The organism is Flammeovirga sp. AWQ4_249 (genome assembly GCF_056161045.1).
The window spans coordinates 1-41320 of record NZ_JBSWYJ010000047.1; the positions used below are offsets into that span (position 1 = coordinate 1).

37 protein-coding genes are annotated in these 41320 nt (G+C 29.8%); 5 read left to right on the plus strand and 32 right to left on the minus strand.

Translation table 11 applies throughout. The features are described 5' to 3' along the window. Positions 1 to 212: 212 nt before the first annotated feature. The 24 genes from ACXAHM_RS22195 to ACXAHM_RS22310 all read right to left on the minus strand — a co-directional run bounded on the left by ACXAHM_RS22195 (position 213) and on the right by ACXAHM_RS22310 (position 26121). Positions 213 to 1595 (minus strand): undecaprenyl-phosphate glucose phosphotransferase, encoded by a 1383-nt coding sequence (locus ACXAHM_RS22195; protein ID WP_474965083.1) that lies wholly within the window; start codon positions 1593 to 1595, stop codon positions 213 to 215. Between the two features lie 67 nt (positions 1596 to 1662). Next, positions 1663 to 2403 carry a WecB/TagA/CpsF family glycosyltransferase gene (locus tag ACXAHM_RS22200; protein ID WP_474965087.1) on the minus strand — a complete coding sequence of 247 codons (741 nt, stop codon included), beginning with the start codon at positions 2401 to 2403 and terminating at the stop codon, positions 1663 to 1665. Next, positions 2404 to 3456: a glycosyltransferase family 4 protein gene (locus tag ACXAHM_RS22205; protein ID WP_474965089.1), complete on the minus strand. Its 1053-nt coding sequence runs from the start codon at positions 3454 to 3456 to the stop codon at positions 2404 to 2406. Then, positions 3431 to 4663 carry an O-antigen ligase family protein gene (locus tag ACXAHM_RS22210; RefSeq protein ID WP_474965091.1) on the minus strand — a complete coding sequence of 411 codons (1233 nt, stop codon included), beginning with the start codon at positions 4661 to 4663 and terminating at the stop codon, positions 3431 to 3433. Before ACXAHM_RS22210 ends, ACXAHM_RS22205 begins: the two co-directional genes overlap by 26 nt. A gap of 5 nt (positions 4664 to 4668) precedes the next feature. Next, complete coding sequence (locus ACXAHM_RS22215) at positions 4669 to 5715, minus strand: glycosyltransferase family protein (RefSeq protein ID WP_474965093.1); 1047 nt, start codon at positions 5713 to 5715, stop codon at positions 4669 to 4671. After that, the gene (locus ACXAHM_RS22220; RefSeq protein ID WP_474965096.1) at positions 5684 to 6565 is read right to left on the minus strand and encodes a hypothetical protein; all 882 of its coding nucleotides are present in this window, start codon (positions 6563 to 6565) and stop codon (positions 5684 to 5686) included. The genes ACXAHM_RS22215 and ACXAHM_RS22220 overlap by 32 nt, the downstream gene beginning before the upstream one ends. Before the next feature lie 292 nt (positions 6566 to 6857). Then, positions 6858 to 8585, minus strand: a complete 1728-nt coding sequence (locus ACXAHM_RS22225) for an asparagine synthase (glutamine-hydrolyzing) (protein ID WP_474965099.1) — start codon at positions 8583 to 8585, stop codon at positions 6858 to 6860. Position 8586: 1 nt separating this feature from the next. Next, positions 8587 to 9999, minus strand: coding sequence for an MOP flippase family protein (locus tag ACXAHM_RS22230; protein ID WP_474965103.1), 1413 nt, complete (start codon positions 9997 to 9999; stop codon positions 8587 to 8589). Next, positions 10000 to 11121, minus strand: coding sequence for a TDP-N-acetylfucosamine:lipid II N-acetylfucosaminyltransferase family protein (locus tag ACXAHM_RS22235; RefSeq protein WP_474965108.1), 1122 nt, complete (start codon positions 11119 to 11121; stop codon positions 10000 to 10002). Next, the gene (locus ACXAHM_RS22240) at positions 11118 to 11690 is read right to left on the minus strand and encodes an acyltransferase (protein WP_474965111.1); all 573 of its coding nucleotides are present in this window, start codon (positions 11688 to 11690) and stop codon (positions 11118 to 11120) included. Before ACXAHM_RS22240 ends, ACXAHM_RS22235 begins: the two co-directional genes overlap by 4 nt. A 2-nt stretch (positions 11691 to 11692) precedes the next feature. Further along, the gene (locus ACXAHM_RS22245; RefSeq protein ID WP_474965115.1) at positions 11693 to 12781 is read right to left on the minus strand and encodes a DegT/DnrJ/EryC1/StrS family aminotransferase; all 1089 of its coding nucleotides are present in this window, start codon (positions 12779 to 12781) and stop codon (positions 11693 to 11695) included. A 659-nt stretch (positions 12782 to 13440) separates the two neighbouring features. After that, complete coding sequence (gene wecC, locus ACXAHM_RS22250) at positions 13441 to 14646, minus strand: UDP-N-acetyl-D-mannosamine dehydrogenase (protein WP_474965119.1); 1206 nt, start codon at positions 14644 to 14646, stop codon at positions 13441 to 13443. A gap of 10 nt (positions 14647 to 14656) precedes the next feature. Next, positions 14657 to 15775, minus strand: a complete 1119-nt coding sequence (gene wecB, locus ACXAHM_RS22255) for a non-hydrolyzing UDP-N-acetylglucosamine 2-epimerase (protein WP_474965123.1) — start codon at positions 15773 to 15775, stop codon at positions 14657 to 14659. A gap of 124 nt (positions 15776 to 15899) precedes the next feature. After that, positions 15900 to 17297 (minus strand): nucleotide sugar dehydrogenase, encoded by a 1398-nt coding sequence (locus tag ACXAHM_RS22260; protein ID WP_474965127.1) that lies wholly within the window; start codon positions 17295 to 17297, stop codon positions 15900 to 15902. Positions 17298 to 17299: 2 nt separating this feature from the next. Beyond that, positions 17300 to 18361, minus strand: coding sequence for a hypothetical protein (locus ACXAHM_RS22265; protein ID WP_474965129.1), 1062 nt, complete (start codon positions 18359 to 18361; stop codon positions 17300 to 17302). A 94-nt stretch (positions 18362 to 18455) separates the two neighbouring features. Further along, the gene (locus tag ACXAHM_RS22270) at positions 18456 to 19445 is read right to left on the minus strand and encodes an SDR family oxidoreductase (protein WP_474965131.1); all 990 of its coding nucleotides are present in this window, start codon (positions 19443 to 19445) and stop codon (positions 18456 to 18458) included. Between the two features lie 4 nt (positions 19446 to 19449). After that, on the minus strand, positions 19450 to 20718 hold the full coding sequence (locus ACXAHM_RS22275) for a nucleotide sugar dehydrogenase (RefSeq protein ID WP_474965134.1): 1269 nt from the start codon (positions 20716 to 20718) through the stop codon (positions 19450 to 19452). Positions 20719 to 20742: 24 nt separating this feature from the next. After that, positions 20743 to 21819, minus strand: a complete 1077-nt coding sequence (locus ACXAHM_RS22280) for a mannose-1-phosphate guanylyltransferase (RefSeq protein ID WP_474965137.1) — start codon at positions 21817 to 21819, stop codon at positions 20743 to 20745. Positions 21820 to 21829: 10 nt separating this feature from the next. Then, positions 21830 to 22171 (minus strand): DciA family protein, encoded by a 342-nt coding sequence (locus ACXAHM_RS22285; protein WP_474965140.1) that lies wholly within the window; start codon positions 22169 to 22171, stop codon positions 21830 to 21832. Between the two features lie 10 nt (positions 22172 to 22181). After that, positions 22182 to 23264 (minus strand): DNA replication/repair protein RecF, encoded by a 1083-nt coding sequence (gene recF, locus ACXAHM_RS22290; protein ID WP_474965143.1) that lies wholly within the window; start codon positions 23262 to 23264, stop codon positions 22182 to 22184. 66 nt (positions 23265 to 23330) lie between these two features. Next, positions 23331 to 24341 carry a hypothetical protein gene (locus tag ACXAHM_RS22295; protein ID WP_474965145.1) on the minus strand — a complete coding sequence of 337 codons (1011 nt, stop codon included), beginning with the start codon at positions 24339 to 24341 and terminating at the stop codon, positions 23331 to 23333. Further along, positions 24338 to 25063: an NRDE family protein gene (locus ACXAHM_RS22300; RefSeq protein ID WP_474965147.1), complete on the minus strand. Its 726-nt coding sequence runs from the start codon at positions 25061 to 25063 to the stop codon at positions 24338 to 24340. Before ACXAHM_RS22300 ends, ACXAHM_RS22295 begins: the two co-directional genes overlap by 4 nt. 9 nt (positions 25064 to 25072) lie before the next feature. Further along, a complete protein-coding gene (locus ACXAHM_RS22305; protein WP_474965149.1) occupies positions 25073 to 25603 on the minus strand; it encodes a DinB family protein in 531 nt (176 codons plus the stop codon). 86 nt (positions 25604 to 25689) lie between these two features. Then, positions 25690 to 26121, minus strand: a complete 432-nt coding sequence (locus ACXAHM_RS22310) for a hypothetical protein (RefSeq protein WP_474965151.1) — start codon at positions 26119 to 26121, stop codon at positions 25690 to 25692. 130 nt (positions 26122 to 26251) lie between these two features. On the opposite strand from ACXAHM_RS22310, the gene ACXAHM_RS22315 reads away from it, so the two are divergent. Further along, positions 26252 to 26935 (plus strand): arylesterase, encoded by a 684-nt coding sequence (locus tag ACXAHM_RS22315; RefSeq protein ID WP_474965156.1) that lies wholly within the window; start codon positions 26252 to 26254, stop codon positions 26933 to 26935. Here the strand turns inward: ACXAHM_RS22315 and ACXAHM_RS22320 are convergent. The 6 genes from ACXAHM_RS22320 to ACXAHM_RS22345 all read right to left on the minus strand — a co-directional run bounded on the left by ACXAHM_RS22320 (position 26932) and on the right by ACXAHM_RS22345 (position 36200). Continuing rightward, positions 26932 to 27960, minus strand: coding sequence for a hypothetical protein (locus ACXAHM_RS22320; protein ID WP_474965159.1), 1029 nt, complete (start codon positions 27958 to 27960; stop codon positions 26932 to 26934). The genes ACXAHM_RS22315 and ACXAHM_RS22320 overlap by 4 nt on opposite strands. Before the next feature lie 51 nt (positions 27961 to 28011). Next, positions 28012 to 29811 (minus strand): chloride channel protein, encoded by a 1800-nt coding sequence (locus tag ACXAHM_RS22325; protein ID WP_474965161.1) that lies wholly within the window; start codon positions 29809 to 29811, stop codon positions 28012 to 28014. A 149-nt stretch (positions 29812 to 29960) separates the two neighbouring features. Next, positions 29961 to 31766, minus strand: coding sequence for a hypothetical protein (locus ACXAHM_RS22330; RefSeq protein WP_474965163.1), 1806 nt, complete (start codon positions 31764 to 31766; stop codon positions 29961 to 29963). Between the two features lie 30 nt (positions 31767 to 31796). Further along, on the minus strand, positions 31797 to 33047 hold the full coding sequence (locus ACXAHM_RS22335; RefSeq protein WP_474965165.1) for an OmpP1/FadL family transporter: 1251 nt from the start codon (positions 33045 to 33047) through the stop codon (positions 31797 to 31799). Between the two features lie 419 nt (positions 33048 to 33466). Next, the gene (locus tag ACXAHM_RS22340) at positions 33467 to 34756 is read right to left on the minus strand and encodes a GDSL-type esterase/lipase family protein (RefSeq protein WP_474965167.1); all 1290 of its coding nucleotides are present in this window, start codon (positions 34754 to 34756) and stop codon (positions 33467 to 33469) included. Then, complete coding sequence (locus tag ACXAHM_RS22345) at positions 34740 to 36200, minus strand: SGNH/GDSL hydrolase family protein (RefSeq protein WP_474965169.1); 1461 nt, start codon at positions 36198 to 36200, stop codon at positions 34740 to 34742. Before ACXAHM_RS22345 ends, ACXAHM_RS22340 begins: the two co-directional genes overlap by 17 nt. A gap of 183 nt (positions 36201 to 36383) precedes the next feature. Here ACXAHM_RS22345 and ACXAHM_RS22350 point away from each other — a divergent pair, with 183 nt between their 5' ends. Continuing rightward, positions 36384 to 36869 (plus strand): GAF domain-containing protein, encoded by a 486-nt coding sequence (locus tag ACXAHM_RS22350; RefSeq protein ID WP_474965171.1) that lies wholly within the window; start codon positions 36384 to 36386, stop codon positions 36867 to 36869. 47 nt (positions 36870 to 36916) lie between these two features. Here the strand turns inward: ACXAHM_RS22350 and ACXAHM_RS22355 are convergent, their stop codons facing one another. Together ACXAHM_RS22355 and ACXAHM_RS22360 are read right to left on the minus strand one after the other, a co-directional pair. Further along, positions 36917 to 37444: a D-glycero-alpha-D-manno-heptose-1,7-bisphosphate 7-phosphatase gene (locus ACXAHM_RS22355; RefSeq protein WP_474965174.1), complete on the minus strand. Its 528-nt coding sequence runs from the start codon at positions 37442 to 37444 to the stop codon at positions 36917 to 36919. A 65-nt stretch (positions 37445 to 37509) separates the two neighbouring features. Further along, positions 37510 to 38505, minus strand: a complete 996-nt coding sequence (locus ACXAHM_RS22360; RefSeq protein WP_474965178.1) for a glycosyltransferase — start codon at positions 38503 to 38505, stop codon at positions 37510 to 37512. Between the two features lie 189 nt (positions 38506 to 38694). Between ACXAHM_RS22360 and ACXAHM_RS22365 the strand changes: the two genes are divergently transcribed. The 3 genes from ACXAHM_RS22365 to ACXAHM_RS22375 all read left to right on the plus strand — a co-directional run bounded on the left by ACXAHM_RS22365 (position 38695) and on the right by ACXAHM_RS22375 (position 41239). Next, the gene (locus ACXAHM_RS22365) at positions 38695 to 39780 is read left to right on the plus strand and encodes an Ldh family oxidoreductase (RefSeq protein WP_474965182.1); all 1086 of its coding nucleotides are present in this window, start codon (positions 38695 to 38697) and stop codon (positions 39778 to 39780) included. Between the two features lie 138 nt (positions 39781 to 39918). Next, positions 39919 to 40458: an HNH endonuclease gene (locus ACXAHM_RS22370; RefSeq protein WP_474965186.1), complete on the plus strand. Its 540-nt coding sequence runs from the start codon at positions 39919 to 39921 to the stop codon at positions 40456 to 40458. A gap of 376 nt (positions 40459 to 40834) precedes the next feature. After that, positions 40835 to 41239, plus strand: a complete 405-nt coding sequence (locus ACXAHM_RS22375) for a hypothetical protein (RefSeq protein WP_474965190.1) — start codon at positions 40835 to 40837, stop codon at positions 41237 to 41239. The last annotated feature ends 81 nt before the right edge of the window (positions 41240 to 41320 follow it).

Below are 41320 nucleotides of genomic sequence, written 5' to 3' on the forward strand. Positions count from 1 at the left end.
GTCGAATTACTCTATTTCTTATTATATATATACAATATTATACTCTAACATATTTATTTACAAATATTTAATGACATTTTCTACAGATTGCTTTTATTTTTAGAAAAATCGAAACGATGCATTGTGTTATTGAAAATTTTGTAATGAAAAAAACCTTTTAAAGTCAATTAGTTAAACTTTAAAAGGCTTTTTAGTTTTATATTCAAACTATCTTAATATGCTTTTTCATCTCCATTAACAATACCCATTACGGTATCAAAAATGATTTGCACATCAAACCATAAACTCCAATTATTAACATAAAATCGGTCAAGTTTCACTCTACCTTTCATAGCATAAGCATCATTTTCAGTTTCACCTCTATAGCCTCTCGCCTGAGCTAAACCTGTAATTCCTGGCTTTACTAAATGTCTTGACATAAATTTCTCCACTACTTTTGAGTATTCTTCAGTATGTCTTAACATATGTGGTCTTGGACCTACTACGGACATATTACCTATAAATACATTAAAGAACTGAGGTAGTTCATCAATAGATGTTTTTCGTATGAATGCTCCTACCTTAGTGATTCTCATATCTCCTTTTGTAGCTTGTCTAGCATCTGAATCAGCATTTACAGCCATCGACCTAAACTTATAACACCAAAAGGCTTTACCATCCTTACCTGTTCTTTTTTGTTTAAAGAAAACAGGACCTTTAGATTCTAATTTTATGATTAGAGCCATTAGTGGAGTTAACCAAGACATTAATAGAAGAATCACAAAAAATGAAAAGCCCATATCAAAAATTCTTTTTACAAGTTGATTTTGCTGATCATCTAAAGGAACTGGTGAAATATCTAATACTGGTATTTCATCATATCTCTCTAAGGTAATTCCTTTTGAAGCAAACCCTCTAAAGTCAGTAATAAGCTTAACCTTAATCATATGACTTTCTCCCCAATCAATAAGTTCGCGAATTAATTCATACTCAATATAAGGAATACAGCAGTATACTTCATTGACATCATTTTCTATTGCAAATGATTTAAATTCTGAAAGTTTACCTTTCACATGCATCTCTGTTGATTTATCATCAAAGAAACCTAAAAATCTAAATCCAAATTCAGGGTGAACTCTAAAAAACTTTCTAACTTCTACAGCTAACGGACCATAACCAAGAACTGCCACATTTTTATAACTGAAGCCTTGACGACGATACATTCTCATTAAATATATTCCTAAAATTTTCACTGTGAAAATAATAGGCGTCCAAATAAGATAAGTATCTAATAAAAACTCTCTTGAAACATTTGCAAACTTAATCCCCACTACAAAAGTAGAAACTGCCATTCCATGCCAAATAAGAGCATAACTATAGCTTCTTAAAACTTTAGCTACCCTTTGTGTTCTATGAAAAGCATGAGGTTTTAAAGATAGAGATATGATGATCCAAGCTAGGTTAGCAAAAATCCATAGCAAAGTATAAGGTTCTTGATCTATTAAAGGGGAAATACTATCAAACTTAAAAATTGTCGCAATAACAATAGATAAGTTTAGTAATGCAAGATCAAGTGTAAAGTTGAAAGGTTGCAGATATTTTGATTTGCCTGTCATAATAATTGACTATATTTTAACAAGCAAAAATAGGAAATAATATTTTTATAAATTTATAATAAATGTATTATTTCCTTAATAATTCTTTGAATACAAGTAAAATAAATTTTGAATTACCCACAAAATAACGTTTAAACATTCTTCTTGGTTCTTGTAAAAATCTATAAAACCACTCTAATCCTATTTTTTGCATACATAATGGAGCTCTTTTTACCTTTCCTGCAACAACATCAAAGCTACCTCCTACTCCCATGGTAAAATTCACTTTAGATAAAATTTCTCTATTTTGATATAAAAAATTTTCCTTTGTAGGAGAACTAATAGCTACAAAAAGGATATTAGCTCCAGAATTTGCAATTTCTTGTGCTATAGATTTTTCTTCTTCTTTTTTAAAATAACCATTACGATACCCCGCAATTATTTCTTCTGAGTATCTTTGAGAATAATTTTCAACTACTTTACTTACTATTTCTTCTTTTGCACCAAAAAAGAAAATTTTAAAATTTTCATCATAAGCAACTTTTACTAAACCTTCCATTAAATCAATTCCAGCAACTCTTTCAGGTAATGGTTTTCCAAGTATTTTTGAAGCCCAAACTACAGCTTGACCATCTGCATTAATTATGTCAGCTTCAGTAACACTTTCAAAAAGCTCACGATCTGACTGCATAGCCACTATTTTACCTGCATTTACAACAGTATGATTAATTTTATTATTTTCAAAAATAGTTATCTTTATATAGTCTAATGTTTCTTTAAAAGAAACACATGCTATATTTATTCCAAATAGATTAACTGAATTAAACATTTAAGGACATTTTTTTAGAAAATTCACAATATTATCCCTGGATTTTTCACTTGAATAATCCAAAGCTTTAAGAAAAGCATTATTTGATATTTTCTTTCTTTCTAATATATCTAAATTAAAATAATCTTTGACAAGCTTAAATAACTCTCCAGGGTTTCTGGAAGAATATTTAAACCCATTTATAGCATGATCAACATAACTTGATGGTCCGACATCATCTGTGGTTATAATAGGTGTTCCACACATCATAGACTCTAATCCTACTAATCCTAATGAGTCATTTTTTGTTGGATAAATAAATACATCAAATAGTTGATAATATTTATACAGTTTATCCTGGGGTAAGTTTGAAATGACCTGAACATTTATTTTATTATCTGAGATATATTTTTCTATCTTGTTTTTATCAATACCATTTCCAATCATAATTCCTCTTAATTCTATTTTTTCATAATCAGCTTGAATAAATATATCTAAATAATCTTTCCAGCCTTTTGAAGAAATAAAATTTGAAATAAAACCTAATACAGGTGGAGAATTTCTAAGCTCTGATTTTTCTAAAAAAGAAAATTTAGATTTATCTACTCCTCCTGAAGGGTAAACAAAAACATCAGAATCCTCAATTGAAAACTTTGTTTTTATTTTCTCTTTAAAATAGTACGAGGGTACAACAATCCTCTCAGCTCTATGTATTACTTTAAGTAAAAAGAAACCTAAAACTTGACGATGAAAACCTTTAAAAGATATATCTGTACCATGAAAATTTAAAATTATTTTTTTATCTCGATAAAAAAAATATAAAATTGGTGATACAAACAATGGATAATGTACATATACTAAATCAAAACTTTCATTTAGACTCTTGTATATTAACTTAATATAAAAAGTAACATATTTAATAATTTTAAAAATTAAATTCTCACTATAAGTCAATACAATTTTATTTAATATAAATTCTGATTTTAAAGAGTTATAAAAATTTTTTACAAATATTCCATACCTTACATTTAAATCAGAAGGGTACATATTAGATATTACAAGAATTTTTTTCATTTAACTGTAAAACTATAGAATAAAATACACAAAAGATAAAAACTCCTTTACTTCTATCTAAAAATGATTCAGTGGAGCTTAATCCTACGAAGAAAATAAAAAATATTAAAGACAATCCGTTTATTGTTGATTTTCTAAAAATAGAGATTAATATTAATATATATATTACAACTCCAATAAGTCCTAAACCAACAAATAACTCAAGGAATTGATTATGTGCATTATAATTACCATTTAAAGCTTCTTGAAAATCATTTAATAAATAAGTTTTATTGTATAACACTCTAGTATCTCCAGGACCTAAACCAAAAAAGATTGATTTTTTATCTAAAAGAAATTCATTAATAATACCTTTCCATCTAAAATATCTTTCAAAAGTAATCTCTCCATTTGATGTTATTTTAGAAAATTTCACAAAAACAAAATCAAATAGACCATATTTATAAAATATAAAAATAGTTAAAGATGTAAATATTAATATTAGTATAGATAAGCCAATATCATTTTTTTTAATTAGAAAAAAAACAATTAAAAAAGTAACTGAAAGTAGAGATATACGACTACTTGCTTGAAAAAGAAATAACGAGCAAATTAAATATTGAGTAATAAGAAAGAATTTATGGGATTTAAAATTAAAATCTTGATAATAAAATATTATACATATCAAGTAAAAACTCACTATAATTGAAATTATAGTTGGGTGTATTTCTAATGGCCGAACAAAATTCCAATCCATATAAATCCACTTAAAAAAATATTGCATTTGTTCCAATGGATCTTGACTATTAATGATATCTGCAACAACATTAAACTCACAAATTATAATTGAAATATTAATACCAAAGCCTAAATAAATTAAAAATCTTTTTAATGATAACCTTTTATTATTGATTGATAATAAAATCAAAGGAATAAATATTAAACCAAAATGAGAGTCTAAATATAAAAGCCCTCTTTCAATATTTTTAGTCCAAAATAAACTTATTACAAACAAAAAGAAAAAGATTAAAAATAAAGCAATCTGTTTTTTAAAAAGTTGAAAGTTTTCTTTTTTTTCAATCGTCGGTATAAATATTATCCATGATAACAAAAGGGGCCATAAAAAAAATGTATTTATTTCTCTCCACAATGGTATGGTTATAATAAATAGAGCTAAAAAAAACTCAAATATTTTATTTTTATTAATTGATATATTTAATGTATTCATTATTCTTAGTCAGTCACAAAGCTTTGAGTTAATATATTGTATCTTTGTTCATATGAATTATTTACTTTAATATCTGATAAAAAGTAATACAAATCATTATATAGGTCATCATTATTTTTTAGCATTTGTAAAATACTACCAAGTTTATCATCTTCGAATTTATCTAAAAATAATGAGTAATCCTTACCTAACAAATTTTCAATTGGTTTGTGCCTCAAAGTAATAAAAGGAGTTTTAAAATTAATAAAATCTAAAATTTTAATAGGAAAAGTCATATCGTCATATGAATTTCTAGGCCTAGTATGTATTGATAATTTTATATTATTCTTCTTGAAATACGAAGGTATTTTATCATATGGCACTTCATCAAAAATTATTTCTTGATAATCTTTTTTATATTTATGTATATTTTTATCATTCGATAAAACATAAAATTTAAAACTCTTTTTCATCTTTTTTGAAAGTCTTAAAAAAGTTTCAAAACCAGAATTTTTATATGAGATAGACCCTAGATAAACAACCCCATCGAGGGTATCCTTTTTTTTAGAAGTAATTAAGATATCTTCTTTATTAGTATAGCTAGTCCCTGGGGGTAATTCTATAATTTTTCTTTTTGGATAAATCATATTTTTTCCAAAGAAAAATTCTCCCATATCTATTGTTGGGAATGCCATTTTATATGAGACCATTGACAAAAAAAAATTTGAAAATTTATTAAGTATTAAGGTCAATAAATTTCTATAATTTTTATAATATTCATTCGGAAATGCTTCAATATACACATCGCGTATAAAGACAATAATTTTTTTCTTCAAAAGAAAAAGTAACAATAAATTGAAAAAATCAACAATTGAAATTCTGTTTGAAGCACTTTCAACATAATAAAACTCACATTCAAAGATACTTTTAAATGTAAGTTTTATTTTTTCTTTTCCCTCAATAATAAAATCATTATGCTCTCTAAATACTTTTTTAAAAGATGTAATTCTTGTTCTAGGACCTCCAGATACTTTGTTTATATCAGGAACTATATATATTGCTTTTTTCTTCATTTTTATTATTTACAATTGAATAACTAAATAATACAAAGTTAATGTAGAATAATGTAGTAAAATAATGTATCGAAAGAGTATTTGTTACTATAAATATCATCAAATACACAACTTTTGAAAGAAAGTTTGGTAATATCGAAATAAAAGCAAATTGAGTAATTAAAAAAAACATAGAGAATACTAATCCTCCTCTATGATATACATAATAGAACCCATTATCAATTTCTAAAAAAGTTCGATATCTACTTAAACTTGGTGAAGTAATATTGGGTTCAAAATAAGTAGTTTTTATGCCAACTCCTTCACCGAAGAGGATTGTAACAAAAGTATTTCTAGAATTATGAATTACTTCTTTAAGAGCCCAAATACGGTATTTGAAAGTAGGATAATCCCATGGGTGATATATATAAGTTATTTTATCTAATTGTTTTTCATTCAAATATGGTATAATTAATAACATTAAAACCACCCCTACAATCATTATAGATAAAAGAGTTTTAAAATTTAAAAATGTAGATATATAAATAAATGATGTTAGTGTAAAGACTACAAAGTGCTGTAAAGAACCATTTAATAAAATTGTTATTAAACCTAAAATTACATTTATATAATATTGTTTATCTATTTTTCGATTAGTAACTATATATAAAAAAGAAAATAAAGTAAAAGATATTAAATCTGGGCCAGAAACTCTATAAGAATAACCTCCTGCTAGATCAGTTTGAGAATAAATGTTATGGTTTTTACTAAAAAAAAATAAGAAAACATATATTACAAATATCACGATATTAAGATAATACAACAACTTAACAAGGTTATTAATATCTAGTTTTCTATGAGCAGTATTCAAGTAGATAATACAATATAGTAGTATAAAAAGGTGATATTTAAAATCAATATGGAAATCTGGGTTTTTTAAACCATAAATAAAAAAAGGAAGGTATATAATACTGTAAATTACTAACCATTTATTATACTTATACTGAATTTTATTATTTATAAAAATGTAAATAATAAATAATAAACAACAAAACCCAAAAGTGATAACATTGAACTTAGAAGAATTAAATATTGCAATAATGGCAATCGTAAAGTAAAAAAAATACTTATTATTTATTCTTTTTAAATTTAAATTAAGCATATTATTCTTCCAATAAAATTTTACAAGCTGAAACTAACGTTAAAGCTTCTACTTTTTCAAGCATATTTTTATTATAAAGATCTTCCAAATTTTGTTTCAATTTTGGATAGTCAAGTAATAAATTAATGTTTTTATTAAAATAATTATCTAATTCACTTTTTAAGGCTTTATTATTGTTATACCAATAATTCAAAGGGTTCATATGTTCTTTTGTTTTATCACCTTTTGGTGGTCTAATTTTATTAAAAATAAATTTAGGTATATCATTAACTGCTAACTCTTTATTGTTATATTTTATTAGATATTTATCAATGTAAGGTTTAGATCCTGTTTTTTCCCAAATATAGTCTGCTGCAAATGGATATTTTTTATTTATCCATTCTTTATATAATTTGTGCTTATATCTATATTCTAAAGGTATTTTTAGTACGTATTCTATAAAATCTATATCATAAAATGGTGAAAAAGTTTCTGTAAATTGTTGCACACCCAACAAACCATTATTTGCTCCTGAAAAACCTCGTTGATTTAATAAATAATCTTCTTGATTTATATATTCTTTATTTAAATTATCAAAATTAACCTTATCTAAATAAAATTGAGAATATGCACCTTCATGATAATTTATTTCTCTATCATGTTTGTTAATTTTCGACAAAGTACCAATAATTGCATCTCCCAACTGTCCTGTATGAGCTAAACCAAATTGATTAAAATTTAGATATTTATATAAACTTAAACCATGAGCCAATCCATAGTATAATACATTACCACCAGTAATATTTGTAACTTCATCTATTGAGGTCAAAAATAAACCATTATCTAATGATTTAAATATCCACTCATGCTTCAAATCTGAAGAGATTTGCTTAGGAATTATTTCATCTAAATAATTTGATTGAGAAAATGTATAATTAAACTGAGAAGTATATCCAATATCATGAGCAACGATAGTTGTCATTCTAGAATCTAATCCTCCACTAAGTCCAACTAAATGTTTATAATTATACTCTTTATCTTTATTAAACTGTCTTTTAATAGCTTGTCTAAACAAAAAGTCAAGTTGATTGACTATTTCATTTTTTGATTTCCCTATCACAGGTTGATTATTTAAAGAATAATATTTTGATATTTCAAGATTATTTTCTTTAAAATTCGCTATTGAACCTGGTAATATTTTTTTTATATTTAAATCTAAGGTATTATCATCTAACATAAAACCAAAAGACAACAACATATATGCCCCTTGCTCATTTAAATCTATCTGAAAGTTATTCTTTTTCTTAAATGAATATAAGTCTATTATATCTGTTCCAAAGACAAATACATCATTACTTATAAAATAATATATATGCTTAGAACCTATTTGATCTGTAAAGAATGATATTTCTGATGTTACTTTATTATAAATAAAGCCACAAAATGTACCTCGTAATTTATTCAAAAAACCATTTTTATTTTTTTTTATATTCTTCACAAAAAAAGATTCCCAAGAAGAATCATTTTCAGATAAAATATTTTTATTAAAAATAACTCCGTCCAAAAGACAAATAATATCATTATCCTCATAAAATATTTTATCATCTAAAAATTTTTTTAAGGTCTTTTGTTTAGCAACAAATTTATTGTGTTTTTTTTCTTGAATTAAAAAATTATCATTAACAGAATGAAAATCATTTACTTCATAGTTATTTCGATTTTTATCTAAAAAACAAAAAAATCCAGGCATATTAAATTTTAAGTTTAAATACTTTTTTATCGATTAAGTAAATATAAACAAAGTATAAAAATATAAACATTACTAATTCAATGGTTTTAAATTCAATTGTAATATCATCAATAGTCAAATTTATTAATAATAAAGCCAACTGAATAAAAACTGCTAATATAAGAGGCTTAAAATAACTTGAAAAAGAATAGTTTATCATTTTTTTATAAAAAATATACCATAATGGTACAATTAATAATAATTGAATTATTAATTGAGAAACTATTGCTCCGACTAAATTAAAATAATTGACCCCTATAAAAATTGATAATGGTATTGAAAATGAAGTAAAAATATTCCAATACAATGATATATCTGTTTTACCTTTTGTTATTACTAATAAAGAAATTTGTCCTGATATACTTCTTAAATAAACGATAACTGCAAATATTCTTAACTCAAGACTCATATCTACATAATCATTACCATAAAAAATTGTTATTAATTCTTCTGAAAAAATAATTGTAATAGAATATACAAAAAGGTTAACTATATGTAATTTTTCAAAAATAGTTTTCACTAATGATACTAATCGCTCCTCATTATCTTGAAATTTAGGTAACAATGAAACTCCTATCTTAGTAACAATAGGGTCTATTATTTGCAAAGGTCTTCTTATTAACTGTTTGATTAAACTATAACTTCCTAATAAGTCTGGGCCAAGTATTTTCCCAATTATTAATATATCAAAATCTCTATTAAAGTAGTTTAATATTTCACTACCTGTTTGAAAAACTCCTATTTTTAAAAAAGGTAATACTTCATTCGTTTTGAAATGTAATTTTAATTTATTTTCACTTTGTCCAAGAATAAAATAAATTATATTTACTATAAAAAACTGTATTAATATCGAAAATACTAAAGAATAAACCCCAAAGTTAAGATATGCTAACACTGTAGCTGTAAACAAAGAAGAAAGTGCACCTAATATGTCAATTAAAGATATTTTCTTAAAATTTAATTCTTTTTGAAAAAATACTTTATATTGTTTTCCAATAGAGGATATTATCAAGTTTAAACATATAAGAGGAATTAGAATTCCAAGTTCTGAAACTTGATAAAAATCAACTATAAAAGGAGTTGATAATAATATTAAAAAAAACAAGATAAAACTAAATAATAAGTTAATCCAAAATAAACTATTAAATTCATCTTTTGAAATATTTTGTTTATGTAACATAGCTGGAGTCAACCCTAAATCAGTAAACAGGTTAACAAAACCATATATTAACATAACTATTGCCATTATTCCAAAATCTTCTTTTGGTAATAACCTAGAAAGAATAGATAATCTAAAAATGGCAAAAAGTGAAATTAAAATTGTAGCAACAGTAGTCCATTTTGTGCTGTTTATTATTTTTTCCTTCAGTGACATTTACTCAGCACAATTAATAATATTTCCAACAAAGTTAATAGTATTTTCAGGGCATAAAATCTGTTCAATATTTTTTTTATTTTTCTCTTTTTCTTTTTTAGATAGAGGAATAAAAGCTGTTCCAGATTGAAGCATAGAAAGATCAAACACAATTATATTGTTTCTTTTTAAAAATGAATAAATAGGATTTTCATTTCTTAAAAAAACCTTAGCACCTCCGTATAACATTGCATAAATATTCCCCATAGCTTGCTGTCTTGTATGATTCATTATTACAAATTCGCATTTTGATAAAATATTTAAATATTCATCAAGTGTAATAAACTCTAATAAAGAACTAAAAGAGTCTTTTAGTTTTTCATGACCATAATTATTTATTTGTTTTGCATATACATTATTTCCATAGCTTAAAACTGTTTGAATCTTTCCTTTTAGTTTAACTTTTGATAATAAATCTATTGCCTCTATATGATTATTTGAATATGAAGCAGAATTACCCAAAAGGATATTATCTCCTTTTACCGAAAAGTCTTTATTAATTAAAGTGTTAACATTCCCGTAAATAAATGGTAGGTATTTTATATGCGAAGAATTATTATAAGTTTTTAATATTATATCATAGTCTTCTTTAATTACAGGAGCGATATATTGAATTTTATGAAGAATACTTTCTTGCCGTTGATAAAATTCTTTTTTAATATTTAAAAAAGATAAAATTTTTCTTATTTCATTCTTTATTTTCTTTTTATTATTTCTTTGAAATAATTTTTTCGTCTTATTTAACAGAATTTTAGATTTCAATTTTTCATGTTTTTCATAAAAATCTACTCCCCAAGGAAACCAGATAATTTTTTTATTGTTGTTTAGTTTTTCTAAAAAAATCAATGTTTCCTCTGACATCTTATGAAGTAAAATTAAATCAGCCAAAATTACATTCTCTTCAAATAATTTAATATTTTGATGTACTAATTTAACTTCATCTACATTCTTTATATATGTTAAATTATCTGAATTTGAAAAAATAAAATATTCATTTTTTGATTGATTATTATTATTGAAAGAATTAATAACAAAATCAATAAACTTTTCATCATTCGCAATATGTAAAATTCTTTTTATCACTTGTTATTTTTTAAAAAAAATAATTCTTTTTTAATTAAGTTTCTTTTTCTCTCTTTTAATTTCTTTATTGGAGTTCCTGCATAGATAGTATATTCTTTACAATTAGTATTTACAAATGATAAAGCACCAATAGCTGCACCTTCAAATATAGAAATACCTGGCATTACTACTGAGCCAGAACCAATTATAACATGTTTACCAAGAAAAACCTCATTTGAATATACATTCGTGAATTTTTCATGAATCATAGGATTTGTCAAAAAATCACCACTATAATCATCTGAGGATGAATACACAGCAACCTTTGATGAGATATTAACAAAATTTTCTAAAACTATATTTCCTTTTCCTATTAAGGACGAATAACAACCAATATGTATATAACTTCCAATATCAAAATGCGTTGATGATGATGTTGCTGATAAAATACAAAAATCATCAATCCTAACATTTGATCCAATAGATATTCTATCAGCTCCATAAATTGATGCTTTATCTGATATTAATACATTTTCTCCTAGATCTTTGAATCCTAGATTAATTAATTTTTCTCTTGATAGAAATCCCATTCTTAATTATTTAATACCCTTAATATTATCCTACAAATCATATCAATTTCTGATGATGATAACTGGAAATATAAAGGCAAACATAAAATTCTCTTAGAAATTGAATTTGCATTTTTCAATTCATTTTCATAATTATCCCTAATATAATTCAAATCCGAAAGTAACGGATAAAAATACCTTCTAGCATAAATTTCATATTTTTTTAGTTCTTCAAATACATCTTTACACGTTTGTTCATTTCTAAAGATCACAGGATAATAAGCATAATTAAAATCTGCATCAGATTTAATATTAATTTTTTTAATATCTTTTCTATCTAACCAAACATCATATTTTCTCGAATCAGTTTTTCGTTTGTTAATTATATCGTCTACATATTTTAAATTACAAAGCCCCATTGCTGCATGGAATTCTGAATTTTTCCCATTAATACCTATTGTTTCAAAGCTTTCTGGTCCATTATGACCAAAATTTCTCAAAAAAGACATTTTCTTTAATAGATTACTGTCCTTAGTTATTACAGCTCCTCCTTCAATAGTATGAAATAATTTAGTAGCGTGAAAACTAATTGTACTAATATCACCATACTCCAAAACAGACTTTCCTTTATACTTTGTACCAAAGCAATGTGCTGCATCATATATTACCTTAAGTGAATACTTTTTAGCTATTTTTTCTATTTCTGAAATATTACATGGATTACCATAAACGTGTGTTGCTAATATTGCTGATGTATTCTCTGTTATTGCATTTTCAATTTTTGTAGAATCGATATTCAATGACTCAGGATCAATATCTACAAATATTGGAGTACAACCTTCCCAAACTATACTAGAAGTAGTTGCAACATAAGAAAAAGGAGTGGTAATAATTTCACCTTTCAAATCAAGGGCTCTAATTGCAATTTGAAGTGCTATTGTTCCATTTGTCAGATATAATAAATGGTCAATTTCAAGATATCTTTTTAAGTTGAGCTCTAGATCATTAACTAATGGTCCATTATTAGTGAGCCAATTTCTTTTCCATATACCATCAGTTAGCTTATTAAACTCTTCTTTAGGTGGTAAAAATGGCATTGTTACATTTATCATATCTATTTCACAATTAACTTTTTCTTATTTGAATTGATTTTATATTTACTATTATAAAACCATAATTCTGTTGATAAATTTGGTTTCTTTCTTTGGTAAACTTTTAATACAGAATAATTTATTATCAATCAAAGACCCTTTCTTTAAATTCAAAAAATGATTAAAATGATATATACTATCATTTTTTGTTAAATATTTTACTTTTATGAATGATAGTTTTCAATATCGGTCGGTGGATTTTTTATTGTAAAAGAGAAATGTGGTAAACTTAGTGAATCATACGAAATATTAAATCCATTAACCAACAATGATTTATTCAAGTCTTGTGCGGAAAAATTAAATACTTGTAATTTAAATTCAGAAAAAGTTCCAAACTCTTTAATAATATAATTGAAACTTTTTTCGATCCCTTTTTAGATACTCTATTAATATTCCCTGTAGGTATATTATGATTGTTGATCTTAATATAAGAAGAGAATATTTCACATTCCATCCTATATAGAAATAATAACAACATCCAAGGAGCCAAACCCATTGCATTTTTTCCCTAAAAGAAAAAAACGATCAATACAACCGGAAAAAAACTAAATATTCTATTGAATTAAAAATCATAAAAAAACACATGGATATAAATCCATGTGATATTTTATTTAAAATGATTAATTGTTTATACCACAAAAATCTAAAATAACTTTATTTTTTTGATCTAATTGTTTGAATTCATCATGTGCAACTAGATAAGCTATTATATCAGCTTTATCATAAGCTTCCTTATAATTTGTCAACTTAAATACATTATGACTTTCAACATTTGGTTCAACAATAAAATAATTATCATTGTTCGCATTTTGCAAAACCTTTTGAACGATATATTTAGCAGGCGACTCTCTTAAATCATCAATATTAGGTTTAAATGCTAAACCCATTAAAGCAATATTAGGTTTACGGCCATGCTCTAATTCAAACTTTAGTTTTTCATTTTGAATTTTTTCTGCACACCAAAATGCTTTATAATTATTTATTTCTCTTGCCTTACCAATGATTTGAGATTCCATTGGGTATTCAGAAACAATAAAGTAAGGGTCGACAGCAATACAATGCCCACCTACACCACAACCTGGCTGTAGTATATTAACTCTGGGATGCTTATTAGCTAAATTAATCAATTCCCATACGTTAATATCTGCTTTATCGCAAATCAATGATAATTCATTAGCAAAAGCAATTTGCACATCTCTTGAAGAATTCTCCACTAATTTACACATCTCTGCTGTTCTGGCATTAGTAGCATGTAATTCTCCATTAACAAATTGACTATAGAATGCTAAAGCTTTTGTAGTAGATTTTTCATCAATACCACCTATTACTCTATCATTATTTACCAATTCATACATTACATTACCTGGTAAAACTCTTTCTGGACAATAGGCTATGTTTAATTTATCTTCCAATTCCGGTCTTTCAGAATAAATTAAATTTGCCATTTTCTCCGTTGTTCCAACAGGGGATGTTGACTCAATAATATATAAATCTCCTTCTTTCAATAATGGTAAAACGGCCCTTGTTGCAGATTCCACAAAAGATATATCAGGCTCATTTTTCCCTTTAAAAGGAGTTGGTACAACAATTAAATAAGCATCTGCTTCAACAGGTTTTACATCTGCTTTTAAAAAACCACCTGCAACTGCTTCCGCTACTGCCTTATCTAATTCAGGCTCAACAATATGTATTTTACCTTGATTAATTGTTTCTACTACATGTGGGTTCACATCAACACCATGTACATTTACCTTATTTTGAGCTATTAGGGCTGCCGTTGGTAAACCAATATACCCTAACCCAACCATTACTACTTCAGGGTTCATTATCTCTTTATTATTTTTCTTTTATAAAATCTACAACTCTTTTTGAAGCCTTACCGTCTCCATATGGGTTATGCAAAGCACTCATTTTCTTATATCTATTTTCATCAATAAGTAAAGAGGATGCTTCTTTTACAATTAAATCTTTATTTGTTCCAACTAATAAGACTGTACCTGCTTCCACAGCTTCTGGTCTCTCTGTTGTATCACGCATTACCAATACTGGCTTGCCTAATGATGGTGCTTCTTCTTGAACACCACCGCTATCTGTAATTATCAATTTCGATTGATTCATCAACCAAACAAAAGCAGGATATGACAACGGATCTATTAAATGAACATTTTCAATATCTGCTAATATTTCATAAACTGGCTTTTGTACATTTGGGTTTAAATGGACAGGATATATTATTTGTGCGTTAGTTGATTCTGCAATTTCTTTTAATGCATAACATATATTTAGAAAACCTTGACCATGATTCTCTCTTCTATGGCCTGTTACTAAAACTAAATCCTTATTAGGATTAACAATAGCTTTAAGGTTTTCTATTTCCTTATTATCGTTCAGTTGTTTAACTTTCTCTACACTAAACATCAATGCATCAATAACCGTATTCCCTGTAATTAATACATCTTCCTTTTGAATATTTTCTTTTAATAAATTTTCTTCTGATGTTGAAGTAGGTGCAAAATGATAATCTGCGACTCTACCCGTAATTTGACGATTCAATTCTTCAGGAAAAGGAGCTCTTTTATCATACGTTCTTAAACCCGCTTCAATATGACAAACTTTTGCTCCTGAATAAAACCCTGCTACACCAGCAGCCATTGTTGTCGTAGTATCTCCATGGACAAAAACATAATTAGGTTGAAAATCTTCTAAAACATCTTTCATACCTACTATTATATCACTCGTTAAAGAATATAAATTCTGATTAGGCTTCATTAAGTTAAGATCAAAATCAGGTTCAATTTCATAAAATTCAAGAACTTGATCTAACATTTCTCTATGTTGTGCTGTTACACAAACTTTAGTATCAAAATTTATTTTATCTTTTTGAAACTCCTTAACAAGTGGAGCCATTTTGATAGCCTCAGGTCTCGTCCCAAAAACAATTAAAATTTTTTTCATTGTCTAATTTCTAGATTCAATTTAGTCATGTTTGTATTACGTATTTTTTTAAATAATTAAGTCAAGTTCTTCTAATAAAACTTGACTTAATTATTTTTATAGATTTCTCTACTCTTTTAAAAAATTATTTACCGATATTATAAACATTAAAGCCAATTTCTTTTAGTTTATTTTTATCCAAAATATTTCTACCATCAAACACATTTGCAGGTTTTAAAACACTTTGATAGATTTCTTCCCAATTATACTCAATAAATTCATCCCACTCCGTTAAAATAGCAATAGCATGTGCTTTTTCAACTGCTTTATAAGGACTATTAACAACTTTAACTCTTTGTCTTATTTCTTCTGAAGAATGATTATTAAGATATTCTAAATCTGCATAAATTCTTTCTTCTGTCACCTTGGGGTCATAAACTACTATATCTGCTTGTTCATCTAACAAGTGATCTGCAACATAAATTGCAGCTGATTCTCTTGTATCGTTTGTATCTTTCTTGAAAGCCCATCCAAAGAAAGCTATTCTTTTACCAGATACTGTATTATACGATTCTTTGATGATCCTATCTGCAAATCTTCTTTTTTGGTAATCATTTAGTTTAATAACTTGATCCCAATATTCTGCTACTTCATCTAATCCATATGATTTAGCAATATAGACCATATTTAGAACGTCTTTTTGGAAACATGATCCTCCAAAACCAACTGAAGATTTTAAAAATTTCGGACCAATACGAGTATCCATACCTATTGCTCTAGCAATTTCATCTACATCCGCTTCAGTCTTTTCACAAAGTGCTGACATTGCATTAATAGAAGAAATACGTTGTGCTAAAAAGGCATTTGCTGTTAACTTAGATAATTCAGAAGACCATACATTTGTTTGTAATACTCGTTCCTTTGGCACCCAAGCTTCATATACTGCTGATAAAGTATCCTTAGCAATTTTACCCGAATCAGTATTATCTCCGCCAATCAATACACGATCTGGATTCAATAAATCATCTATTGCTGTTCCTTCCGCTAGGAATTCAGGATTAGATAAAATTTCAAAATTTACACCTGTACCTGTACTTGATAAGATACTTTTTAGTGCTTCAGCTGTTCTGACAGGAAGTGTAGATTTTTCAACAACTATTTTGTCAGAAGTGGCTACTTCAGCAATTTGTCTTGCACAAAGTTCAATATATTTAAGATCTGCAGCTTGTCCCTTCCCTTTTCCGTAAGTTTTTGTAGGTGTATTCACTGATATAAATATCATGTCTGCATCTTGAATACCTTTTACAATATCTGTAGAAAAGAATAAGTTTTTATTTCTAGTTTGTTCAACTACTTTATCTAAACCAGGTTCATAAATTGGAAGTTTATCTAAATCTTCATCATTCCAATCTTTGATTCTTTGTTCATTAATATCAACTATATTAACTTTAATATCAGGATTTTTCAATGCAATAACAGCCATAGTTGGTCCTCCTACATATCCAGCTCCTATACAACAAATATTTTTGATTTCTTTTTTCATATTTATTTCATCTGATTTTTTGATTTCAAAAATGAGTTGATGTCTGTTAGTATTGCAAAACTTATAATTGTTAAAAACCCAAATAACATTCCTAATACGGTTTTTCCTTTTGCAGAAAGAGATACAGTATAAAATTCTGAAAAACGATTTACAAATTCAACAGGCTGTAATAAAGATAATTTTCTCCTTATTACTGCTATACTATCTTCAGCCTTTCTACTTTTTTGCATTGCTTCAAAAGCTAGCTCTCCACTTTGTCTAATATAACTATCTGTCTGTTGTTCAGTAGACATTAAAATTACATTTGAACTTGTTTTACGTTGTTTATTTTCTTGTAATAAATCTCCTTGAGAAGTAATTATTTTCTTATATGCTTGATTATACTCTTGTAATTCCTTCTTTTCTTCCTCGAAAGAATTGGTTTTAATTTTTAGATTCTCTTTATAAACATCTAAATTCTTCTTTACATATTCATTATTATTGAAGTAAAATTCAAAGCCATCTTGAATATTTTTTTTTGTTATGTTAGGATCTTGTGAACTTACAACTAGTTCAAAACGAGTTTCATTATCGTACGAATTTAACAATAAAGAATCTGCTAATGATTTATTTTCAATGAAGTTAAATTTATATTTCAAGAAATAACTTGACACCTCAATTGATGAAATTAATTCTGCTATATCTAATGGAATATTTAAAGCTTTTGCCAACATTGGTCTACCTTCTCCTGTACATAAAGCATTTAACTCTCCAATTTCAGTTGTAAAATCTACTCCTTTTAAAAACCTAGAATTGACAGTTGCTTTTGAGGAATAGTATTTTGATGTATTTTTTGACATATATCCAATAGCTCCGCCTAATATTATCCCAATGGCAATAAGTACCTTCCATTTATAAATAATATTGTAAAAGTAAAGAACGATAGATAATAGAGCTTTTAAGAATGAATTAAAAACAGAGCTTATTTTATTACCTATTAATGTAAATAATTCGATCAAATCTATTTCATCATTGTTCGAATTTGTTTGCTTTGAAAAGTTGTCTGATTTTTTGTTTTCTTCCATTTGGATTTATATCGATAAGTACAAGACACAAATATACAATAAGAAATCAAAAATGTGCTCTTCATTCTTATTGTATATTCTTTATGTACTTTTATTAAGAGGATTTAGGGTTTAAATTCTCAAAATACCACTTTGATGCCTTTTTTAAACCGTCTTTTACGTTGAATTTTGGCTGATAACCTAATAAAGTATTCCCTTTTTCTATAGAAGCTAAAGAATGTCTTACATCTCCCACTCTTGTTGGACCATAATTAGGTTCTAAATTCGATATGGATTCATCGTATTCAGACAAATATGCTTTTAAATAGTTAAATAAAGTATTTAAATCTATTCTTTCACCATATGCTACATTGTATACTTGATTCACAGCGTCAGGATTTGATGTAATACCTGCTTGTTCGTTGGCGTGAACAACATTATCTATGTATGTAAAATCTCTCGATGTCATTCCGTCACCATTGATAGTTGGTGCTTCTCCACTTAACAATGCCATGACAAATTTTGGTATTACTGCTGCATATGCTCCAAATGGATCTTGCCTTTTCCCAAAAACATTGAAATATCTTAATCCTATTGTTTCTATTCCATATGTTTTAGAGAAAACATCTGCATATAACTCATTGACAAATTTAGTTACAGCATATGGAGACAAAGGTCGACCTATCTTATCTTCTACCTTAGGAAGATCAGGGTGATCACCATAGGTAGATGAACTTGCAGCATAAATAAATCGTTTCACTCCTGCATCTTTTGCAGCAACAAGCATATTTAAAAAGCCTGATACATTTACATCATTTGAAGTAATTGGATCATTAATAGAACGTGGTACTGAACCTAAAGCAGCTTGATGGAAAATTATCTCTACACCTTCAACTGCTTTTTTACAATCTTCCAAGTTTCTGATATCTCCTTCTATAAAATTAAAATTATCAGAAGATAAAAATGGAACAAGATTTTCTTTTTTACCAGTGGCAAAATTATCTAATCCAACAACTTGATTATCTTGTTGTAGAAAATGTTCAAGTAAATTTGAACCAATAAATCCTGCAACTCCGGTAATTAATATTTTCTTGTTTTTAAGCATACTATTATAAACGATCTGTGATGTATTTTTTATCTATTACACTTTTAACATCATAAATAACAGTTCCCGACTTACTTAATGCTTCCCAATTAATTTCTTCTTGGAAACTCTTGTGTGAAACTGCATGAATGACCGCACTGTATTTTTTTCCTTCAATTGATGGAACTAAGTCAATACCATATTCTTCTTTCACCTCTTCTTTATCAGCATGTGGGTCATATACCTCCACATCTAAATTAAAAGCCTGTAGTTCTCTTACTACATCAATTGCTTTAGAATTTCTAATATCTGGACAATCTTCTTTGAAAGTAATACCAAGCATTAACACTTTAGTACCTTTTTCAACAGAAGCATTTTTTTCCATCATCAAACGAAGTACTTTACTTGCCACATGTGCACCCATTCCATCATTAATTCTACGACCTGCAAGAATAACTTCTGGATGGTACCCTAAAGACTCAGATTTATACGTTAAGTAATATGGATCTACTCCAATACAGTGTCCACCTACTAAACCCGGTCTGAATGGTAAAAAGTTCCACTTTGTTCCCGCTGCTTCTAAAACATCTAACGTATCAATTCCTACTCTATCAAAAATTTTAGATAACTCATTGACAAATGCAATATTTAAGTCACGTTGTGAATTTTCAATTACTTTCGCAGCTTCTGCTACTTTAATAGATGGAGCTTTGTGCGTACCTACCTGTACAACAACTTGGTACATTTTATCAACTTCTTCTGCAATTTCAGGTGTAGAACCTGAAGTCACTTTCATAATATTATGAACTCTATGTACATGATCTCCTGGATTAATTCTTTCTGGAGAGTAACCGGCAAAGAAATCTTGGTTAAATTTCATTCCACTAACTCTTTCTAAAACAGGAACACAAACTTCTTCTGTACAACCTGGAAAAACAGTTGACTCATATACAACAATATCACCTTTTGATAATACCTTTCCAACTGTTTCACTTGCCTTTTCTAGAGGCGTTAAATCTGGAGTCTTATATTGATCAATTGGCGTCGGTACAGTAACAATATATATTTGAACCTGCTTTAAATCATTAATATCTGAAGTATAAGTAATGTTTGCTTTTGCTTGTTCTAGTTCTTCAGCTGTTACTTCTAGTGTATGATCCGTTCCCTCTTTTAATTCTTCTACTCTAGTCTTGTTAATATCAAAGCCAATAACATTGACATTTTGTTTTGCAAACTCAGCAGCTAAAGGTAAACCTACATACCCTAATCCAATTACACCGATAGTTTTATTCATAATAATTATTCTAAAATTTGATTTTTAAATAAATTTCTTTCCTTGCTTTTCTTTAGCATTAGCTAAAAATTGTTTGACTCTCTGTTCATGATCCTTTTCACATATCATAAGCACATTGTCATACTCAGCAACAATATAGTTTTCTAGTCCTTGGACAACGACTAATTTATCTTTTGGCGTTTTTACAATAGAATTGAAGGTCTCATAAGCCATTACAGTTCCTTGTAATACATTCTCTTCTTGGTTTTTGGGAGCTTGTTCATATAAAGATTTCCATGTACCTAAATCAGACCAACCAAAATCTGTTCGCATCACATAAACATTTTCTGCATGTTCCATAATCCCGTAATCAATTGATATATCGCGACATCTATGGTAAATTTCATCAATTTTAGCTTCTTCTTTCTCCGTATAAAAGGAATCAATTGCAGAATTGAATAGTTCATGAACACCTGGAAGATATGCTTTAAAAGCTTTCTTAATAGCATTTACATTCCAAACAAAAATACCCGCATTCCAAACAAAGTCTCCACTTAATACAAATGCCCTTGCTAATTCTTCATTTGGCTTTTCTGTAAATGTCTTTACCTTATATAAAACTTCTAATCTTTCATTGTTCAATGCCTGAATATATCCATACCCTGTGTCTGGTCTATTAGGACGGACTCCCAAAGTGACTAATATATCATGAGAAGCTACATAATGTAATGCTTTTTCTACCCTAAGTTGGAACTCTGGTACATCTAAAATAACATGATCAGCTGGAGCCACTACCATATTCGCTTCAGGATCTTTCTCAGCTATTTTATAGGCTGCATAGGCCACACATGGAGCCGTATTACGTCGACATGGCTCTAATAATATTTGATCATCAGATAAAAAAGGTAATTGCTCCTTTGTAATATCTTTATATTCTTTACTTGTAACTATGTATATATTTTCTTTAGGACAAACAGCTTCGAAACGATCAACTGTCTGCTGGATCATTGTACGACCAACTCCTAAAATATCTTGAAACTGTTTCGGGCGTTTTTCTCTACTAAAAGGCCAGAATCGACTTCCGATTCCTCCTGCCATTATAACTACATAGTTATTTTTCATGGTAATGTTTTTATGCAAACTTAATATCAACTAAAACTTCAGCTCCTAATTTTCTGTTAAGCTTTTGTACTATACGTTCTCTTGCCATAGTTAATTCATTTTTAAGTGTTGGTGTAGAAAGACGAACATATAATATCTTTCCTCTCAATTTTAAGCTAACAGTTCTTGAAGCAATTGGTGTACCTAATTCTTCCTCCCAAATCCTTTCAAGTACCGCTTGGTTATAACTATGACTCTTTTTTAAAGATTTAACGAATTCCTGCATCGCACCAGCTACACTAATGGATTCATGCTTTTTAGGAATTGGCGTCTTTTTTCTAAATCTATATTTTAATTTTTTATCGTCAGACAAAATATTTATTTTAATCTATTTCAATTACATTAAAAGGCATTGAAATATCTTCTATCAATGACTTAGACCGTTCAGGTCGAGCATCAGACAAAATTATCTGTCCAAAGTTCTTATCTTTTATTAATTGAAGCAATTTTTCAATCCTATTGTCATCTAATTTGTCAAATATATCATCTAATAACAATATCGGAGTTGATGAAAGTTGCTTTTTAAGAAAGGAATGTTGCGCTAATTTCAAGGCAATAATAAATGACTTCTGTTGTCCTTGTGATCCATACTTTTTTAATGGATAACTAAACAATCTAAAGTCAAAATCATCTTTATGTATACCTTTTGTAGTTCTTTGGAGTATAACATCTTTCTCCCAAGACTCTAGAAATAGATCTTTAGGTTCATGCTCATTGAAATCTGATTTATACTTTATAGTTGCTTCTTCTTTTTCATCAGAAAGAAAGTGATAGGCTTCTTGAAAAAGCTTAGAAAAATTACCTGAGAATTCATTCCTTTTATTATTTATTTTAATCCCTTCAGTAATTAATACATGATCATAAGGTGCTACCCAATCTTTATTGGGAATTTGTCTGTTCTCATGAAAGTTTTTAAGAAGTTGATTTCTTTGCACTAATGCTCTTTGGTAATTAATTAAAGATTGAAGATATTCTTTATCAAATTGTGAAATTACACTGTCAAAATACTTTCTTCTGATTTCGCTACCTTCTCGAAGTAAATCAGTATCATTTGGTGCTATTAAGACACAAGGAAATTTCCCAAAATGTTCACTAAACCGTGTATACTCTTTAGCATTGAGACTTATCTTTTTCTTTGTTTTATCGTACTGACAAATGACTATATCCTTCTGGTCTTTCTGGATAAATGTACCTGATAAAGCAAAAGATTTACATCCATGTCTCACATTTTGATTTTCAGTAAAACTAAAGGCACTTTTTGTCATAGAAAGTATATAGACCGCATCAATTAAGTTAGTTTTACCAACTCCATTGGGGCCAATTATACAATTTACTCCATCTTTAAGGGTAATAGAAAACTCATCGTAACTTTTAAAATCCTTAAGATATAGTCTTTCCAGATACATTTATATTCTAATTTTACTGAGCTGCAAAATTAGTTATTTTTTTGGTAATACAATCTTAATAGATATTTACCTTTCAAAAAGTGATTTAATTAATGTAGGAAAAGAAGTTTGAGGGTATCCTTTTGCTTTATTTTGTTTACTAATTTCATAGATAGACCACCAATGTGCAAATAGGTCTTTATAAGCATTAAAAAGTGAATTGTTGGGATCATAAATATGGGCTGGTTCTGAATTCACTCCATTCAATTCCATCACTTTAAATTCACCTCTTTTTAGTGCTTCTTCATTTTCAGCTTTCACATCATATCGGCCAAAGTAAAACTCATCTACCTGAGAAGATATCGTATCAAAAATAGTAATATCCAACTCATCTTTGAGGTAATTTGCGTCATTAAAAATTGCCCCTCTACAATGGTTTCCCATTTTTGACAACATGAATTCTTTTCCTTTTGGAAGTACAAGATTTAAATCTTTTCGATATTTTTCCTTTAAAAAATCAATATAAAGTATAGCTCTATTATGGTTTTCAAAAAGGTTTAGTAAAGTACTTTTACCATCGCCAATGACATATAATTCGCCCTTATAAACAACAGAGGTAATCTTACCACTACTCTCCGATGGATATTTGATATACATGATACCAAATTCATGTTTAGCAGAAATGAATTCTTGTAAAATTATACCTTCAGGATTTGAGGCAAGATAATTTTCTACCTCTTTATCATTTTTCAATTTTTCTACACCGCTTCCTCTTTCTCCTTCATCAGGTTTAAGAATAATTGGATAAGATAAATTCAAATGATTCATCACACTTTTCACCTCTATCAGTGAGGGTGATTTTTCAAAAAAATGAGATTGCGGTAAATATTTTTGAGGCAGCTGTTTTAATGCATCATATTTTGAATAATTAAAGAAGCCACCATATTTCATACCCGGGTTAGCTAAAGTCATAAAGCTCATTGACTTTGACTTAGCTGATAAAATAAAATAGTAGAAGTATACTGGAATATAAAAAATATAGAAGGGCCAAAACTCCCATTTTAATATTCTATGTTTAAAATCAGGTTTTAAATTCATGATTTTATTAATGTAAAAGGCAATGTTAACTTATCTTTTTCCTGTATAAGTCTGTCGTGATAGAACATATTTACTGACATAATATCTACTTTTAATTGAGTAGTACTGACTGTACAGTATTGTGGTCTTTCCATAGATAATCCAAGATGGTCTGGTATATCTAAACTCTCATGAATTGATAATATCTCATTTTCATTTCTTTCTTCTTCCTTTAACCATTTCATAAAATGGTCAGTTCTGTTTCTCTTTTGTTCAGTAGAATATAAAGTAGAAGAAGACCAAATATGTGGTTGAGAACCATCTAATTTCGAGATATGCTTTTCTTGTCCATCCCATACAAATTGTAATAATTCTGTTGAGGATTTAATTTCAACAACAACCAACGTGAACGGTTCTATATTTTCAAAATTATACGCTTCAATATAACTTATTGCATCAGGTGCTGTTAGTGCATCAATGACAACCTTTCCTCTACTATGTCTATAAGGAGGTGTAGGAATATGTCCTTCAAAACCTCCATTTAAAAGGCAAATTACTCTTCCTTCTTCGGAAGCTCCCAACCAAGTCCCTAATGCTTGTCCATCAATAGGAGCTAAAAACTTCACTTCTTTCCCTTTATGAATTGTTGGTGCAAAAGCTGAAGATCTACTTTTTCTTTCATCTCTATTAGAGGTAAAGATGTAAGATGTAGGTGAAGTAGGTACAAATGTAAGTGTACACATAATCTTTTATTATCTCTGAGACTGTTGTTCTTCTTTATAAGCTGATGTAGACTTTGCTACTCCAACTTTATCACCACATTGAATATTGGGAAAATAATGCTTTAACCCAATTTTTATGATCGCTAAGTGATGAACTGCATGTTCATTGCAATGATGGATTTCTCTAGCTAATGTACTAGGGGTCAACCATTCTCTCACTTCATTTTCTTGATAATCTTTTACCAATAACTCTAATTCTTCTAGAGCATTTGTAAGTGAGTTCAACCAATTTACAATTTCATCTAATTTAAGTGATGCTTCCCAAATATCTCGCTCAATCGCAATATTTCTTTTCCTATCTTCATAACAAACAGAAGATTTTAACGAAAAACTATGTAACAAACATTGGTAAAACTCAATGATATGCCTTGTATGTTGCCCAATAGATGATTGTGAAAATAAATCTAATGGTGCAATGTATTGTTCTTCTGATAATTGGGTCAATAAACTACGGAGTTGTTCAGATAGCTCAACTGCAGATTTTATTACAGTATTATTCATGTATTTAATATAAAGAGCAAAAAAATTAGCTGTCTTATCCAAAATTAATAAAACAGCTTAAAATTATAAATAATAGTAGAATTATTCTATTCAAAATCGAAGTATGCTGATTTTTTTAAGTTAATATCCTTATCATACTCTTGATTTAGCACTAATAAGGAGGTTAATAATGTTACTAAAGTCATTCCAAAAAGTTGTAAACCATCAGAATGACCACCTTCAACAGGCAAATCAACACCAATTATAATAAATACACATAGGGAACCACCCATTATTATTGATGAAATCTGAGCACCTTCTTTTGAAAGAGGAGGGTATACCAATAAAAATGCAGCAATAAACTCTATGACAGCTATTAATAAACGGAAGTCATCGCCTAGACCAATTGTTTTAAACACATAAACTGATTCAGGGTCATCTCCAAATTTATATAATAAAGATTGTAGTAATATAACAGCAGGGACAATTCTCAATGCCCAATACGACAATACTTTATGGATTTTAAAATCTTTTTGCATTGTGTTGGAAATAAAATTAGGTAATAAAAGAGTAAAACTTTTGAGTGGTTAAATTAGTATTGGCAATTTAGAATATAAGTCGTAATTTTTGAGAAGAAAATTACACATGAAAATACACTTGCAAGAAATAATGAAAAATATCACTTTTTTAATTTTACCTATCTTATTCTCAACATTTTTTTATAGCTGTGACTCTTCAACTAACGATCACAATAAAACGACAAAAAAAGCTAAAACTGAGACTTTAAATACTCAAAATTCCAAGAAAAATATCATTTTCTTTGGTAATAGCCTTACTGCTGGATTAGGTTTAGAAAAAGAAGATGCATATCCTTCAGTTATTCAAAAAGCATATGACAGCCTTAATATTCAATATAATTGTATTAATGCAGGATTAAGTGGAGAAACTACAGCAGGTGGAAATGATCGAGTTGATTGGATTTTGAGTCAGAATAAACCTGATATTTTTGTTCTAGCTTTAGGAGGAAATGATGCATTAAGAGGAATCTCAACCGAAAATACATCTGCTAATTTGAAAAGTATAATAGATAAAGTAAGAAAAGTAAATCCTAATTGTAAAATTCTACTTACTGGTATTGTTCCTCCTCCAAATATGGGACAAACTTATTTTGATGAGTTTAAAACGATTTTCCCTACAGTTTCTAAAGAAAAGAATACATATTTATTAGATTTCTTACTTGAAAATGTGGCAGGAGAGCCAACCTTAAATCAAGAAGATGGTATTCATCCCAATGTTGATGGGGCAAAAATCGTTGCTGAAAATGTAATGAATGCACTCAAGCCAATTCTTTAATCCTCTTCTTTTTTCTTTTTGAAAATAGGACGAACAGGTTTCTTTACTTCTCCTTCTGTTGTATCTGAAGTTTTTCGCTTGATAACTGGGCGGACTACTTTTTTAGGTACTTCTGTAGCACTTTCTTGTGTAGTCTTTTTGCCAATTACTGGACGTGAAGGTTTCTTTACTTCTCCTTCTGTTGTATCTGAAGTTTTTCTTTTGATAACTGGACGGACTGCTTTTTTAGGTGCTTCTATAGCACTTTCTTGTGTAGACTTTTTGCCAATTACTGGACGTGCAGGTTTCTTTACTTCTCCTTCTGGTGTATCTAAGGCTTTTCGCTTGATAACTGGACGGACTACTTTTTTAGGTACTTCTGTAGTACTTTCTTGTGTAATCTTTTTGCCAATTACTGGACGTGCAGGTCTCTTTACTTCTCCTTCTGGTGTATCTGAAACTGTTCGCTTGATAACTGGACGGACTGCTTTTTTAGGTACTTCTGCAGCACTTTCTTGTGTAGACTTTTTGCCAATTACTGGACGTGCAGGTCTCTTTACTTCTCCTTCTGGTGTATCTGAAACTGTTCGCTTGATAACTGGTCGCACTACTTTTTTTGTCGAAGTATCTTGTGAATCAGTAGAAGACTTTTTCTTTATCATTGGGCGAGAAGGTTTCTTTACCTCTGCTGTAGAATTTACATCTTCGCCTTTATCAACTGTCTTTGGTTTTACTTTGGGTCTAAATTTAGGTCTTGTCTTTGTTTCTTCAGCACTGTCTTTAGGTGAATTTATTGCTTTCGGTTTCACTGTTTTTTTAACAACAGCTGTTTTCGCTTTTGGCTTAGGTACTTCCACTTTTACCGCTTCTGCTAACCAATATCTTCTTCTAATTTGATTAATTAAAAAAAGTTTTTGTTGAGTGAAACTTTTAGGATGCACACTCATAAATAAAGTTTCCCATTCAGCATATCTTTCAGGTTCTGAAACTTTAAATGCATTGGCATCAATTCGTTTTTTTGTTAGATATATTTCAAACTCACTCATTATGATAATTCTTTTTTTAACCTTGTAGGCATATCGATTAAAAGATATAGGTTAATTTCCTACCCATTCTTTATTTAATCTCTGAAGTTGACGTCTATAAACACTAAATATTCTTGATTTCGAAACCATACCAACGTATTTTTTATCTTGATCAATTACTGGTAAGTTCCATGCATCTTCTGTTTCAAACTTTTGCATTACACTCTGCATTCTTTCTCCATAATAAACAATACTTGGAGGTTGCATCATTACATTAGCAATTTTCACAGATTCTTGTTGGTTTTGATCAAACATAATTTCTCTTACTTGATCCAAAGTGATAATACCTTTTAGAACTCCTTCACTATCAACTACAGGAAATACACTTCGTTGTGAGATACTGATTGCTTTTACAAGATCACTCAACATCCCTCGAACAGGAACAGTTACAAAATTTGTTTCAATTAATTTATTAATATTTAATCGATCAAGAACTTGCATGTCTCTATCTCCTTTCAGATAATCACCTCTTGCTTTTAATGTACTTACATGCGGTGCGTCAGGATTTACAACACTAACAGTAGTATATGCAATAGCAGAAACTAACATTAATGGAACAAATAGAGTATATCCACCGGTAATTTCAGCGATTAAGAAAATAGCTGTCAAAGGAGCGTAAACCACACCACATAACACACCACTCATTCCTACCAAAATAAAGTGAGACTCATGAAGATCTGCTACGCCAAGAAGATTGACAAAACGAGCAAAAGCAAAACCAGTTAAACCTCCGATAACTAGGGCAGGACCAAAAGTACCACCACTACCACCTGAAGAAAGCGTTAATGAAGCTGCAATTACTTTTGCAAAGAGAATCATAATAATATACGCGAGGAACAACCAAGCTTTTGTATTGGGAATTATGGATTCAAATAATTCTGCTCGCTGTAATAAATGATGTTCTTGACCATTCAGCAATGCTTTTATTGATTCATAACCTTCACCATAAATAGGAGGGAATATAAAAATCGTTATCGAAAGTAAAATACCACCTAGTAAAGCTCTTCTATATCTATTTGGAAACTTTTCTTCCATTAGATGTTCCATTTGATGTAATGTCTGATTAAAATAAATCGACATAAATCCTGCTAAAACACCTAGAATAATAAAGAAAGGAATATTCTGTGCTTGAAATTCATCCGTAATTTTGAAAGAGAAAAGTACTTCTTCTCCAACAATTAATGAAGAAACAATAGCTGCACTTACAGATGAAATTAATAAAGGAACAAAGTTGGCAACCGAAACACCTGTTAGAATTACTTCAATACTAAAGATTAGACCTGTTATTGGTGCATTAAAGATTGCTGAGATTACACCTGCTGTACCACAGCCAATCATTAACGTTTTTGTCTTATAATCTAATAAAAAGGATTGGCCGATATTTGAACCAATTGCACCACCTGTAAGAACAATTGGAGACTCTAGACCAACAGAACCACCAAAACCAACTGTAAACATTGATGTCACAAATCTTGAATAGATCTTACTTTTACCAATATTACTATTGTTTTTAAAAATATCGTGAAGAATATCAGTAATTGCGTGACCAACACTACTTTCTTTATATAATGTCTTGGCAATTAATGTAGTTATGATTAAACCAATAATTGGGAATAATAATAACCCCCAATTGTCTCCAAAATTATAATGTGTTAGTTTTTCATGAATATGGTGAACTGACAATTTTAATAAAACAGCAGCTAAACCAGAAGCAATACCGACCATACTACTCACAATAAGAATAAAATTCCTATCTGAGAGATGGACCCTTCTTAAATTTAATAATTTTTCAACTAACTTCTGTTTTGCCATTTATCTATTAAAGTAATCAGATTATAATATTCGATTCAGCTGATTGATCACGCACAACTTTCAAAAAGTAAACTTACAAAAATACTAGACAAAAAAAGTCACCTTCCTCAAGAAAAGAAAGGTGACTTCTTAAAATTTTTTCTTTAATACTAATTCAGTAATAAGCTACTTACATCAGAAGTAGGCACAGTTTCTACAACTGGGAAATCATTTTGTTGGATCTGAGGGATTTTAGCACCATACTTAGCGTTGATTGCTTGGATTGTATAGTTACCAATTACCGCATATCCTCTTTGTGTTAAGTGAGCACCGTCTAAAGAGAATAAGTTACCACTTAAGTAAGCTGTAGTGTAAGTTACTCCGTCAATTGTAATACCTTCAGTTGCTGCAGCACTCATGATTGATTTAGTATCTACATATGCTAAACCTCTTGCAGTCGCTTGTTCGCTTAAGAATACATTATACTCTTCGATTGTTGATTTAACTAAATCTACATCTGCTTTCAATAAAGCTTCACCATTTGCTACAACTGGTAATACTTCAGATAAATCAGCTGGAGGTGCAATCTGTCCTGCTAATAATAATTGAAGTTGTGTCAACTTCGGTAATGCATTTAGTGTTAACAATGAACCTTCTTCAGGTTGTAAAATACCTGTTGCTGAAGAAGCATCCATTACTGGTAACATATTCACACCACCAACAAATACTGGATATTGTTTTGCTGCTTTCAATGCTTCAATTGTAGCAGCAGTATTTACAGGAATCGCTGCTGCAATAATTCCATCAACTTCTTCTTGAGTACCAGTCATTGCAGCCCATGATGTATTGACACCCAACGCAACTAAACCTGTAACTGCTTCTTGACCAGTTTCAGATAATAAATAGGCATTCGCTGTACCATCTGCTTGTTCAGGTGTCATTCCTCCACCAATAGCTTCTTGGTAAACTTGTAAATAAACAATTTTAGTTGCAATATCAGTTGATGTTGGTTCAGTATTACCTTCTCCGGCTAAAACTGAAATCGCATATGCTGTAAAGTTAGCCCCACCTAATAAAGGATTTGGTGTTATTAATTGTTGAACAGTTCCACTTTCAGCTTGTAATGCAGCAGTAACTTGAGCCTCAATTTGTGGATCAATTAAACTAGCCATTAATAGATTAACTGAAGCTGCAGTTGCATCATCAACTTCCAAGAATGCTGGGACTGTATTGAATAATGCTGCTTCAGTAATATCAGGCACATTTAAGATAACACCTTTAGCTCCATTAGCCATCATTGCATCTAATACTGCATTGATAGACTGCTTAAATAAATTTACAGGAGTGATTGCTGTAGCTTGCATCATATCGTTTGACCCTTTAGATCCACCGGCTGTAGCATATCCTAAGACATCATTTGCACCTAACCACATAGAGAAGAAAGAAGCATTCATTGCTACTGCATCTCCTAGAACTGATGCTCCTGCATTTGATTGGAAATAACCAAAATAAGGATTAACAGAACCATACCCTTGAACTGCCATATCAACTGCTCTAATACCTGGTACGGCCATGTTGTGGAAACCACCATGTTCACCATAAATATTTTGTGTTGGTGCAACTGGAACTGTACAATCAAAACAAGGTCCTTGGTTTGTTAAGATTAAAGGTGCTCCAAAATAAGGAGAATCATAATCTACACGTGGTTGATTAAAATCCTGTGCACCTAAACCAGCTTCTTGTAAGCTGTTAGCGATTAACTGAGGATATGAGTTGTTTTGAGCTGCAGCAACCCAAGCACCATCTGTATAACCTGAAGTCAATGAATTACCTAAAGCTACATATGTTGTGTAGTCAATCGGTTCTCCAACAGAAGATCCACCCGATGGTGTAAAATCATCTACTTCTGTTGTACAAGCAGAAAGAAATGCAATAGCTCCTGCTGCTAGTAATGATTTATATTTATTAAAAGTCATGTTATTCTAAAATTGATAGGATTGGTTGAATTAGAAATTGTAATTTAATGAGATCGTAGGTATATAAGCTGAAGCTTTGTAAACACCATTTAATCCACCTGTAGATACACCTTCTGGAATTACATTTTCTCTTTGTTCTTTACTTACATACAAGAAAGCTGCATCAACACCAAAATGATCTCCAATTCTGTAAGATGCTCCAATAGTTAATCCTAAAGAGTTCGCATCTGGTGATTCAGGTGTCAAATAACCATCCTGTAGAGGAGTTGTATCATAGTACGCACCTGCTCTTACAGTTAATGCATCTGTTGTTTTATATTCTACACCAAAATTGATAATGTATGAATCTTGCCATTCTCTTGCGTAACGAATATTGTTTGAAGAATGAGTATCAAAATCTACTTTTAGAGAATCGTATGCACTCCAACCTACGTAGTTAAAGTCCAATGCTAGAGCTAATTTGTCTGTTACATTGTATCCAACACCGATAGCAATCGTTTGTGGTAGAGGTAAAGTTGCATCGAATTTATCTTTATTAATACCTGCTTGCATTCCAATCTGACCTGCGATGTAAGCATTTGGTACATCAAAAGTAGCATCTCCACCTTCAACAGACATATCTACACCTGAACGGTAATTTGCACCAATTGAAAATTTCTCAGTTACTTGAGCAAATACACCAACATTAAAACCGTACTCAATAGTACTTCCTTCAATTTTAGATGTAACATCACCTCCTGGTACTGCATTAGCTTTTTGGAAAGCTACGCTTCCACTTACAATATCTAGTCCAGCACCAATTGATATCTTATCTCCAATTCTATAAGATACAGTTGGTTGGAAGTAGATAGATTGTAATGAAATTTCTTGTAATGAGTATCTACCTGTCCAGTCTTCACTGTAAGATACTGTAGAACCAAATGGTGTAAATACACCTAAACCAAAAGCCCAAGGTGAATCAGCTGATGGTCTAAAAACACCATATGCATGAAATGGTGTACCCATTGGTGATTCTGATTGATACTTTTGAGTACCTTCAACACCTCTGTATGAAATGTTTGAGAATACAGGACTGAATCCAACTTGAATTTGACTACTTTCTAAAAAAGAAAGAGCACCTGGGTTAAAAAATAAACTTGATGCGTCTGGTCCGTAACCAACGCCGACATTACCACGTCCTGTTTGTTTTGTTCCTTGAAGCAGTACTTGGAAGCCATTAGCAAATGTAGCTTGTGCAAGACAAACTGCCGCTAAAGATAACAGTAGATTTCTAAGTTTCATTAAATAAAATAGATTATGATGTAGTTGTTGTTTTCGAGATTAAGTTTAGACTTAGCTCTTAATTTCAGATGAATAAAATGTTATGTTTGCATAACAAATTGTTCTCAACAATAATAGGTTTACTCTTCGCAAAGTGCAAATATTCCGCAAAAAATCCCACGTACTTTTCACACTTATACTGAGTATACTACGTAAAATTATATTTTTTATTAAAAAAATTCAACAAAACTGATAGTTGTTTTTTAATATTAATTAAAATAAACAACCTAAATAACACTCAACACTCATTAAAATTGAATAAATATACACTCATTATTATGTAATCGTTAGTATATGTCACGTTAAAAATAATGTATTTAGTCAAAATTGTATTTTAGTAATACTATTTAAATGAATAAACATTCATTTATATTTAACGATTACAGATATACATTACCTTTAATAGAATCGTAATAATCAGTAAAAGCTTTGTAGAATAGTTTTCCTTGGTATTGATACCCGTATTTATTGAGATGCACTCTATCTTTAGCAGTCATTGATAAGCTACTCCATTTTTCTATAGATCCTAAACCTCCCATTACCTGATAAAAGTCCCAGACCACTAAATCTTCCTCTTTTGCTAATGCATAAATTACTTCAGATGCTCTAACGTTATCTTTATTTAGATATTTAGACTTTCTAAAATTATCGCCAGGAGTAGTTAAAATAATAGGTAATGAAGGGTTTGATGCTCTGATTCTAGAAATTAATTTTTTATAGTTTTCCTTGAATTTCTTTTTATCCAATGAATGGAAGGCATCGTTTGTTCCTAATGATATTATTAATAAATCTGGGTTAAGAGTATTGAATTCATATTCTAGGTCTTTGCATTTCAAATAGGTTTTGACAGTCGCACCATTTACTCCAGATGAACTGTACACCATTTCATTTGCTCTTGTATTTGAAACTCTAATACCTCTAATTAGAAAATTATTTTGGCTAGATTCTTCTTTTTTGAAAGCCAACTGAAATTTTGAAACTGCAGTATCAAAAATAAATATCTTTCTACCATTTTCCTTTTTCACTTCTAAAAGGTTGGTGTGCTCAAATGGGATTACTTGTGGATCAAATTGAGTCTTATCTTCAGTTGGGTAATAAATTTCTATTCTATTCCCTTTAAAATTTCTCAGAGAATCTACACTTATATCTACTGTCAGCGAAGCAAATTTTTCTTTTGTTCTAGCAGTAATTCCTGCTAATCCATATTCACTTTTATGATAACTAATAGATGCTCTTTTACCCTGCCAATTACCTACTTTAGAAATGGAAAAATTATATGGATTATTCGTTTTAGCTGCTTTATAAGGAAAAAAGAAGCCTCTACTTTCCATTGGAAATCGATCATCATCATAAAAGCTTTCTCGCACCCAACCAGAAAATAAATCAGCTTGAATATGAGAATCACCAATGTGAAGTATTTCAACTTTACCTTCTCCTTTTTCTTCTAACCTCTTTAGTTTTTTTATAAATGAATTAAAAAGAATGGAGTCATTATAAACATGAAGCTTATTCGCATCCATTCTAATAAAGTCATATACGACAAAAGGTTTCTTATTCGAAGATTTTGATGCTGGAATAGAAAATACACAAAGTAATATTATGGTCAAAAGTAATTTAATACTAATGATCAAATTCTGATTTTTCGATAGATTATTACTTTGTTGCTGCATTAGAAGATATTCTATTTTTGTAGCGTTGGTATTCTCTTACTAGTTCATTATGAAGCATGTCTCCAATGTAATTTGCACCTTTTCTTGTAAAATGTGTATAATCTTTTCCTGCCCAAGCTGGCTTTTTATCTGCCCATTTGACAATTGAGTTTTTACCACCCATTGCTAAATATAAATCCCAATAAGCTACTCCTACTTGTTTTGCTGCTCGCCTTTCAGCTGCTCTAATAGCATCTATATTTGGATACGATTCTATTTTCGAACCATCCTTTCTTGCCATATCGGAAACACCAATGATTAGAATATCTAAATCAGGAGCTACTTCTTTGAAGTATTTCAATTGTTTCAGTAATAGACGTTCGTAAAATTTATAGTTTGTAGCTTCTTGAGGAACCACATTAACACCAAACTGCAAGATTAATAAATCTGTATTTGTTGTGGCTAATAATTCTGAAAATTGTGTCTTGTCTATTTTTGTAAAATCAGTTCCTGAAGATCCTCTCATTGGTATATTATCAACTGCTATGCCTGTATTACAGTCAAAACTTACTCCATATACCTCTGGAGATACATCAGATGTAAAGGATACTTCTAATTGTCCTAATGCTCCAGAAATAGGTAGCTTCACTTTTTTACTTTCCGATGATGCTTTAACTGTGATTGGATTACCTGTTGCTGCATTCATGATATAATCAATTTGTACATCTGCAACAGTATTTCTCAAGTAAACATTAAAATACTCAAACTGTTTATGAGACTTTTTTGAATAAGGGGCTGGCTCAAAGCTAATACTTCCTTTTTCACCTTCATAAGTGAAATATTTACCAAAAAAGCCATAATCATTATGTTTACCTCTATATTTTTTTGGACCAAAACATAAAAATTGTTCCCAATTATCTGAATACATTTGAGACAATGTAGTTCTTCTATTTTTTTGTTCCATTATTGGCACTAATCCTACTCCGCAACCACCGAATTGTTCTTGGAGATTTCTTCTCAATTGCTCGGTCATACGGTCACCTTCCAATTGGGAATCACCATAATGAAGAATTCTAACTAATTCTCCTTTTTCGGAAATAGATGACAATCCCTCAAAAAAATGATCCAAACAATAAGGGTTACTATCAGGATATTCTATAGCTACAGCGCCTTTAGGTGTTTTTACTGTTAAAGGTTTTTCCTCTACAGGTGTCCAAGACGACTCTTCTGAAATACTTTCTAAATCTACTGTAAGAGAATCTTCTTCCTCATATTCTTCAACATCAACAATTAACTCTTCTTTTTCATCTTCAAGCATACTTTCAGGCAAAACATCTTCTGAAGTTGGGATTCTAATAGTTGTTCCGAAAAGGTTTATTTCTTCAGGAGACATCATTAGCACCAAGCCGAGCATTAAGCCGATATAAACTAGAATCTGTAATATTTTTAATGGAGTTATCTTCATTCTTCTTTTTGTAGGTTAGACTTGTAGGGAGAAATAATTAGTGCTTCACTTCTTGTAATATTAAAGCTACATTAAAATAAAAAAAATACTACTCAAATTTAGAAAAAATATATTTGAACGAACTATCAATTTCTTTCTTATATATCAACAATACTTGTAGTTTTGCAAAAAAAAGAATCCATTATGGCTGAAGAATTAATTTTACCAGAAAATGGTAACAAAATAGATATATATGAGAGCATTTTGCCTCAAATCAAAGGTTTAACTTCCATTGAATCTGATTTAATTGCTAACCTAAGTAATACATGTGCTGTATTAAAAGAAGCTTTTGATCATTTATGGATAGGTTTTTACCTCATTAAGGAAGATGAACTAGTGTTGGGTCCATTTCAAGGCCCGATAGCTTGTACACGTATCAAAAAAGGTAAGGGTGTTTGTGGTACAACTTGGTCAGAAGCAAAAACACTTGTAGTAGAAGATGTTGAGCAATTTCCAGGACACATCGCTTGTAGTTCTGCTTCAAAATCAGAAATCGTTATCCCTGTAATTGTCAATAATGAAGTGGTAGCGGTATTAGATATTGACAGTGATCAACTCAATATGTTTAATGAAGTAGATCAAAAATATCTTGAGGACTTATGCCAGTATTTAAGTTCTAAATGGAATTAATTTCCAAAAAAATAAGGACACCTTTCTTTAAAGATGTCCTTATTTTTTTATTTATCTGCTAAGATAATTTGGTCTACAGCTTCTAAAAGATTTTTAGCATAATGTGTCGCTACTGAACCTTCTACCATAGGATTATCTACTTGAATTCTATACTTGATTCCTACTTTCTCAGCGGGAATTAGATCTCTTTCCTTATCGCCAATCATCCATGTATTTTCCATGTCTGCATTGTACTTATAGATTGCTCTTTCAAACATCAATGTACCTGGCTTACGGCTAAGTGAGTTAGACCATTTTTCATGTAAAGGTGCATAAAACATATCATCAATCGCATTATTACATGCTTTTTGTAATGCATCATGACAGATATATACATCTTCTTTCTTATAAATGCCTTTAACGATTCCTGACTGATTTGTCAGAATCACTAAGGTAAATCCAGCATCTTTCAACTTTTGTAACGCTTCAGGAACTCCTGGAAGAACTTCAAACTTTTCTAAAGTATAAGCATAGTCTACGTAGTCCTTATTTAATACTCCGTCTCTATCTAGAAAAACGCACTTATTTTTATTCATCTTTAATGATTATTGAAATGAAATAATTCGCACAAATTTAATAGTTATCTTCATTAAACCTTCATCTATTCGGATTTATAAAGCCTTCCTTTCCAAGATATCTTCGGATTATTCAACCCATAAATTAATAATGATGCATAAAAAATAAGATACATGAAATCGAAAAGCAGTGTCACTTTCCAGCTGATTCTAACTTTTAAACGGATTTGGATAAAAATCAAATACAATAATTTCAGGCTATATAAAACAGGAATACTACTTAAAAACACTCCTTCTTTCATCCCTATCAAAAACAGTAATGGATAAATAAGAACATTAAGGTAATTGAGTATTTTTAATGCAAATGGAATTTTCTTTGCTCCTTGCATCCATCGCCACCTTTGATGTAACCAACCATTTATTGATTCTACTGATCCTGTTATGGCTAATACATTCTCTGAAAATAATTGAGAAAATGTTCCTTTGTTCTGAATAATTAATTTAAAAACGGTAAAATCTTCAGCAACAGAGAAAGGCACATTTTTAAAACCTCCAACCTGTTGTAGTGCCTTACTTTTTATCCCCATATTATTTCCCATGGCTGTAACTGGGATTTTAAAAAAGGATAAAATGTTCAACAGACTTAATGCATACATCCAATCTAATCTTTGAAAATCATCCCAAAGACTACCATTTTTTACAATTGTCGTCCCTGTAACAATATCTTTTTTCAATAATTCATCCAACATAGATTGTAACCATTCGGAAGAGTAAACCACATCAGCGTCTGCAAATAATAAATAGTCTGCATTAGTATGATTCGTCAACTGATCTAATACATTCACTTTTCCTTTTAATGACGTATTTTGATCAATAAAAATTAGTTTAATGTTTTGGTATCTATCTTCGAATTCGTGAGCAATTTGTGCTGTATTATCCTCAGAATCATCATCTCCAATTAAAATATTAAAATATACATTGTTATTAACATTTTGTTGAAGAAGACTTTCCAAACAAGATGCTAATGTAACTTCCTCATTTCGAGCAGCTACGAGTATACTTACATTTAATTGTTGATTCATTCCTTAATAAACGTGTTAAAATATGCCTTTACCTTAAAACCTCTGTTTTGTTGGTTAATACAAAGTTGGTAAATTAGTGCAAAATTAATGAGATACCATATCCCCTTCAAAAGAAGGCATTTTTTCTTAATTTTTATGTGTATAATTTAATGTCAGCACTACTGACTTGATTCATAAAATTACTTATCTATGTCCACTGTAATTAATACAATTCCTTATAAAACTCTATTAGACTTCAGTAAAAACGTTTTTCTAGCAATGGGATGCCCTGAAAAAGATGCAGAACTTGCTTCAAATGTTTTATTATCTGCAGATTTGAGAGGAGTGGATTCACATGGAGTTGCTCGATTGATTGGATATGTAAGACTTTGGGAAGCGGGTAGAATAAATCCAACTCCTGAAGTAAAAATTATACACGAAACTCCAAGTACAGCAACTGTCGATGGTGATGCAGGTTTAGGTTTAGTGGTCGCTCCACAGGCTATGCAAATCGCAATTGACAAAGCTGAACAAGTTGGTACAGGTTGGGTTTCTGTCAAAAATAGCAATCATTATGGCATTGCTGGTTATCATGCAATGATGGCTTTGGCACATGATATGATCGGACTTTCAATGACTAATGCTAGTCCGCTTGTGGCACCTACCTTTTCCAAAGAAAGATTATTAGGAACAAACCCTATTGCCATGGCTATTCCTGCTGGAGAGGAACCTGCTTTCGTTGCAGATTTCGCTACTACAACAGCAGCAAATGGTAAATTGGAAATTCTTCAACGTAAGGAAGAAGATGCTCCAGTTGGTTGGGTTCAAGACAAAGAAGGTATTTCTTCAACAAATGCTGCTGCATTAAAAAGCGGTGGTGCATTATTACCATTAGGTAGTGATAGAGTAAGAAGTAGCCACAAAGGATACTGTTTGGGTAGTATGGTTGATATTCTATCTTCTGTATTATCAGGTGCAGGATATGGCCCTTGGGCTCCTCCATTTGTTAGTTTCTTACCTTTACCTGAAGATCCTGTTGGAGAAGGTTTAGGACATTTCTTTGGAGCAATGCGTGTCGATGGCTTTAGACCTAAAGAAGAGTTTAAATCTCATATGGATAATTGGATCAGACGTTTTAGATCTGCTGAAACTGTAGAAGGTCAAGAACGTGTGTTGATTCCTGGTGATCCTGAAAGAGAAATGGAAAAAGTTAGAATTACTGAGGGAATCCCCGTTTTATCGCCAGTAATTAAAGACTTAGAGGAAGTTGGTAGTAAGTTTAGTCTAACACTTTAGACTAATCTTATTTTACTGTTAAACCTACATCAACTACTCCTTACTAAAGTAACTTAGCAATCGACTTAGCTTAATTGACATCTATACAATAGACCTGTTACCTTTTTATCATTTTTCAACTAACAAACCAATTAAAAGATGCTTTATAAAGTGAAGCTAAAAAATGCAGACGAGCATGTATTATTGTCTGATAGTTCCTATGAATTTATCGAACAAAATGAATACTATCGTCAACTTAACTTACTTGAAAACCTAAGGTTACATGCTAGTGGCTATGTTTTTTTTCAAAAAAACTTCCCAAAACCACAGGGAGGTTATAAAAACGTCACCATCTATCTACACAAACTAATCGCAGAAAAGTTTGTACCTAAAGAGGAGGCTAACAAACGCCTTTTTGTTAGAATTAAAAATGGTAATCCATTGGATTGTAGAGAAAAAAATCTTGAATGGGTTACTATGGCTGAGTTGAGAAGAAATCAAAAACATCACAATAACAGAACAGGTTATAGAGGTGTAGTAAAAGTGAGCAAAAAGACATATAGAGCTGTTCTATATTCTAAAGGTGAACGATATGATTTAGGTATTTATCCGAGTGCCGAAGAAGCTGCTGAAGCTTACAACAAAAAATCAAAAGAGCTTTTTGGTTCTACTAAAAGTATAAACAAGGTGGATGATTAAATCATGATATCCTACAACATCAAATAATTTTTATTATATTAGAGAATAAGCTACTTCATTTTTAGTGTATTTTTAAGTGCTTACTCTTTTTTAATTTTTGACAGAACTACTTTTTTGATTTTAAATCTTATCAAAGCAATGAAGTAACTTTTTTAATCAGTTAACATTAAAGTTTTAGCTTTTAACTCTTGATATATGACATTATAGAAATTTTGAAACAATGTTTATTTACTTTTTTACTAAAAATATAAATAAGTATTAAAAATAAGATCAACTTTATAGTGAATAAACAATCATTCATATTTATATTTACATAAGAAACTCAATTTCAGTTCAGAAACTACCTCTTAAAGTAAGATAAATAGATACGAATGTTATGGCAGAACAAGGAAAAAAAACAACAGCAAGAAGAACTACTAGACGTAAAACAGCTAGTAAAACTCCTTCCAAACGTACTTCTCCTAAAAAAGAAGATAACGTTTTAAAAGCTATTACAGAGGAAACTGCTCAAAAAGTTGAGCAAGTAACCGTAAAAGGTGAAAAAAAAGAAGCATCAGAAAATGTTTCTTTTAACATAGAAGACTTATCTGTAAAAACATTTCTTGATTCTACTGCCAAACAATCTTATGAACTTGTAAAAGATGCATCTTCTTTTTCAAAAGATTCAGCAAAATCAATAAATACTAAAGCTGAAGGCCTTTTGGCACAAACTGAAGATGCTTCAGGAAGAATGATAACTGAAATGAAAGATTTATCAAACGCTACCATTGAGGGAGTGTAAACTGAACGCTGTCTCGTTTTTAATTCAGAGTTTAATTTCTTTCTCAGTTCATAATTAAGTTTCTTTTTTCAAGAAGAACAA

Excerpts from the sequence above, each read along its gene's own strand:
- ACXAHM_RS22195 (WP_474965083.1), bottom strand. The coding sequence starts at position 1,595 with ATGACAGGCAAATCAAAATATCTGCAACCTTTCAACTTTACACTTGAT.
- ACXAHM_RS22200 (WP_474965087.1), bottom strand. The coding sequence starts at position 2,403 with ATGTTTAATTCAGTTAATCTATTTGGAATAAATATAGCATGTGTTTCT.
- ACXAHM_RS22205 (WP_474965089.1), bottom strand. The coding sequence starts at position 3,456 with ATGAAAAAAATTCTTGTAATATCTAATATGTACCCTTCTGATTTAAAT.
- ACXAHM_RS22210 (WP_474965091.1), bottom strand. The coding sequence starts at position 4,663 with ATGAATACATTAAATATATCAATTAATAAAAATAAAATATTTGAGTTT.
- ACXAHM_RS22215 (WP_474965093.1), bottom strand. The coding sequence starts at position 5,715 with ATGAAGAAAAAAGCAATATATATAGTTCCTGATATAAACAAAGTATCT.
- ACXAHM_RS22225 (WP_474965099.1), bottom strand. The coding sequence starts at position 8,585 with ATGCCTGGATTTTTTTGTTTTTTAGATAAAAATCGAAATAACTATGAA.
- ACXAHM_RS22230 (WP_474965103.1), bottom strand. The coding sequence starts at position 9,999 with ATGTCACTGAAGGAAAAAATAATAAACAGCACAAAATGGACTACTGTT.
- ACXAHM_RS22240 (WP_474965111.1), bottom strand. The coding sequence starts at position 11,690 with ATGGGATTTCTATCAAGAGAAAAATTAATTAATCTAGGATTCAAAGAT.
- ACXAHM_RS22245 (WP_474965115.1), bottom strand. The coding sequence starts at position 12,781 with ATGATAAATGTAACAATGCCATTTTTACCACCTAAAGAAGAGTTTAAT.
- wecC (WP_474965119.1), bottom strand. The coding sequence starts at position 14,646 with ATGAACCCTGAAGTAGTAATGGTTGGGTTAGGGTATATTGGTTTACCA.
- wecB (WP_474965123.1), bottom strand. The coding sequence starts at position 15,775 with ATGAAAAAAATTTTAATTGTTTTTGGGACGAGACCTGAGGCTATCAAA.
- ACXAHM_RS22260 (WP_474965127.1), bottom strand. The coding sequence starts at position 17,297 with ATGAAAAAAGAAATCAAAAATATTTGTTGTATAGGAGCTGGATATGTA.
- ACXAHM_RS22265 (WP_474965129.1), bottom strand. The coding sequence starts at position 18,361 with ATGGAAGAAAACAAAAAATCAGACAACTTTTCAAAGCAAACAAATTCG.
- ACXAHM_RS22270 (WP_474965131.1), bottom strand. The coding sequence starts at position 19,445 with ATGCTTAAAAACAAGAAAATATTAATTACCGGAGTTGCAGGATTTATT.
- ACXAHM_RS22275 (WP_474965134.1), bottom strand. The coding sequence starts at position 20,718 with ATGAATAAAACTATCGGTGTAATTGGATTAGGGTATGTAGGTTTACCT.
- ACXAHM_RS22280 (WP_474965137.1), bottom strand. The coding sequence starts at position 21,819 with ATGAAAAATAACTATGTAGTTATAATGGCAGGAGGAATCGGAAGTCGA.
- recF (WP_474965143.1), bottom strand. The coding sequence starts at position 23,264 with ATGTATCTGGAAAGACTATATCTTAAGGATTTTAAAAGTTACGATGAG.
- ACXAHM_RS22295 (WP_474965145.1), bottom strand. The coding sequence starts at position 24,341 with ATGAATTTAAAACCTGATTTTAAACATAGAATATTAAAATGGGAGTTT.
- ACXAHM_RS22300 (WP_474965147.1), bottom strand. The coding sequence starts at position 25,063 with ATGTGTACACTTACATTTGTACCTACTTCACCTACATCTTACATCTTT.
- ACXAHM_RS22305 (WP_474965149.1), bottom strand. The coding sequence starts at position 25,603 with ATGAATAATACTGTAATAAAATCTGCAGTTGAGCTATCTGAACAACTC.
- ACXAHM_RS22310 (WP_474965151.1), bottom strand. The coding sequence starts at position 26,121 with ATGCAAAAAGATTTTAAAATCCATAAAGTATTGTCGTATTGGGCATTG.
- ACXAHM_RS22315 (WP_474965156.1), top strand. The coding sequence starts at position 26,252 with ATGAAAAATATCACTTTTTTAATTTTACCTATCTTATTCTCAACATTT.
- ACXAHM_RS22320 (WP_474965159.1), bottom strand. The coding sequence starts at position 27,960 with ATGAGTGAGTTTGAAATATATCTAACAAAAAAACGAATTGATGCCAAT.
- ACXAHM_RS22325 (WP_474965161.1), bottom strand. The coding sequence starts at position 29,811 with ATGGCAAAACAGAAGTTAGTTGAAAAATTATTAAATTTAAGAAGGGTC.
- ACXAHM_RS22330 (WP_474965163.1), bottom strand. The coding sequence starts at position 31,766 with ATGACTTTTAATAAATATAAATCATTACTAGCAGCAGGAGCTATTGCA.
- ACXAHM_RS22335 (WP_474965165.1), bottom strand. The coding sequence starts at position 33,047 with ATGAAACTTAGAAATCTACTGTTATCTTTAGCGGCAGTTTGTCTTGCA.
- ACXAHM_RS22340 (WP_474965167.1), bottom strand. The coding sequence starts at position 34,756 with ATGCAGCAACAAAGTAATAATCTATCGAAAAATCAGAATTTGATCATT.
- ACXAHM_RS22345 (WP_474965169.1), bottom strand. The coding sequence starts at position 36,200 with ATGAAGATAACTCCATTAAAAATATTACAGATTCTAGTTTATATCGGC.
- ACXAHM_RS22350 (WP_474965171.1), top strand. The coding sequence starts at position 36,384 with ATGGCTGAAGAATTAATTTTACCAGAAAATGGTAACAAAATAGATATA.
- ACXAHM_RS22355 (WP_474965174.1), bottom strand. The coding sequence starts at position 37,444 with ATGAATAAAAATAAGTGCGTTTTTCTAGATAGAGACGGAGTATTAAAT.
- ACXAHM_RS22360 (WP_474965178.1), bottom strand. The coding sequence starts at position 38,505 with ATGAATCAACAATTAAATGTAAGTATACTCGTAGCTGCTCGAAATGAG.
- ACXAHM_RS22365 (WP_474965182.1), top strand. The coding sequence starts at position 38,695 with ATGTCCACTGTAATTAATACAATTCCTTATAAAACTCTATTAGACTTC.
- ACXAHM_RS22370 (WP_474965186.1), top strand. The coding sequence starts at position 39,919 with ATGCTTTATAAAGTGAAGCTAAAAAATGCAGACGAGCATGTATTATTG.
- ACXAHM_RS22375 (WP_474965190.1), top strand. The coding sequence starts at position 40,835 with ATGGCAGAACAAGGAAAAAAAACAACAGCAAGAAGAACTACTAGACGT.